The sequence below is a fragment of the Psychromonas arctica genome, assembly GCF_038155225.1.
Classification (GTDB): domain Bacteria; phylum Pseudomonadota; class Gammaproteobacteria; order Enterobacterales; family Psychromonadaceae; genus Psychromonas; species Psychromonas arctica_B.
Genome location: NZ_JBAKBA010000033.1, coordinates 1 through 45002 on the forward strand (window position 1 = coordinate 1; position 45002 = coordinate 45002).

Below are 45002 nucleotides of genomic sequence, written 5' to 3' on the forward strand. Positions count from 1 at the left end.
CTAAATAAGTTTAATTAAATAGAATATTTGAAGCCTGCTATACGCAGGCTTTTTTATGCCTGTAATAAAATACATTAAATTAAATGTATGAAATGGCATGGCAGATAGAACAACGAAATCGAACCAAGTTAACACCCAAAATAAAGTGCTAGTCCTACTAGTTCTTATTTCTAAATAAGTTTAATTAAATAGAATATTTGAAGCCTGCTATACGTAGGCTTTTTTGTGCCTGTAACAAAATAAATCGCATACGAAATCTAAACAAACATAAAGTTGTGATTGTCTATTCAAAAAATGAATTAATATTTTCCAATAAAACAAAAAAAAGATAATTTCACTATTGTTTATAGAAAAACATTTAAAATAAGCGGTTTAATTTAACAGTCTTTTATGACTTAAAAGCCTTAAAACCTACTGAAAGGTAAACTATTTAAATTTAAAGTCCCAACATTGCCCTTCCCTTTTTTAAGTTAAAAAATGAAACAATAGTTGTTACACTCCATCAAAAATAACAACTTTAATTTCACAATCTTGTAACTACCGCTTCAAATAGCAAATAATCAACGTCAAAAGAAGAGTTAAACAATATTTAAAGATATTAAGAAGCTAACTTGACAGAATCTACTTAATTTCAAAGACATTTATTGCAATTGATTCGCTTTTTATGATCAAATTAGCCACAATATAATGACTCAAGCAATAGGTAAAAGAATATGAATCAAGAATCTCCAAGCCTTCTCTGGCACGATTATGAAACTTTCGGATTAAATCCAGGAACGGACCGCCCCTCTCAATTTGCAGGAATTCGTACCGATCTTGATTTGAATGTCATTTCTGAACCTTATCAATGGTATTGCAGACCACCTAATGATTACTTGCCAGCCCCAGAAGCGTGTTTAGTGACAGGCATAACACCGCAATATGCATTGCAACATGGTGAATTTGAAAACCAATTTATATTTAATATATTGCAACAATTTCAACAAAAAAACACTTGTGTCGTTGGCTATAACAACATTCGATTTGATGATGAAGTTACACGTTTTACTTTGTATCGTAATTTTCACGATCCTTACCAGAGAGAATGGCAAAATGGGTGTTCTCGTTGGGACATTATTGACATGGTTCGTGCTTGCTATGCACTTAGACCTGATGGCATTGAATGGGTATTTGATGAAAACGATGCACCAAGTTTTAAACTGGAATTATTAACAAAAGCCAACAACATTATTCATCAGCAAGCTCATGATGCTATGTCTGATGTTTATGCAACCATTGCGATGGCAAAATTAATCAAAACCACACACCCAAAATTATATGATTATTGCTATAGCTTGAGACAAAAAAATAAAGTACTGAATGAATTGAAATTAGGCACCTTTACTCCTTTGGTTCATATTTCAGGCATGTTTACTGCAATGCAAGGTTGTTGTTCTTATATTTTACCGATAGCACAACATCCAACAAATAATAACGCAGTCATTGTCCTCGATTTAAATAAAGATATTTCACAATTGTTATCGTTAAGTATTGAAGAGATCCAATCATATTTGTACACCGCAACAGATAACTTACCAGAAGGGATCAACAGACCACCGATTAAATTAATCCATATTAATAAATGCCCTATTGTCGCAAGTGCAAAAACATTAAGTGCTGAACGAGCAAAAGAATTAGGTGTGGAAGCAAAACAATGCCGACAATCTATGGATACTTTTTCAGCGAATAAGCACTTAGTTGAAAAATTAATCGCGGTTTTTGATATAGAATCTAAAAGTAATAAAGAGCAGCAGCCAGAGCAAAAATTATATTCTGGAGGTTTTCCGACAGCCAATGACAAAAATCAAGCAAAAGCGATCACAACTTTGTCACCACAACAGATAGCTGATTACCAAGCTACTTTTGATGATCCTAATTTCGATAATTTATGGTGGCGATACAAAGCAAGGAATTATCCACAAATTTTATCACTTGAAGAACAACAAAAATGGGCAAGACACAGGGAGGCTTATCTTATTGAACATGTCGATAATTATGTCGCTCGTTTAGAAATACTAGCAATTGAGCATCAACATAGCCCAGAAAAGATAGAAGTTTTGCAAAAACTGGGACATTACTTAGAATTTTTAACAGGTAATACATAAAAAACACAAAAAATGTTCTATTATAATTTGATTATATTAATCATACTATCAGAACATGGGATATTTAATGAGGGGCTTACCTGTATTACGACTATTTGTTTTTATACTATTAAGCTCTTCTATTGTTTCAAGTTTTGCTAAAGACATACCTAAAAATCAATTGCAAATGGACTACCAAAATAGTTTAAATGGTAACGATTTCTTTGATTATCCTTTTTTGACGGTATACCAAATACCAGACGCAACCTATCAATACCTTAACTCTGCTTTTAGCCGCTTTTATCGAAGCGTTTCATTCAATACTTCAATCAAAGACAGTACCTTTGTAAAAAGTAATCAATATGAAATTATTTCAATCCCTTTCATTGAAGCTAACAGCCATTATTTTCAGTTTGAATTATTCGGTAAACTATCTGACTCTGAATACAACGTTCGAAGTGAAATGACCAAAAATAATGTTCTTTATCAATATAACGAAAATTCTGAGGTGTTAGATATTTATAACAGCACACTTGCTTTAGGTGCAGGAATAAGTTTTCAAACAACCCCATTTAGTAAAGTTAAAGTTTTATTTTCTAATGAAAGTTTACCTGGTTATGGTAATAGCCAAGCATTAATTGGATTTGAATCTCAATTTTAAAGGCTCACTACACTGCAAACTCTACATAGCTCAAAAATCTATATGGTATAACAAAATTTCACTTCCCCATTTGCACACATTGGATATGCTACTATCCATTAATAATTCAAACACCCAACTGATAGGAACAATATTATGAGTAAGATTTTTAGCGATAATTCACAAACCATTGGTTATACGCCATTAGTACGTTTAAATAATGTGACAACTGGTAATGTATTTGTAAAGGTTGAAAGTCGTAATCCAAGTTTCAGTGTTAAAGACCGTATCGGTGCAAACATGATTGATGCAGCTGAGAAAAATGGCACATTAACAAAAGATGTTGAATTAGTTGAAGCAACCAGTGGTAATACTGGTATTGCACTTGCTTTTGTTGCCGCAGCTCGAGGTTATAAAATCACTCTAACAATGCCAAACACAATGAGTGTTGAACGTCGTAAATTATTGAAAGCATTAGGTGCTAACTTAGTACTAACTGATGGTGCATTAGGCATGAAAGGCGCAATCAATAAAGCAGAAGAACTTGGTGCTTCTACAACTGGTAAATACTTAGTATTACGTCAATTCGAAAACCCTGCAAACCCGCAAATCCATGTTGATACAACAGGTCCTGAAATCTGGAATGATACTGACGGTGAAATCGATGTTTTTGTAGCTGGTGTTGGTACTGGTGGTACAATTTCTGGTGTAAGTCGTTACATTAAAGAAATCCAAGGTAAGAAAATCATCAGTGTTGCTGTTGAACCAACAGATTCACCTGTTATTTCACAAACATTAGCAGGCGAAGACATTAAACCTGGTCCACATAAAATCCAAGGTATCGGTGCTGGTTTCATTCCTAAAAACTTAGATATGTCATTAATTGATCGAGCTGAACAAGTTAGCAACGAAGATTCAATTAATATGGCTCGTCGTTTAATGGAAGAAGAAGGTATTTTAGCCGGTATTTCTTCTGGTGCAGCAGTTGTAGCAGCAGCACGTTTAGCAGCAGAACCTGAATTCAAAGATAAAAATATTGTTGTAATCTTGCCAAGTTCTGGTGAGCGTTATTTATCAACCGCGCTTTTTGCTGGTGTTTTTGAAGGTGAAAACTTCGCATAACATCTAAAACATGGATTAAAAAAGGTACTTTTTAGTACCTTTTTTTATATGAAATGAAAGTCGAAATTCAGCTGCGGTCAAAAAACGCACAAAAACAACAATAATACGTAGTTTTAGCCTTCAAAGAGGAGAAAGTCGTTGACCTATCTCTCCTTATTTAGGATCATTAAATATGATTTTGGACTTTTCAAAAAAGGCACGTTAAACACGGATTTACTTGAGTTGAAGCACAATATTCTAGTTAAGAAGTATTATCATTTAGATGTTATTTCTACCTCTCATTTTTAGTGTTTATTATTGTTCATTTTGACAATTCCAATGTCACTCAATAGCAATTTTTATCTATATCAATTAAAATCGCTATCATTAAAAATTCAATTTTATTTAAGGTGTTACCATGTATCAAAAAACAGTAACTATCACAGCTCCAAACGGCCTTCATACTCGTCCTGCTGCTCAATTTGTGAAAGAAGCAAAATCATTTGCATCTGACATCTCAGTTGAAGTTGGAACTAAATCTGCAAGCGCTAAAAGTCTTTTCAAACTACAAACTTTAGGCTTAACTCAAGGCACTTCAGTAAACATCAAAGCCGAAGGCGCTGATGAGCAAAAAGCTGTTGATACGCTAGTTGAGTTAATGGCAACATTAGTTTAATTCAAGTATCTTTTATTAGATTAAATTTAGTAGTTTAAGGATAGGTTATGATATCTGGCATACTGGCATCCCCTGGTATTACGTTTGCAAAAGCGTTGTTATTACAAGAAGACGAAATTTCTCTCAATACTGAGAAAGTAAGCAATATTGAACATGAAATAACTCGATTTGTTGATGGCAGAGCAAAAACTTCAGCTCAACTTGAAATAGTCAAGCAAAAAGCTCTTGAGACATTTGGTGAAGAGAAAGAAGCGATCTTCGAAGGGCATATAATGCTGCTTGAAGATGAAGAGCTTGAAGAAGATATCATCACCTATATGAAAGCCAACAAGTGTACTGCCGACTTCGCTATCAATGCGGTTGTAGAAGAAAATGCACAAATGTTGCAAGAATTAGATGATCCTTATTTACGTGAACGTGCTGCTGATTTCCGCGATATCGGTAACCGTTTATTAAAAAATGTATTGGGCATCGAACTTATTAATTTAAGTGATATATCAGAAGAAGTTATTTTAATTGCAAATGACTTAACACCTTCTGAAACAGCACAAATTAACCTTGATAAAGTACTAGGCTTTATTACCGATATTGGTGGTCGTACTTCTCACACATCAATCATGGCACGTTCATTAGAAATTCCAGCTATCGTTGGTACTAATGATATTACTAAATGTGTTAAAAATGGTGATATGGTTATTCTTGATGCAATGAATAACAAGATCATTATTAACCCAACCAAAATTCAGCTAGCTGAAGCAAAATCAGTTCGTGATGATTTCTTAAATGAAAAAGCTGAACTTGCTAAGTTAAAAGACCTTCCTGCAACAACGCTAGATGGTCATCAAGTAGAAATAGGTTCAAATGTCGGTTCAGTTAAAGATACTGATGGTGCTAAACGTAACGGTGCTGAATGTGTTGGTCTATACCGCACAGAGTTTCTGTTTATGGATAGAGACCAATTACCTACAGAAGATGAGCAATTCCTTGCTTATAAAGATGTAGTTGAAGCGATGGAAGGTAAATCTTGTATTATCCGTACGATGGATATTGGTGGCGATAAAGATCTACCATACTTAAACTTACCAACAGAATTAAATCCATTTTTAGGATGGCGCGCGATCCGTATTTGTTTCGACCGTCCTGAAATAATGAATCCTCAATTGCGAGCACTATTACGCGCTTCTGCATTTGGTAAAATTCGCATTATGTTCCCAATGATCATTTCAGTTGAAGAAATTCGCAAACTGAAAGATATTTTAGAGACATTGAAAGCAGATTTAACTGAAGCAAACGTTGCTTTCGACAAAGAGATTGAAATCGGTGTTATGATTGAAACACCAGCAGCGGCTGCAATTGCACACCACTTAATTAAAGAAGTAGACTTCTTTAGTATTGGTACTAATGATTTAACACAATATACCCTTGCTGTTGACCGTGGTAATGAATTAATTTCAGATCTATACAACCCATTAACACCGTCTGTATTAACGATCATTAAATCTGTCATTGATGCTTCTCATGCAGCAGGCAAATGGACAGGTATGTGTGGCGAATTAGCAGGTGATGAGCATGCTACATTACTATTATTAGGTATGGGATTAGATGAGTTCTCTATGAGTGCAATCTCGATTCCAACTGTTAAGAAAATAATTCGTAGTACCACTTTTGCAGATGCGAAAGAATTAGCAGACAAAGCACTTTCTATGGCAACAGCTGCAGAAATCGAAGCGCTAGTTAACGACTTCAATCATGCTAAAGGTATTAGTTAACTAATTGATAAAAAGGTAATATAACAACCTAATATTACCTTTTTATTTTATTCTATTAAAAACTTGGAGTTTACTAATATGGGTTTTTTTGATTCATTAAAAAAAGCAGTTACAGGCAGTACACCAACAGCAAATACCATTGATATTATTGCACCTATTTCTGGTGAGATTGTTGCAATTGAAGATGTGCCAGATGTAGTTTTTGCAGAAAAAATTGTTGGAGATGGTATTGCCATTCGCCCAACAGGTAACAAAATGGTTGCTCCTTGTGATGGTGAAATTGGCAAAATTTTTGAAACAAACCATGCATTTTCAATAGAATCTGATACTGGCATTGAATTATTTGTACATTTTGGTATTGATACTGTTGAGTTAAAAGGTGAAGGTTTCACTCGTATTGCTCAAGAAGGCCAAAAAGTTAAAGCTGGTGATACCATCATTGAATTTGATCTTGCGTTCTTAACTGAAAAAGCAAAATCGATTTTAACACCTGTTGTTATTTCAAACATGGATGAAATTAAAGAACTACAAAAAATGTCTGGCACTGTTGAAGTTGCTACTGATATTGTTCTTAAAATCGTTAAATAATAATAACCTTGTATTGTTATTGAAGAGTCGCTTATGCGACTCTTTTACTTTATAAAGACCAAGCTTAGAGACCTCGCTTAAATTTTTCTTCTTGTCCCTTTTTTTGCTACAATTAATTATTCTTTCTATTTCAATTTGTAAGCATTTATTATGACAACAATCATGTACGGTATCCCTAATTGCGATACGATAAAAAAAGCCCAAAAATGGCTTAACGATAATAATATTCCATTTACTTTCCATGACTACCGTAAAGATGGTTTAGATAACGAGTTACTAGCACAGTTGTACGTCACATCAAGTTGGGAACAACTGCTCAATAAACGCAGTACAAGCTACCGAGCCCTCACTGAACAACAAAAAGAAACACTTGATGAAACGACTGTTCGTCCGTTATTTATCGAATTCCCTACTTTAATTAAACGCCCTGTTGTTATTCATCAAGGTAATGCTATCGTCGGGTTTAATATTAAAAACTATCAACAATTTTTTGCAGTATAAGGAAGTACAATGACTCACTCGCCTGTTGTAACATTATTAGAAGACTTAATCAGCCGACGTTCGGTAACTCCCGAAGATGCCGGTTGCCAAGACTTGCTTATTGCTCGTTTAGAAAAACTAGGTTTTGTATGTGAAACCATGGAATTTGAAGACACCTTAAATCTATGGGCGAGAAAAGGTACTGAAGCTCCTTTATTCTGTTTTGCAGGGCATACAGATGTTGTGCCAACAGGACCAGAAAGTAAATGGGATACGCCTCCTTTTGAACCGACTATCATTGACGGTATGTTATATGGTCGTGGTGCTGCCGATATGAAAAGTGGTATTGCAGCTTTCATCATTGGTTTGGAAGCCTTTATTGAAGAGCATAAAGATCACAAAGGCTCTATTGCATTATTAATCACAAGTGATGAGGAAGGCCCATTTATTAATGGTACAACACGTGTTATTGATGTTTTAGAAGCTAGAAATGAAAAAATTGACTACTGTATTGTGGGTGAACCATCAAGCACTAGCCATGTTGGTGATATCATTAAAAACGGTCGTCGTGGCTCATTAACTGCTGATATTGTTTTTAAAGGTACACAAGGTCATGTTGCTTACCCTCATCTAGTCAACAACCCTATTCATCTTGCGACACCAGTATTGACCGAACTATTTCAAACTGAATGGGATAAAGGGAATCAATACTTCCCAGCAACGAGCTTTCAAATTACTAATTTTAATTCAGGTACTGGTGCAAGTAACGTTGTTCCTGGTGATGCTATCGTACAATGTAACTTTCGTTACTCTACGGAATTAACGGCTGACATTTTAACTGAAAAAGTTGAACGCATTCTTAATAAAGCAGAATTTGAATACGATATTAAGTGGACTTATAACGGGCAACCTTTTATCACCGAACCAGGTTCGTTAACCGATGCAGTAGCACAAGCGATTTTATCAACTAATGGTATCACAACAGAGCTATCAACAAGTGGTGGGACTTCTGATGCACGCTTTATTGCGCCTACAGGTGCTCAGGTCGTTGAATTAGGCCCAATCAATGCCACGATACATAAAGTGAATGAATCGACTAATATCGCGCAATTAGACGAACTAGTAGATATCTTTAAATTAACCCTTAAGAATCTACTTGCATGACCTCGATTGCCATGACGCCGATGCAATTAACCGGTCAAGTGCAAACTCATCTTGTTGAGTTTGCACCCAACAGACTGCTACATAAACAAGTTATTGCTGACTTCACTGCCCTTCAACGGGCAGCTAAGCAACAAGGCTTTACTTTGCATATTGCAAGTGCATTTCGCAGCTTTGAGCGTCAAATGCACATTTGGAATAATAAATATTCTGGCGTTACGGCTATTTTGGATAAAAATGAGAAACCTGTCGATATTCAAAATATAAGCGAAGTAGAGAAACTTTATAAATTATTGCATTGGTCTGCCCTTCCCTCTGCGAGCCGCCATCATTGGGGAACGGATATTGATGTTTATGATCCGACATTGCTGCCTTCGAATCAATCTTTACAGCTACAAAAAAATGAATACTTAAATGGCGGTTATTTTTCAGAGTTAACAGAATGGTTAGGTAATAATATTCAACAGTTTGGCTTCTATCGTCCTTATCAACACGATCAAGGTGGTGTTGCCCAAGAGCCTTGGCACATCAGTTATTTTCCGTTAGCAGATAAATTTTTATCTCAATTAGATTTAAATCTTATTTCAAGTACGCTAAAGCAACATCCAGTGTTAGGTAATTCGCTAATTCAACAAGAGTTACCTATCATATATAAACAATATATTTGCAACATTAATGCACGCTAAATGTTCACTAAAGGAATAATTATGTCTGAACGTCGTAAGTTTTCACGTATAAAATTTCAATGTCACTGCTCGCTTATTTTTGATGGAAAAATTCCAGCACATGATTTTGATGCATCACTAGTTGATATTTCACTCAATGGCGCATTAATTGCTGTTACAACCCTTTCCCCTAATGTTATTCACGAGCAGGTTCAGATAAATCTAATACTTGAAGGATCTGATGTGCAACTGTTATTAAATGGTATAGTTTGCCATCAACAAGAGCTGTTATTAGGTATTCAATTTACTACTATTGAATTAGAAACAATGACCCATTTAAAACGTATCATTGAGCTTAATTTAGCTGATCATAACGAGATGCACAGAGAGTTTGAACAACTCATAGAAATGTATATCGCAGAGAGCTAACACAGTTCCAAAAGCTTTTATTGAACATTAGACTAATGTAATCATTATAAAATGTGCAGCATAAACTACACATTATAAAAAATGACCAATAATGGAAGTACAATATAGTGAACTAGCTATATTAAAGCCCTAGTTCACTTATCCGTTTGAATATTAGTCTTTAAAGTTATTAAATTGAAAGCCCATTCCAAGATCACATTCTTTAACTAAGCGCATCGCTTGTTGTAAATCGTCACGTTTTTTACCTGTTACACGTAACTGATCACCTTGAATAGAAACTTGAACTTTAATTTTGCTATCTTTGATTTGTTTTACCAATTTTTTAGCTGTCGGCTGATCAACACCTACTTTAAACTTAACATTTTGAGACCAAAACTTACCCGATTGGTCACATTTTTCTGCATCCATAGCGCGCGTATCAACACCACGTTTAGCTAAGTTTGCGCGCAACATGTCACGTAATGCATTGATTTGCATATCCGCTTCTGCTTCTATTTTGACCACTTCTTTGTTAAGTGCGATAGATGCTTTTACACCACGAAAGTCATAACGAGTACCAAGCTCACGGCTAGTGTTATCAACAGCATTTTTTACTTCTATCAAATCAATTTCTGAGACAATATCAAATGAAGGCATTTTTATTCCTTAATAAACAGTTTAAAATAATATCAGATGAATTTACCAGAAAACGACTCAATCATCTATCCATACACTCTACTTTGTTGCTTGTATCTTATAATACAAATTAGCATAATGAAGAGACTAGCTAATCGCGATACATAAACAACCCACTAAATGGTCTAATAATAAGCGAACAAGTGAGTAAATAAGTCAGTTAACAAATATGTAGAGGATTATATGATTCAGATTATTGGTGCAGGTGCGATTGGTTGCTTATGGTTAGCAAAACTACATCAATCTGGATATCCATGTCATCTCGTTTCTCGCCCCAGTGCTAAACCCCCTCAGCAACAATTATATTTTACTGACTTACAGGGGCAACAGCATCAATTTGCTATTTCACATAGTCAGCAATTATTAACATCGAAGGTAGATGTCCAACAAAGCACTATATTAGTTTGTGTTAAAGCACCTCAAGTACTTTCTGCTTTACTCAATCAACAGCAGCATATAAGTCCTCATCAAGTTATTATCTTAATGCATAATGGTTATGGTTGTGCAGAAGAAGTAAAACATCACTTTCCAGAGAACTCTATCATTTGTGCAACAACTGCAAATGCAAGCTTATTAAATAGTCCATTGAATGTCACTCATACTGGCATAGGACCTAGTTATTTTGGTGTTTTTCAATCAACTTATAAACTCACTATTATTGATAATAATTTAAAAAAACACCTTGAGCCTTTGCAAAATGTAATGGCAGATGTATATTGGACCGAGAAAATCCTTGAGAAATGTTGGCTAAAGTTAATCATTAATGCCGCTATTAATCCACTTACGGCGATCCATCAAATTACCAATGGTCAATTACAAGCATCACAATACAAAGCTTTAATTCAACCTTTAGTATTAGAAGTATTTAGTATTGCAGAAGCTGAGCAGATTGATTTTGAATTGACCGAGTTACAACAAACTGTTTCAAATGTTATTAAAGCAACTGCTGGAAATTATTCATCAATGAATAGGGATATTTTTTACGGTAGGGAGACTGAAATTGAATATATCAATGGTTACCTTATAAAAAAAGCGCAACAACATAACATTGCAACGCCTATTTTAAGTGATTTATACCAACAAATTAAAGTGTTGGAGAATCGCTAATTAACTGCTGTAAATATTCATTCATACGGCTATTTAATTTATCTTGTAATCGAGGTGTTAATAATTCTTTTTGTTTAGAAGATACTTTAACTGGCCATCTTTTACGGCTAATCACTTGGTCATTCTCAGTAATGGTTAACACATAACTACCACGTAACCAATGCCAAGCATCAATATAGGCAGGCTTAATCATATCCATCTTTGCTGATATTCGTAATGGCGATGCATCTACTACTGTAACACCTAAGTGAGATAGTCCAGCCTCAAGTGAGGACTGTTGTGACTCAATATCAGCCTCTACACTGACTTTTAATGATGCCAATTGTTGTCTAATTAATTGTTCTACTTTTTGACTTAAAATATCAACAGGAATACCACTACCACTAATATAATTAAGTTGTAAGTCTGCCATTTTACGTGTTATTTGTATATCTCTAGCAGTTCGTAATGCATTAACCGCTACAATCGAGTTAGGTGCAACGTTAATACTATAATCAATTAACTCAGCCGTTTGTTCGTCTAAATCTATAATTGACTCCGTTAAGTTTTGTGCTGCGCTAATGCGATGCAAAACAGCAAGTGCATAATATTCACCAGTAGGACTTAACCAACTTTCTTTTATTTCTACTCCCTGAATTGCCTGCTCACTTTCCGTTTCAATATTTCTATGCAAAGTACTTGAGCTTTCCATTGTCACCCCTAGGACGCTTTCTTCCTTTACTGCTTCTGTTAATGTTTTTGTTTCCGCTTTTACATTAACAGAGAAGATCTCAGCTAAATTTGCGATCGCGTTTTTTGAAGCGCGAGTACGATTTGAAGCATCACCTACTGCAGTTAAATAAACTTGGCCAGAATATTTATTCTGAGCATGATCAATCCAATCTGGTCGCTCTGTTTCAGCCTTTTCTTCATTTGTTGGTGCTGCACACGCACTGAGTAAAAACAACGACAATAAAATAGGTAATGCTAATGTTATTTTTTTCATACTGATTCCTTAGCTTTTTAATTTTTTAGCTTCGTTAATACTTTTGATTTCTTAATGAGCATTAATTAACACGAAATATTATTGTTGGTAATGGAAAATTTTATCAGATAAACCAGTTGCCAAAATAACATGTTGTTTACCTTGGTTTAAATTGACTGGATTCTCACTTTGGTTGTTTGTTGAAATAGCAATATTATCAAAACTTGTTTCTAAATAACCAAACTGTACGGTTGCTGGCAGCATATTCCAACTACGAAGATCGGCTACTTCACTTAAAAGAGTCGCAAGATTTAATAAAGCGCCTAACAATGGATCTTTTTTCTGTGCTTCTTCTACTAATTTGTATTTTGCAACAGCACGAGTAGTAGTGAGTAGTAGAATAGAAGGATATTCTTTATCTAAATCTTCTCTTGCTAAAGTATCAATATTTTCAATTAAGGCGCTATTTACTCTATGTATACCATCACTAATATTTGCTTGTTGCTGCAATATTCTTGTATTTGGATAACCAGGTACAGAGACTCTAATTAACTGTCTACCATTAAAGCTGGGCACGACTATGCTACGTTGTTCTTTATTAGAGACCACACCATTAAAATATAAGATAAAGACTTGTTTATTTAAGTTAGTTTTTTTTGCAAGGCTAGGATATAGTTTACTGTAACGATCGTACTCTTGATCATTTCCCATCTTTTTACTTGCACGAAGCAAGCCTAACTTTAGACCTTCAGGTAATCCTATTTGACGCTTATTAAGTATATTTTCTGTTAATTGATAGCTAATAAATGCGTCTGACCGTTCATCTAATAGCTCATAGATAATAGCGGATAATAAATGTGTACTTGCTAATTGACCGCTCAGGTCTTCACCTTCTGACAACTTTTTCATTTCAACATCTGCTTGCAACATTTCAATGCGTGCACCTTCGATATCCTGGTTAAATAGATAACTTAAAGCCAACATATTATGGACCATGACTCGGTCTAATGGATAACCACTGTAGCGCCTTAAGGTCTCATTGACAGTACCCGCTGCGACATTTTCTGTGATAGAAATAGCAGACAATAATTGCATTTCATTATTCGCGGTAGATAAAGATTCTATGGCAGATGTAAACTCACCAGACAACAATTGTAGATAGCCTAGGTTAAGATAATACTGAGCAATATCACTGGTATCGGGTTTATTCTCTTGTAAGATAGAAAGGATATGTTCAGGACTTGTTTGTCTTAGCTCATTAGCTAGTTTATTGTTATTTTGTTGGGCAACACAGCCCGTTAGCAATAATAAAAGAACAATAAGCAATTTGTGCATAATAATTCCACTTTAAATAAAATAGGCCCGTATTCGAGCCTATTGATAGTGTGCTTAAACACACTACATATCAGTTATATGCTTATAGACGAAGTTTACTGTTTTTAATCAGCTTTTTAATTTTCTTCTCACCAACCCAAACTTTACGATTATCTTTAAGGCTAATTAACTCTAAGTTAACTTGGTAATAACGAACTTGTGTTGTGCCATCAACATCAACAATCGTATTGATTTGACCTTGCATAATATAATCTGCGCCGTATTCTTGCCCTGCTTCTTTGCGCGTTGCTTCTGTTGCATTTAAATCTTGGTCTGCACGTTCATCTCGAATTTCTTGACGGTTAGCAGAACTTGCAACAAATTGAACTTCACCTGAATTTATTAACTCGCGCTCCATATTGGCAACAAACGTATTAGTATTAATATGTTCATGGCTTAAGTTTTTAACGCGTCCCACTATCACAACCGGATCTTTACCTTCACTTTGTACAAACTTTGAGATCCAAGTTCGAGATAAAGAATCTTCAATCATTTCACGAGCCACAAGCTGTGAATCGGTATCGTTCCAAGCTCCACTCAAATCAATTTGCTCTTGCGCATCTAAACGTTCAACTGATGTAGAACAAGCTGACAACATTAAAGTCGCTGCGACTGCAAGCCAAAAACTAGACTGTATTTTCATCGTAAACTCCACTTATAAAAGAAAAATAACAAAAGTAAGGCATTAACCTTACTCTAAAGTTCTGAAATTATTAAACTTAACTCATTAGCTCAGGCAATTAATTTACCTAGGGTTTTTCCACCTAACAAATGCAAGTGGATATGATAGACCTCTTGTCCCCCATCGCTATTACAATTCATAATTAAACGATAACCAGACTCTGCGATGCCTTCTTGCTTAGCCAATTGCTTAGCGACTGTATACATTTTGCCGATTAAAAACTCATCTTCAACTTCAATATCATTCGCGGTTGCAATCAGTTTATTGGGAATAATTAAAATATGCACTGGAGCTTGTGGTGAAATATCACGAAAAGCAGTAACGTATTGATCTTGATAAAGCATATCCGATGGGATCTCTTTATCAATTATTTTTCTAAAAATCGTTTCTTCTGGCATTTTAAAACCTCAGTATTAATTTCAATTTTAGCAAGTAAAGCAATGTCTTATAAAAGCATCATAGCAAATCACTGCAACACAAGCACGATTCCATATTTAAGTGATGAAAACATAAACGATTAAAGTTCTACAATCGCACCTTTACCAATACCTTCGTATGCATACACTGTTACGCTGTTATCACCCTCTTCCTGTTTAATGGTTTCACAGATAAAGCGAGCTAACTCCTCTACTGTTGTATCATTATCAAGTACTTCACAACGACTCGCAGGCATTAATAGTTCAAAGTAACCTTGCGGCGCATGATAAGCAGAACAATGCATTGGTACATTTGATTTAGCAGTAATAAAAGATAGTTCACTACGATCTAGCACATCACTTGTACTTGCTAAATAAATATCTGTCCAACGCTTAGTCCACTTTTCAACCCATAACTCACTATATTCACCGTTTATAAAAATATCAATTTTAGAGCGATGACCATGTGCGATGCGTTGGCAATTTCCATTATGCTTTTTTAGTCCATGCGTATAGTGATAATAAGGCGTTGTAATCTGTTCAGGACGTAATGCAATGCTTAAACCCGTCACATTATCTGGTAGTTTTTTTAATATCACTTTTTCTAGGTAACTGGCTAATAGGCTTGTCGTAATATCTTCACTGTCTAATAAACAATAAGCTTCATGAGGACTTTTTAATTGAATAACACTATTGTCATTCAGTACATAATCCACTTGTGTTCGATCTTCTTCAAATGTCACAGTACAGTTAGGAGCGGCTTGTGGTACCAACAATTTATGATCGACTTCTGAATCTATAATCGCTTTGATTTGTTTTTTAACCAATGCAAAATCTAAAATCATAGATTGCTCATTTAACTGGCCATCTAATACCACATCAACTTGGTAACTATCCCCTACAAAACCACGTTTTGCATCTAAGTAAGTTGAATCAATAACCGTTAAGTCACGTACAAATAATTTCATTTTTAATCTCTTATCTATTGTAATTAAGCTGCTTAACCCTTCTTACTTAACCTTTGTTATTGGGCGAATTAAGTAGCTTAACAACAACAATGAATTAAATCGGTTAATTAAAATGGCGCTTTGCCATCATCCAATATTGTTTCTGTAATAACGAGTTCACCAGAGTCAATTAAGGCATCACGTTTAAGTTGTTCACGTAAATTAGGCGGTATACCTTGAATGGTCAGCGTATCGGATGCTTCATCATATTTAATAGAAGAGCCTAAATGTTTTTGGTCAAAGCTGATATTCATGCCACCCCCTGTGCCAACATATTTAGTTAATTTACGCATGAGTGTTCTATCGGCTGGAAAATTTTCTTCTAGTTGATAATCTTCACTCACAAAATCATAAAAACTACCTTCTAAATCTGAAGTACTTTGAAACTCTTCTGATAGTGCCGACAAATCAATATCTTCACCCTCTTTTAATTGCTCTTTACAGTAATTAGAAGTCACTTCTCGTACTGCTTGTTTTTGCTCTGTTGGCAGCTCTTGTTTTTCACAAAACTCTTCTACGGCTTTTAATAAACCTTCATTTTGTACTTTTGCATCAAAACCTTCCTTAGCGCCCATGAAATCAAGGAAAAAATCTGAAACTTTACGACCTACACGTCCTTTGATAAATGAAATATAACGATTGGCTTCAGGATCACGCTTTAATAACGTTAAATCGATACGTGCCACTAATTGAATCTTACTTGTTTCAATGTGCTGACTGACTTGCAGCTCTAAATTTTCATTCACACTTATCGATTGATTATTTTGTAATAATGCAATTAATAAATAGTCGCTGGTTGTCCAAGTATATTTACTAACTAGTAATACACCTTCTTCTGCAAAATCATGCTCTTTTAATTCATCAACAAAGCGCCCTGCTGCTTGTTGAGAAAAACCAACGAAATCTAACTCACCATTTAATTCTTCGGTTAATGCGCGTTGGAATAGTTGGGATTTTTCGCCTTCATTAGCAAAATAAGCGAATGCTTTATTCGATTTACTTTGATAACTGCGGTGTAAATCCATCACAAGTTGTTCAATAGAAGGTGAAATAGGTAACTCACCTTCGCGCATTTTACATTTTAAGACGCCTTCACTGTTGTAATTCAAAGAGTGTAAAATAATGTTAGTAGCGGAAACGTTCATAGAAAAATGACCTTGTTGGAAGCGAAAGAACTTAATTGATAAATTATACACACAGCAAAGGATCTTGAAACAGGAAATATTAGGTTAATTATCTGATCAACTTTTAAAATTCGCGTTGTTAAGTGATTGGTATAATAATACGAGTGCGGTATCATAACGCAATTATTATTCCTTACATTAGAAGTTTATTATGCCAATTCAATCAAAGTACTCTAGCCAGAAAATAGAATCTATCCTTGACCAAGTAATGGAAGTATTACATGAAAATGATGTGTCAGTAGATTTGAGCTTAATGATACTTGGTAACAGCATTACACATGTTATCAATAGTCAGGTACCAACCTCACAACGTAAAGCCATTAGTGACAAATTTGTAAAAGCATTAAGTGCTTCTATCAATTTAAAAGATAAATAAAGCAGATGGTTGAAACGGGTCATAAATTTCACGATAACGTAGCCAAAAAAGTCGCATGGGCGCATTGGTTTACGTTTTTCAATATCGTTGCTATTTCTTTAATTAGCTTACGGTATATTGCATATTCAGGATTAGCTGACACAGGGTTAGGCATTGTCTATCAATTCGTCAGTTTATTAGGGCATTTTAGTTTTCTTTCCGCCGTTGTATTCGGCATCCTAATATTTCCTTTAGCATTTATTATATCGAATAATTTATTGTATCGGTTAATTTCCATTTTGATCGCCACTACGGCAATCACTTTCTTAATTGTTGACACACAAATATTCCGACTTTATGAGTTTCACCTGAACCCTCTGATCTGGCAATTTTTACAAAAACCAGAACAGGTAGAAGAAATTTATTCAATTAACCTACATTATATTTCGATTCCTATTACCTTCGCGCTAGAAGTTTTTTTCTCATTAATTCTATGGAAAAAAGTTCGCAACATACAAGCAAAGCAGATAGGTAAACCGATTGCTTTATTCTTGTTTGCTAGTTTTGTACTGAGTCACCTTGTGTTTATTTGGGCTGATGCAACTCAATATCGTCCAATTACTCATCAAAAATCCTTATACCCTCTCTCTTATCCTATGACTGCACGTACTTTCCTTAAAAAACAAGGTTGGTTAAATGAGGATATTATACAAAAAAGAGAGCTTGGGGCTGCTGGTACAAACCAACAAGAACTCAACTATCCACTTGAGAAGTTAGTTTACTCAAAGAGTCCAACTGCAAGCGCTGATAAGAATATATTAATTATTAATATCGAGTCTTTAAGAGCGGACATGCTGAACCCTCAAAATATGCCAAACCTCCAAGCACTAGCTGATCAAGGTATTAATTTTAAAAATCATTTCAGTGGTGCAAATAATAACGAACAAGGTGTATTCAGCCTGTTTTATGGCCTGCCTAATAGTTATTGGTACGGGGTCACTGAGAACCATATACCACCTGTTTTCATGACTAAAATTAACGAAGAAAATCGTCCTATTGGTCTTTTTTCAAGCATAGGTTTTGTACATCCTAAATTTTTACAAAGTAGCTTTAGTCACTTAAAAGGCAAAAACAACGTCTATTATTCAAAAGCACAAAACAATAATCAAGTGATTCAACAATGGGGTGAATGGATAACCTCTCAAAGCAAGACCACTCCTTGGTTTGGTTATATATATTTGGAACAACAAAACGAGCACTTATTTAACCAACCAAGTAAAAAATCGATCCCACAACAAACAGAGCGCTTAGCGTTGTACCAATCACAAGTGAGTACTATTGATAACCAAGTAGCCCGTTTAATTGATAAATTAAAGCAACAAAAACAATATGAAAATACAGTTATTGTCATTACTGGAACACATGGTCAATCGTTTAAAGAGCAGAATACAAATGATGCTTTAATCAGCGGTGCGAATGTACCTATGGTGCTAATTTGGCCTAATAAAGCGCCTCGAACTATCTATAGAATGACCAGCCATGTAGATATTATCCCAACACTTATGCAGGATATATTTGGTATTGAAAATCAAAGTAATCAATACAGTAGTGGTCATTATTTATTAAAAGACAATGATAGAGAATATGTTTTATCAGGTGACATTAATAATTATATTATCTACGAAGACCGTAAAATCACACAGTTTTCAGGTAATGGAGATATTAATAGTATTGACTGGCAAGGTGAACATATTGAAGCAAATGAACACAATGATAAATTTAATATCACTTTATTAATCGATGTGTTATCTACTTTACGCCGCTTTAATCAAAACTAATTTAGTTAAAAATAAGCAGTAAAAAGGCCGATAAAAATAATAGCTTTTATCGGCCTTTTGTATTTAAACTAATATAACTTACGTCTAAATTACTAGTACATTTTACTATTATTCTGATGACAATATCACCAACAAGTGAGCGTCACTTATTTACGAACACTTTCATTCGTTGATTCAAATAACGGCGTTAATTGATTATTACCAATCCATTTATGACAGTGTGGAGCAACATCTGAACGTTTTTTAATACGATGCTCTTTCTTAGTCCCTAGCATAATAAAAGCAACAGGTTCTTGCTGTTTAGTCAGGCCAAATAACTCATGAACTTGCGTTAGTTCCGCAGCATCGGTGCTATACCAAATAGCTGCGATATCTTCTTGTTCTGCTGCTAGCAAGATATTTTGACATCCTGCTGCCGCAGCTAACACTTGATCTCTTCTAGACACTGCATGAGGTTCGACGATATCAGCTGAAACCAGTACCACCATTGGTGCATCTTTTAAGTAGTTGGTTAACCGACGAATGCGCGCAGGTTCAATATGACCAGCATTATCCAGCCAAGCATGACACATTGACTCGCACATGCTTGGAACATACTCTGTATCAACAACCACTAAATGCCATGGTTTGATATTGCCATGATCAGGCGCGCTCATTACCGCTTGAAAGATACGTTTTAGTTTTTCACTATCGGGTGCAGGATGCTGCATCTCATGTACATGACATGAACTACGTTGATAAATAAGATCTAATGCTGACACTCTTAATTCCTTTTATAACCTAACAAAATTAAACAAATAAAGTACAAACCACCAATAATCGACACCAAAATACCACTAGCAATCTCAAAAGGTGCAATTAAGGTTCTACCCAGTCCATCAGCCAGTAATAATAACCAAGCGCCGACTAAACCACTGCCAAGCAATAATACCCAATGACGAGTTTGCCCCATCAAGCGTAAAATATGTGGAGAAAGTAATCCAACAAACGCAATCGCACCTACTGCAGCGACTGCTGCTGCAGTTAACAAGACCACTAATAAAATGATTAATAAACGCAGTTTCATTAACGGTTGACCAAGGTGTAACCCCCAATTTTCACCTAAAGTGAACAAATCTAATTGGCGAGCCAACGCTAATAACGCTAAACAACAAGGTAATGTCACCGCCAAGAGTAACCAACCTATCTGTGCATCGGCGCCGTAAGTTGTCCCGGTTAGCCAAAGCACTGTCACTGAAGCAGCGCCAGAACCAAACGTGAGTACCATTGATGCAATGGTTCCGCACCAAGCAGAGATAGCAATCCCTAATAGCGCGAGTTGAGAAACACGTAATTGATAACGCATTGCGATAAATAAAATACACACTACAATAGCGGCGCCAACTAACGCCCACAGAAAGAGATCAACACGAGAAGCGTCAGGCCAAACCTGTAAAGCTAATATAATACATAACACTGATGCCGACGTTGCTCCGGAGATATCTGGACTTGCCATTGGGTTTCTAAACAGCGCTTGTAAAGTACAACCCGCCATTCCTAAACCAATACCCGCCATCACAGCAACGCCCATACGCCATGCTGTAAATTCAAAACCAATATCACTAGGCCAAAAATACATCGCTGTTAGTACCAACAAAAAAGTAGGAATCGCAATGGCAAAGAATTTAGGTAACTTAATTAATGCCGCTAATCCAAACCCACTTTCTTGCATCGCCATGCCCATCGCACCTTTTTTGCGCGTCAGCAGGTACAAAAAAAATGGCATTCCGATTAATACAGTTAATACCCCCGTCGGTAAGCGGAAACCTGAAACAGGTAATGAACGTGAAAAGAGCTCAGCAACAATCACTAATAAAGCACCAAAGACACTGGCACAGATAACCTGCTGACGTGATTTATTAAACCCTAGCATACGAGCAATATGAGGCGCCATTAAGCCAACAAAGCCCAATACACCCACCATCGCTGTCACTAATGATGCTTGTAATACCGCAATCAATAACAACACGGCACGCCAACGTCTAACAGATAAGCCAACAACATTGGCTGTATCATCACCTAAACTCAACATATCTAATTGGCGGTGGCATAACAAAGGTAATGCCAATAGCAATAAAGAAGGGATAAAAATTAGGCTGACTAATTGACCATCGCTTTGACCAATATTGCCACTGCCCCACAGAAATAAACCATCCATACGTTGTTCTGCATAAATCATAATCGCAGATGACAAAGCGCCCACGGCAAGACTCATCGCCATGCCGATTAAGATAAGCTGTAATTTACCGCCACCGATAACCTGCGAAAGTAACAAAATCAACATTGAAATAACTAAAGCAAAAGAAAAAGCGGCGATCCACACTTCCCAAATACTCGGATCATCAATAAAAAGATTAATAACCATCGCACCTAATAACGCACCAGCACTAATACCAATGGTTGAAGGTGAAGCAAATGAATTACCTAAAGCGGTTTGGACCACTGCCCCTGATTGAGCAAGCAAAGCACCGCATAATAGTGCCATTAATAAAGTAGGTAGTAACAATTGATAAAAGTAAGTTATTTCATAATCGTTAATCAATACTGTTTGCTGATAATGTTGCCAGCTAAATATAGCAACAACGATAATAAATAATGAGATAAGTGGCCAAGCAGCACTTCGTCCTTTCATTAATTCAGCGTATTTAGCGAGCATGACTTTTCTCCAACAAGGTGTGAGTAAATGCTCGCGCCATTCTTACAACAGAAACAGGGCCACCAAAACTCCACAGTGGAGACACCGTATAAATATCATCATTTTTAACGAACTGATGTTGTGCCCATAATGGTGATGTCATCATTCTTTCACCTTTACCCGCTGTTTCTTGCACCAGAATAAGTGCCGTATCTTGTAACATTTTAATTTGCTCTAGTTGTAAATGCGTAAAATCCTTACCTGGCAACGTAATATCCCATTGATAATCAAGCCCTAGTTGTGTTGCAATAGATGCCGCTAAACTTTGTTTAGAAAAAACACGTAAGCCATAACCCATTCCCACAAATTTTCCATAAGCTATTTTCTTACCTTGCAAACCTTCACGGCCTAATATCAAACGTAAACGAGCTAACTCTGCATCCATTTCCAACAACTGTTGTTTCGCTAATGCCGTTTTGCCAACATACTCTGCAAGCTGTAAATAGTTGATTCGCATTTGATCCATATAGCGATAATCAGTTTGTTCAAAACGTGAAAATTGTTGAAGTAATAACGTCGGAGCGATAGCATTTAACTCATCTAATAAACGGGCATGGCGGAATGGATAACCAATAATAAGATCGGACTTTTGTTCTATAACGGCAGGTAGACTAGGAAAAGCACGATTACCGACTTCAGCAACACCTTCAGGTAGAGCAGGATGATTAGATTGCCATTTTCGATAACCATTAATTGACGTCAGTGCAACGGGTTTAATACCTAAAGACAATAACATTTCAGCAGCAGACCAATTTAAGGCCACCGTTCGAGGCGTATTAATCAGTGTAGTGGGCAGTGATAAAGGTAAAACAGCATCATCTGAAACGTCAATGGTTTCAAAATTTTTAACTTTAGTTGTCGTTTTAATGTTTGTTATTTGATCTGATTGTTCATTAACTGATTGATCAAATGTCTGCTTCACTTCTTCACTAAAAGCGCTATGAGGTAGTACAAAAACACCGGCCATTGCAATAGGTATAAACCAACGTAGCATTAGTCCTTCCTCTTTGCATTTGATTCAGTCTTTGCATTTGACTCAGTTTTTGCATTTAATTTGGTATTAGTAGTGGAATCGATATTGGTAGAAGACTCAGTATTAGCAATGAACTTAGCAGCATTCAATTTAACCGCATTAGTTCTTGGCCACAATAAAGTTTGCCCTTCCACTTCAACACGCGTGACAGACGTATTATAAACTTGAGAGACACGCTCTGCCGTTAATACTAAATCGATATCTCCTGATGCAACTACTTTACCTTTCTCTAACATAATCGCATGGTGGCTAAACTCTTGTGCATGGTTAAGGTCATGTAACACCCAAATGATCGTTTTACCATATTGTTCATTAAGACGTTTAACGATATGCAACAATTCAACTTGATGACCAATGTCTAACCATGAAGTCGGTTCATCTAGCAAAACGATATCGGTATCTTGTGCTAATACCATTGCTAACCAACAGCGTTGAGCTTCACCACCAGAAAGTGTTTCAATGGCCAAATCTGCAAATTCAAGCACACCTGCTTCTTGCATTGCCCAATGCATTTTTTCTTTATCTTTTTTAGTTAATGGAGCAAACCAACGTCGATGTGGATGACGACCAAACTCAACCAAATCAGCAACAGTTAAACCAACTGGCGTGCTATGTCGTTGTGGTAACATAGCAAGTTTAAGTGCTAGGTCAGCACGGGAATACTGCGTTATTCCTTTTCCAGATAATTGAATCTCCCCAGTGTTAATTTTTTCCAAGCCAGCAATAAGTTTTAGTAACGTACTTTTGCCAGAGCCGTTCGGGCCGATTAACGCCGTCACTTTTCCTTCTTGGAATTCACAGGAGATATTATCTAGAATTAACTTGCCGCCTAAGCGACAAGTTAATTTATTCACAGTGAGTAATTCAGTCAACGTTAGAATTTCACATTATAGTTAACTGAGTAAGTACGGCCTTGACCTTTAAAGTCAGTTAAATTTGTTAAGCCATAAAATACATCTGCACGTTGTGACCAAAGTGTTTCATAATCTTCATTAAACAAGTTTGTTACACCTAATTGCATACTACCTACTGGTAAACGTACGCTAGTTAATAAATCAACAGTATTATAACCATCAATTTCTTCGTCATTTGCGTCTTCATAATCAAACAGTTGAGTTGTTTGTAGTCGAGTATTGGTTATATTTGTAGCCCAATTTATATAAGCAGTCGCCTTTGATGGACTGGCAGTTGTAACAGATAAGTCTTGCCATTTACCATCGGTCTTACTTTCACTTACTATGTACTGAAAGTTACCACCAACACTTAATGCATTTGTTAAGGCATAATCAAGCTGCCCTTCTAAACCATAAATACGTACATCATTATCAATAACGTCAATTGAAAAGTCATCTTGAAGCTCAATTTCTTTATCTGAAATTGAATAATACGCTGCTAACTGTGTAGAAAGCGATTCTTGATTTAAGCGCCAACCTAATTCAACAGCATTAGTTTTAACTCCTTCCAATGGGCTATCAGAAACATTTACACTGTTTGCAACACTACCATCTGCATTATAAGTACCTTGGCCATAATACTTAGCACTATCAGGAATTTCGAAACCTTGAGATAGGTTTAACCAAACTTGCTGTTCTTCGTTTATTTTATACAAAATACCGGCATTAAGTAGTGTATTACTATAATCATTACTACCACCTTCGATGGCATCGTAATTAGTTGTATCACCTATTAGTCCAGCATACTGCTGCTCTGAATCAACAAAATCAGATACTTTAATATTCGTGTATTGATAACGAATACCTCCATGTAAGTTCCATGAATCATTAAGTTCATATTCAGCTTGTAAAAATGCAGCAATAGATGTGGTATCGATATCAGGGTAGCGACCAGCATCGCCGATTGGATCGTAAACTAATCCATTAGAAGCAGCGGCAGTACCAATATTATAATAACTTTGTGTTGCCTCAAATTGCTCAAACTCTAAATCTGCGCCATACACTAATTTAAGTTGATCTATTGGTTGAGCAGTCAATACGACTTTAGTACCAATCACCGAAGTTTCTTGTTCCGACGCACTTACATTTGTAAAAGCACCGTTAGGAGCAGGGTTAAAACGCAAAGATTCTTCACGGTAATATAGTTGTACATTTAACGTCTGGTTAAAGAAATGACTGTCACTATAATTTGCTGCTAGCATTATTCTTTTAGTTCGAGCTTGATCATCCAAGTCGTAACCTTCAACCATTTCTAATTCTCTGCTTGGGTCGAATAAATAGCTATAACTTGGGCCATAATCAATACCATAATCACTATCTTGTCCACTATCGTAAAACTGCGCCATTAGCTCAAGGCGTTTAGTATCTGAAATGTCAAAACCAACATTACCTAAAATATCTAATTGAGAAACAAATTGGGAAGGAGTTTGAGCGAAATCATGTAAGATCATGTCGCCATCAGCATCATACCTACCTTCAGCTTGATCATAAGAAATAGCTAAACGTGCATCCATCTTCTCTGTTGTTTTAGAAATCGATTGTGCAACTTGGTACTGTATATCTTCTCTTTTGTTAAAACCAGATTTAGCTCCTATCCAAGTTTCGCCATGGATACCGAGTTCCTCACTGCTGCCTTTTTTGGTAATGATATTGATAATACCACCGGTACTACCACCACCATACATTGCTGAAGCGCCTGATATAACTTCAATACGCTCTATATTGAATGGGTTAATAGCATCAAATTGACGGCTGATACTACGTGAAGAATTTAATGAAATACCATCAATCATCACTAATGCTGTTCTACCACGCATATTTTGTCCTGCATTAGAACGAGATTGACTACCCACATCTAAACTGGGGATCAGGTTCGCTAACGCAGCCTTAAAATCCACACCGGATTTTACTTGTTCAGCTATTTGCTCACCTTCGACGACTAATACCGTTGCAGCAATATCACTAATACTTTGTGCACTTCGATTAGCAGTAACTACCATCGCATACCCATTATCATCTACGTCTGTTTTAGCTTGTGCTTGCACAGACATTCCCAGCATACCTATGAGGATAGGGTTTAATATAAATTTAATTTGATTTGATTTAGTAAGTTTCATGAAAAATTCCGTTTAATTAAAAATAAAAGTTTGTTTATATTTATTATCAAAGTTGAGTTTATTGCCATTAAATTTGATACCACTCAATCAGATACCAACAAATGAAGCCTTACTCTTAATCTACGTTAAGATTTTGCAATGCTTACTTTATTAGTCGTATTTACCCTATGACCTCGGTGATAAACCATTCCACCAGCACACAAGATCAATACCATTAATAAGATAAAACTCAGTAATAACGCTTGTTGGCCTAGTATTAAAAGTAATCCGCCAGCTAGACCTCCAAATGCATTTCCCAAAGTATGACCTTGAGATACCGCAGCAGATGTGCGGGCTTTATTATATTTGCTAGCGTGTATTGCTAATGCTGTATACCAAGCAGGTGCCATTGATAACGCAGCACTAATCAACACAACAGCAACAATCAATTGCTTCTGCATCACAAATAAAAGACTCCCAGCAATAAAGCTGGCAGAAATGACGAATATGAACAAAATCGGCGAACGACTAAGAGGACGATATAAAATAAATAATGACACCAGTGCGCTAGCACTGGCTGCAAATAAAAGGCTGGCGGTCATATTACTGGCTAACTCAGCACTGCCAAATTGCGCCAATAACAAAGGACCTAAACTAAATTGTAGTTGTGATGAAAACAACGTAATTAACACCGCTGCAATACAAACGGAGATAAGTAACGGATTAGCAAACAAAGAAAACACTTCTGTTTTTACAGATCCTATAGATGTAGGTGAAGTATGTTGAGTTAGTGCATCTAAGCTTACTTCTTGTGTTGTTAATGGATAAGAGGGAACCTGCTCATCTTTAGCGTCAGTGCTAACATCAGTATTCGCATTATGACTAAACCAAGCAATCACAGCAGCAACCAAAGTGACTGAAGCAATAAACCATAAACTAAAATAATTAATATCAATAGGAACAAAGGTTAATAAAGGAGCAGTTAAACGACCTATATTGGTCGCAATACTTGACCACACTAACTTCTCACCTTTTTTATCCTTATGAGATAAAGTTAATTGCGCACTTGGAATAATGGCACTACAAAATAGACCATGCAGCACTCGCGATAAACATAAAGCGATGACTAAGCTTATCCCTTGGAACTCAGAAAATTGTAGGAACACAATAAAGCTTAATTGTGATGCTAAGAAACCTAATAATACCCAACGAACAATAACCAAAATTGATTGATTAGCTGACGTACGCTTATCTAATAAATGTCCCCACCAGCCAGAACAACACATAAAAACAAACGTCCCTAAAGACAGAGGTAAAGCTAACGAAAATGCCGAGATTTCACCTTGTAGCATCATTGTGGGTACGAGTATGAGAATTGCTCCTTGCAATGCTCCAAGTACCCAACAAGATAAAACGGCCATCCCCTGCATTTTATTCCCTAAATTATTATTAAATATCACGAATGGTAACTAGTATCATTTGCGAGGATGATATTCCAAATGAAAACAATTGTCATTAAGATTTATTAAATTTTATTGAACTTTTTCTAATTGAGTTCTTATTGATAAACAACAAGATATTTTTAAGATAAAAATATGACATTTAAAATAAAATTAAATAAAGTATTTTATAGGGGAATTAACTATTGTTAATGAACTACGATATAAACAACACACGTTGCGGTCAGCCTTAAAAAGACAGGCCTAAGCATCAACATAGAGGAGAGTTTCTAATAAATATAGAGGTAAGCCTAAGCAAAATTTTAACATTAGATATAGAGGAGGTTATAAATAGAAGTTACATATAGAAATTATATATAAAAGTTATGAATAAAAATGGCAAACAGAAGCCATGCATTTAAGTTTATATTTTTGTCGGAGGATATTAATCGAATTAAAAGCAATAGAAATAGAATAAGCAGTAATAAATAAATGAGATATCATGGATATATAAAAATGAAAAGAAGAAGAAAAATAAGTATTAACACTAATATTTAACGATAAGAAATTAAACGCTAAATATTAGTATATATTGAACGGCGTAAGTTAAGTTATTCATGACCGCCTTTTACTATTTAGCCACTTTAACCGTCGTCGGGTCAATCCCATATTGGCTTGCTAAATATTGTAGATACCCAAGATCTTCACACATACTTTTCCCTGGTTCATCAGATATTTTGGCAACAGGTTTGCCATTAACAGACACCATTTTAATAACGATACTCAATGGCACATTACCAACATCGTTCATTAAATTAGTACCAATACCAAACGACACTTTAATACGCCCTTTAAAGCGTTTCCATATTTCGATCATGCGGGGGAAGTCTAATGAATCACTGAATACCAGCGTTTTTTCAAGTGGGTCAATATCCATACGATGGTATAAATTAATCGCTTTCTCGCCCCAAACGAACGGACAACCGCTATCATGACGTAAACCATCGTAAAGCTTGCCAAAATAAGGGTCATCAAAATCACGAATAAATGAATCCATCGAATAACAATCAGTTAATGCAATCCCTAAGCGACCTCTATATTCTCTTACCCAGCCTTCTAACGCGGCTTTTTGTGCTTCAGCTAATCGAGTAACAGCTTGCCAACTCTGGAACCATTCGTGAGCCATTGTACCCATTGCAGGTAAATCCAGCGTTCTTGCAAAGTGGACACAACTTGTTCCTAAAAAGGCCCCTGGTAATTCTGTTTTAAGGGTTTTTAAGACTTCCTCTTGCCATTGTTTACTCGCGCGGCGTCGCGTACCAAAATCAATAAAATTGAGCCCTGTTAAATCTTCTCCTGTTTTGAACAACGCTATTTTTGCGGCTAATTTTTCACGTGCAACAAATAAATCGAACCCACCACAGTTAATATAAGTATGTAATTCACTAATAATAGAAAGCGCATAAATTTCAAATAAACTGACATGTAACAAAGGCCCATCAAAGCGTAAGTTAATGTTTTCTCCATCTGAATGTATATGGATAAATTTCATATTCAGCTTAAATATGCGTAAAAACTCAATGAAGTCAGGCTTAATGAAAGACATTTTAGCGAGATAATCTAATTCTTCATCGGTAAAAGAAAGCGTACAAAGGTGCTCAAGTTGATGTTCAATATCCGGGATTAATGTTGTTAAATCTAAACCTTCTTTATTACGACAAGCGAATTTCCATTGCACATTCACTAATCTAAATTCAGCGGCATGGTAAAAAGCTTGAAGCATGCTTATTTTATAAAAATCTATATCCATCAGGCTATCAATTAACCAACGATCCACTTTTGTATTACTCATTTATACTCCAATTCCTGACTGTTGGTGATCAATACCACACCAGCGTCCCGCATCTCTTTGCATGCGAGTTTAATTGTTTCGTTATCAACACCTCTGCAAGCAGCGAGATTAACAATGACTTGAAAACCAGCTTTACACAATTGTAATACCGTGGTTTTAACACAATAGTCAGTAGCCAACCCACCCACTATTACGGTTATTATATTTTTACTCAAAAGCCATTCAATAACCCCCGTCCCTTCCCGTTCACCCAAATCATGATAACAAGCACCGTATGGATGCATTAAAGGATCAATGCCTTTTTCTACTACATAGTCATAACTGCTTTCTTGAGGTAAACCGGGAATTAACGCATTGCCTTTCGTACCAACAACGCAATGTGCAGGCCACTTTATGTCTAAATTAGGGTAATCACCTTCAACGGGTGACATTATTTCATCGGGAGAATTTGCAATCCAAGGCGCTTCAGCTGGATGGCAATCTTTACTCACCACTCGACATTGAGCAAACTCTGCTTGAGCATTTAGCTCATCGGCGATCAAATCTCCTTCAGCGATAGGCAATTCATTAGGACACAATGGTGTAAAACCACATTGAGGATCAACATCAAAACTGGCCGTTAAAGATTTATCAAGTTTGATCATATTTTTCTCCTGCTTTTGTTCAATATTACAATCAAGTTACATCAATTTATTCATTATTCCGCTAATAATATGAGTGACTCTTTTTGATAAAGTGCCTATAGCTTTCTGATCATTAACGTTAATAGATGAAAGATACACTAGAATATCGTCCCTGTTTGCTTAATTACTAATAAACTTTATTTATATGTTGTGATTAATACAGATAATCATACTTATAATAGTTCTGATGATGGTTGATAAAACAAACCTAGTCGTTAGGTAATGTACATTACCAACATGACATTTTTCTAAAAAAATGCCATTAAATACACTGAAATAATCAACTTCAAGGTTATTTAGTGACTTTTCAGGGTATAAACTCATTTTTATGATGGTTTATGTAGCCTCTTTGGCTAACTTTTATTATTCTTAAACAATTATTTACAAAACTTATATTTTCATGCGTTTTTGCTTTCACTATATGGGTTTAATTACATTCAAGGATTTAAATGAATACTGATACACATGTGTCTAATCGATGGTCAAGTCGATACGCGTACGTTTTAGCTGCAACTGGTGCCGCTGTTGGTCTTGGTAATATATGGAAGTTTCCATACATCATGGGTGAAAATGGAGGCGGTGCATTCGTATTTGTTTATCTTTTATGTATCTTCCTGATCGGTATACCTGTGATGATGGCTGAAGTCGTTATCGGTAAACGCGGACGTTCAACTCCTGCGAATGCCATTGCACATGTTGCAACTGAATCTGGCCATTCTTCTCATTGGTCAATCATCGGTACTATTGGTGTATTAGCAGGTTTCTTAATATTAAGTTTTTATACCGTTATCGCAGGATGGGCTGTCGCTTATGTTTTCTTTGCAGGCTATGGTGAATTCAGCGCAGCAGCTGCAGACCCAGCAACGAATGCGGATATGATTGGTGCTCTGTTTACTGACTTAATCACTAGTGTTCCACAACTACTTATTTGGTCTTCATTAACGCTTATTGCTGCTGTTTATGTGATTTCAAAAGGGGTTAAAAACGGATTAGAAACAGCGATTACTTACCTAATGCCGTCTCTATTAATCCTACTGGTAGGCATTATGCTTTATTCAGCAGTGGTTGGTGATTTCGCATCTGCATTTGCATTTATGTTCCATGTTGATTTTTCTCAACTAACGATCGAAGGTGCTTTAGTGGCATTAGGCCATGCCTTTTTCACACTGAGTTTAGCAATGGGTATTATGATGATTTACGGTGCATACTTACCGAAAGGTGTGTCGATCGTTAAAACGTCTATTACTATCGCAGTTGCAGATACGATTGTTGCATTAATTGCTGGTTTAGCAATTTACCCAATCGTATTTGCTAACGGTTTAGAGCCAAGTGCTGGACCTGGTTTATTGTTTCAATCACTTCCTCTTGCATTCGGTTCAATGCCATTTGGTGATTTAGTCGGCACATTATTCTTTATCATGATTGTGTTTGCAGCCTTTACCTCTGTTATTGCATTACTTGAATCTCCAACTGCCTACTTAGCTGAACGTCAAAAAATGAGCCGTACTAAAGCAGCAATCATTGCGGGTGTGACGGTTTGGGCTTTAAGCCTATTAACCATTTTTTCATTCGCGGGTGCTGAATGGACTAAGCTTTCATTTGGTATGGGTGGAGATATCTTTGAGTTCTTAGATTACATCACGGCTAATATTCTTTTACCGCTTGGTGGTATCTTTATCTCAATCTTCGCTGGTTGGGTAATTAAACCAGAGATTTTAAAAGAAGAGTTCCAAATGTCAGATCTTTCTTTTTCTATCGTAATAATGTTGTTACGGTTTGTAGCACCAATAGGTATTTTACTTGTCTTTGCAAACGCAATTGGTTTGTTCTAATCATCAAGTAAGCGATTAGTTTCGTCATAAAAATACTGACAAAAAAGCAACTCATTGAGTTGCTTTTTTATTAGCTTTACATTGTGATTCGTCTCTACTCAGCCATATTAGCCAGGGCTTTATTCAGTTATGTATTGAGCCAATTAGCCACTCACTATACAGAATGACGCACTGTGTAAATAGACCATTTATTCTCATTAATGTTACGCAACGGATACAAAATCGGCAACTGAAAAAGGAGTAGTAGAACCCTCATTCCCCCATTCCATCACATTGCTACTTTCACTAATATCGAAACAGCATTCTCCTGCTAAATCGTTAATTATTTTAGCTGAACGCCATGCAGCTAAACTCAATTGTGGGTCTGCAATACCGTGGCTCCCTAGCCCCGCATTAACCGCATAAATACTATTTTTAGGGTTACCTTGCCATTGTACTTTAAAGTTTTCATCTAACTGTAATAACCCATCTTCACATAAATTTAGTTGGTCCATTATCGGCGCTAAACAACGTGGTAACTTAGTCTCAAAACCAGTGGCTAATATCACGACGGTTCCACTATGGCTTTCTTCTAAACCATTTAAGCTATTCTTAACATCCATGTTAAAACCATCGAATCGTTGAGTCATTGATGTCACGGTTCGGTGTGGTAATAAACGTACCCATTTGCGTTGTTTTTGCACTTCAAACTTATCGTATAACTCTTGGTAAATAGCGCGTAACGCTTCAGTCGTAATACCATCACTAGTGAGCTTTTGTGCATCGATCTCGCGCTTTTTAACCACTTGATCAAGATGATAAAACTGCTCTACGTATTGCGGTACAAAGAATTCATTAGCAAACGCGGCTTCATCTAACGCTTGGAAATTAGCACGACGAGATAACCAATCTAACTGTGCAGGTTGCCCCCAGTGACCACGTAAAGCATTTAAAAATATATCTGCTCCCGTTTGACCACCGCCGACTAAGACTACTTTTTTTCCTGTTAAGTCTATATTACGTAAACCCATTTCACTTGCATGGAAGCAATGATCACCTAAGCTCGTTTTTAGATATTCAGGAACATAAGCAGACTTACCTGTGCCTAAACATAAATGCTTAGATTCGAAATCACCTTGGCTTGTAGTCACTACAAAGCGATCTTTAACGTGTTTAATCTCTTCAACTGCATGGGAAAACTTAACTTGTTCAATCTGCTTTGCTGTCCATGACAAATAGTCAGAGAATTCAGCACGCGTGATAGTTTGCATTTCTGTATTTAAGAAACGATAAAACTTTTTATTTTTCACTAAGTAAGACATAAAACTATAAGGGCTTGCAGGCTCAACCGCAGTGACTAAGTCTTTTAAATAGGATGTTTGCATGTAAGTATTAGGTAACATCAAGCCTTCATGCCAAATAAACTCCTTTTTATTATCGAAGAACTGACTCGATAAATGAGGTACCCGCTCAAGAAGAGCAGCGACACTAAGGTTAAAAGGACCAACACCAACACCTATCAAATCAGTTAGCTTTTTCATTATATTTTCCTTATTAAATGAATGAATTAAAGAAACGATTACGCTCACAACACATCAAAGCAGATCGTTTATGTGGAAAATCAAACTCTTTGAGCTTAACCATGCCGATATTTTTAGTAATACGAACAACATGATGATTATCGGCCCTAGGCTCTCCCATTATATGCAGCGTTTTATCCTCATCGACAAAACAAGCATGTAATATTGCAGCGGCCCAATTAACGAAGTTTTTATGCCCTAGGAAGAGTTTATTACCCACCAACATGTGAACACCACGGTCATAAGGTTGACAATCATAATAAGGTCCCAGGCGATCTTCTGCTGCCCAATACACTTCAAAATAACCAAATGGCACACCATCAAAATAGCCAACAACCGCCATCGTATGTTCGTCATGAGTTTGCTTATTGATATAATTGCGATGCGTTTCTAGATCGCCTGCTAATTCCCACATACGTGATATATTCGGTGTGTTATGCCAATCATTAAAAATCGTTAAATCTCGGTCAGCATCAATACACTTAAAACTAATGACACGCTGTAATGGGTAGATGTAACGTTGGTACCAAGCACCCTCAGGTTGCGCTGGTCGTATTGGATGATAACTTCCATTATCAGCTTCAATAAACTGTTCATCTGTTATTTCAGAGAGTGATGAAGGCTGGCTCTTCGTCCAAACACCTGCAAATTGGAAAAAATGATTGCGTTTTAGAATAACTTGACCAGATAATATGTTAGCCCAATTTGGCACCTCGACATCTGTCAAATCCTCCCAGACTTGTTGATCAATAAAGAGACATTGATTAAGACTTTGCTTCTCTTCAATCGTTGGTGAAATTAAACCTGAAAAATAATATTCAAGTACATTAAACCATTGTTTTGGTGACATTTTAGAGTTTGTTACTAACCCCGCTGAAACGGTTTCTGAATAAGGTGACATTTGAGATTGTGTTTGATTCGGCTTGCATAACTGATGGCAACCTTCTCCGCTGACATGCCACTCTAATCGCCATTGTTGCCAATTAGATTCAATGGTTAAGTGTTTGCCTGATTGCTTAAATATTAAATTTAACCCCGTTTTTTGCTCTGCAGGATCTGCTACATTAAACAAAATAGGTTTGTAAGTTAATCGCGTTTTTTCATCTTTTAGTAAACGATAAGGATTAATTATCCCCTGATAAATTTTACTAGGATCTTTCAACTCAGTTTCATTATCGATGCCTAAGAAACAAAAAAAGTTACCTTTAATTTTCAACTGTTCTGAGGTTAATAAATAGGAATAAAATGATCGATCACAAAAACTATGTTGCGAAAGTTGATTAAAAAATTGCTGGCTAATACGCAATAATCCTTGGCTGTCATTATCGGATAATTGTATGGATAATGCGGCCACCACACTGTTTAATGAATTAAGAATTAAGTAATAACTGAAATATTCATTAACCGCCTCACTTTCAACAAAATAAGCAGGCGGATTAGCAGCGAGTAGTGGAAAACGTTTTAATGCGGTATCGGTATAACCCGTTCCTTGGCAATCCCTAAAAGCCCCACCGACAGGTAAATGACCAGCTAATGTCACTAATAAATTTTGTTGGTGTGCTAACAACACTAAACCATAATCACTTCGTGCAACAGCAACGGGTTTAATGACATTTTCTAAAAAGTGTTCAAACCATATTTTACTGGCTATTGATGTCGATATATTACGATCTTGAGCTAGCTCAGACACTAAGTTAACAATAGGATTTTTACCGTCCTGGCTTTCTTGGGTCATTGTTGCCAATGTGACAGTGGTTTCTTTGCCAGTTAAATAAAGGTTTTCACGCCAACAAAATAAACTGTCTAATAACAATTCACCACTAACATCTTTTAACCCACACCATGCAGGTTCTTGTAAAACATTAAATTGGGGGAAACGTTGTTTAAACTCAGCCCCTGCTAATTCATTACTGACTTGTTGAAAGAGCACACCACGAGACAGTTCAATAGGAGATAAGTGGCGAATAGAGTTAGTTAATTTCACTGCTAAAGAAAACTTTAACATCCAACGACTTTCTGATTGCCATAATGCTCGCGTTGAAGAAGTCGCTCGCCAAGCTCTACCCTGCGACTTCAAATCAATAATCGAACCTTGATCAAAATATTGTTGAATAGCGTCATTGTTAGCCAGTACCTCTGCTTGATGAGGGTGAACAGGGTAAGGAACAAAACCAATTGGAACAGATTGTTCAATACCAGCATCTTGATAACTTTGCAGTAATAATTCACAGAGGGAGTCTTCAGGGTTTATATCTTGTGTATAAGCACTTTCCCCTGCAATGAGTTCTTTTTTTACAAAATACCAATGTAAAGCAAACTCATCTGCATAATCTGGGCTAAATTGTTGAGCTTGTTGTTGAGACCAACCTTGATGTGCTTTACTCGCTGGGTGTAAATTATGCCCGCCAATTAAGCTCTGTTCTGCTGCAATAAAGCCGTCGATACTTGTCTCGCTTTTACGATGAAACATAACATCTGCCATGTGTTGCTCACTAGCAAATACTTGTTCTTTAAATGCATTAATTTGATGTTGGCTATAACTATTCTGAATACTTGGGTGGTTACAAATAAACGCAACAACTTGCTGAAAGCCAATGTTTTTCTCTGTGCTTTTATCGCGAATTCTAGCTGGCCACTTAAAGCTAAATCGTTGTACTAAAGAGTCATGTAATAAAGATAAAACTAACGTACCTTCTGAGCTGGTGATAGTAATTTCTTGTTTGTTTTTTTCATACTCCTTCCACTCATTTAATAATGCATTGAGAAAACCAGTCAATGCTAATCGTTCTGTATAGCTATACAGCATCATTAAGATCCTTTTCCGTTATATCTAAAATATTACTAATACTTAATCGCTTAAATCCTCTTATTTACAAAACGTCCATACATTTATAATGCACATTTATTTAATAAATCATTGAAATAAAAAACAATTTAAATAATAATAATTATCATTAAGGTTAGATGGTATTGTAAACGATAATGATTGTCATTAACTTTAATGTAAATTATTTATTAATTAAATATTAACTCTGTAACACTTTAACCGTTTAAAGCCCGTATGTTATTTATCAAAAAAGGTGTCGAATGATAGAAATTAACCAACAACAATGGCAGGAAGTTAATAACCAACTAAATGCTAAAATCATCAGTGAATTACATTATGAAGAATTACTTGAACTGAATGTAAAAGACACGATTAGCAATACACATGAAAGTAAAATCCAGGAGGGAATGGCGCAAAAAAAGACGGTTTGTTATCAATGGAACACAGATAAAATCACATGGGAATTTCAGGCTAAAAAACATATTTGGGGCAATATCATTATCGATGATAATTCGCTATCTCGTAATGGTGAAAAAAACATCAATACCGCTGAGCTGCTTAAAGATATTGCCAATGACATTAAATTAGACAATATAATTTTAGGTAATTTAATCGAAGAAATTCAGCAAACGTTATATGCCGATTTACAATCAATGAAGTCTCTTAAAAAATATACAGGCTCTGCACTGCTCAATTTGTCTGGTGTTGCATTACAAGCTGTTTTAAAAGGTCACCCGAAAGCACTCGCCAACAAAGGACGTTTAGGCTGGGGAACATCTGAACTAGCACAATATGCACCAGAGTATGGGCAACATTTTCAATTGCATTTTGTTGCCATTAAAAAAACATTAACCACCATTGGTATTGAAAGAAACCTAAAAGAAACGCACTATCAAACACTAGATCGTATGTTGACAGAGCTAATGTCACCACAGCAGATGGTGAACATATTTAAAATACTAGAAGGACAGCATCTTTCACTAGAAAAATATTGGATAATTCCAACTCACCCTTGGCAATTTCAGCATTATATTACCTCTCAATTTACAGCTTTATTGGCTGATAAAAGTATCATTGATTTAGGGATCACTGGTGATTACTACCAAGCGCAACAGTCAATCCGCACACTATCTAATATAACGCGACCTAAAAGAAATGATGTAAAACTGCCTATCACTATTTTAAACACTTCTTGCTACCGAGGCATACCAGGTAAATATATTACCTCTGGTGCAGAATTATCTGAATTTATTCAACAGCGTTGTGATCAAGATAGTTTTCTTAGAAAATCAAACTTTAAAGTGCTAAAAGAATGGGCGGGTATCCATGTCACGAACCCGAATCAAGTCGATATTAACCAAACACCTTATCGTTACAATGAAATGTTAGGCGTTATTTTAAGACAAAGTCCTGCGGCGATTTTAGCAGAAAATCAACAGGACAAATTAGCAGCCGCTTTAATGCAGAATGATGCAAATGGCCATAGTTTAATAGCGCAATATATTGAAGCAAGCGGTCTCGATATAAACGCTTGGTTAACTAAACTTTTTGATAGTACTGTCATCCCACTTTATCACCTAATGTGTCAATATGGGATTGCGTTAGTATCTCATGGGCAAAACCTAACGTTATTAATGGAAAACCATGTTCCTGTTGGTTTAGCGATAAAAGATTTCCATGGAGATTTGCGCATTGTAGATGAGGACTTTCCAGAACATGCTGAGTTACCATCACATATCGCGCAGCAACTGACTAAACTGCCCGCTCAATATTTATTACACGACTTATATACCGGCCATTTTGTCACTGTATTACGCTTTGTGTCACCTTTGCTTGAAGATCAACTCGATTACAGTGAGCATGATTTCTATCAATTACTTTCACAAAGAATAGTAAAGTACCAAGCGCAGTTTCCAGCATTAGCAATACGCTTTAAACAGTTTGATTTATTAGCTGAAAAAGTTGAAAAAATTTGCATAAATCGAGTCCGTTTTAATATTGGTTACCAAGATACTAGCGAACGTTTATTGCCAGTGTTAGGAGAACCTCTAAATAATCCTCTATTCCCTAATACCGCATTGACACCTTAACAAATGAAATACTTCACTAGGGTTGATTAAGGCTTATAAACAGAGAACTATTTACTCATGAGCCTTGGTAAACTCTATTGAGATATTTCAACACCTCTTAAAATATTTTCTGACTTTACAGGCACTGATAAAGTACAAGACTGATTTTGACCTAAATCTAAATAAAATACACACCGCCCTCTCATTTACCCATCACGCCAATTAAATAATTAAGCAAAAATACAAATATAAAAACCAGTTTGATTTACAATACTTTATACAATGTCTTATAAAATTAATTATTTACCATAAAAATACATAAGGAATAAATGTAATGGGTTTTTTATCTGGTTTAACCTCTCTCTTTTCAAGCAATACAAGTCATTCAACAGAGCAAGCGTCGGTAGAAGAAAGTATTGAATATAAAGGATTTACTATTACGCCTAATCCAATGAATGAGGGAGGCCAATACCGACTCTCTGCCATTATTGAAAAGGAAGTAAACGAGGTTGTTTTATCACACTCTTTTATCCGTTCAGATGTGATTGCAAGCCGAGATGATTGTATCGATATGACTATCAGAAAAGCTAAAATAGCGATCGATCAGATGGGGGAATCTATTTTTAATTAATAGCTTTTTTAATTAATGTTTTTTTAATTAAAAATAGATTACAAATACCGTAATCGAATCGATAGCTAGCAAACAACATAGCTATCGATAGTTTAAGTATTGAAAGCTTAGTTGCTGAAAATTCAAGCATTAATAACTGAAATACTATGTCGTCGAGCACATTCTTTTAACTTATTAACTATTTTTCTCTTTTCTCTTTTCTCTTTTCTCTTTTCTCTTTATTAGATTATCTATTCAGTAACTTATTAAGCCACTTATTAAGTTATACCAATGGAATTAAATAAGTGATCAGAAATTGCGCAGGAAAAATTAATACTAATAAGGCGTGAGTTGTAGAAGATAGTTGTTCTCACTTCAAAACTCAGAACGCAGTTAGGGGGGATTTTAGCCAGCAAGAATGATCTCCTTATTAATTCTTTTGGTATTATTAGAAATGGAGAAATAAAAATGCTTTAAGACCCCTTTGATAACTGATGAGTTTGCCGATAGGTTTCTTGTATTACCCAAGCATCATTGCTCGCGCGATGACGTTGTATGTTTGACTGAATAATTATTTTATCTTTGGTTTTATGCCAAATTTTCATTTGCTCGTCGGAGAGAATCATTTCTAAAGAGCTAACAGTAAATTGCATCTCAACGCCAGAAGCATAAAACAACCTTGTCAGCCAGGGTTTATCGACCACCCAACCATCGGAATACAGAGTCATACCCGCGAGCTTTTCATTCAACAAACAAGCCACTTCTGAAACAGGTTTTCCATGATTTTCCAGCATTTTTCGTGAAATATGATGTACTTTTTCAGCCTCCTCATTCCAATACTGCCAATCATCTGCCGGAAAAATTAAACTACAAAATTTTTCCCCAGTCCCTAGTATTAAGCCCACTTCAATAGGGTAGCTCTCTCCACCAAAACCAGACGCTTCTATATCGATGATGTTGGGGTTATTCACATAATGCATAAAGTCGCCTATTTAGTTTAGTTTTATAACACCTAATGGGAGAGTTAAAAATTCAAGTTTATTGCTAGCGAAAAATGACGAAAAATTATTATTCACCATTTTATTTATAATGGTTACTTATAGTGATTAATACAATAAAACTGATGAGTAAACGTTTAATACTTGTTCAACTAACCATAACAAAATAAATGACTTAATGAAAAAGTTAAAAAGCACAGCGACTTTCAAAGTAAATTAAATTAAATTAATAACGTAGATGAATAGACTAAGTAATAATTCATCAGTCATAATAAAGCAAATATTTATCAAAAAACAAGCACTTAAAAAAGTTGAAAATAAATAAATTAAAATACAACCACATAAACACCAATATAAAAAATAAAAGACAATTTAATGTGTTTTTTGAAATTATCCTATAGGGTATTTGTCTTTAAAAAATAAAATAATAGCAAAAATAAGGTTAAGGCATTCGTAATAACAGCCTACTCTTCTTTATTATATTAATTTTGATAGATTCTAATTAAAAAGGACTTTTTATGTCTAACCCTAAGGTAGTTGCATTAATTTCATGACAAAATCGTTAACTAACCCTGTTTTTAAAGAAAAATTAGGTCTATTAAAAGAGATGATTAACAACAAGTATTACGTAAAATAAGTGCTGTCATCAATAGAGTACTGTGGGCCGTAGCGCGTTTTTCGTTCTTCTAAATAATGATATATAACCCCTACCTATCAAAAGGCCAAGCATTAGATGTTTGGCCTTTTTTGTTGTCTATCCTAGACTGGCAACGTTGGTTAGCCATTAACTGTATTATTGCAACTCAATTTAACACTCGAAGCTTAATCCTTCTTGAGCCAGCATGTTTTGAATAGCATCTAATTTAAGCATTGCTTGAATATGTGACCGTAGATTTGGCCAATCTTCAGCTCGACTATCGTACCCGTGACTCCAATAGGTGATCATAAACAAGTGGAAATCAGCACCACTTAACTCATCACCTAAAAGCCATGGGCCTTTTTGACCAAGATCTGTATTGAGAATATCCCAACAACGCGCTAATGCTTGATTACCTTTATCTTTAATTTGTTTCAAGTCTGCATCGCCACTAATATAATTTTCAGGATGAGCCCAACGATCAACCGCTTCCTGTAACGTATTAGACATCCAAATTAAGTATTGGTAATAGTAACCTCGTTTAGGAGAATTGAGTGAAGGGGCTAAACCAGACTCTGGATGTTGATCCAATATATACATCAAGATTGCAGAAGATTCATAAATCACTTGTTCATTATGCTTTAAAGTCGGCACCTTACCATTTGGGTTAATGGCTAAATACTCAGGCGTTTTTTGCATTTGTTTCGTTAAGTCAATTTCAATCAACTTATAAGGTACACCTAACGCTTCTAATACCGCGTGAGTAGCCATATTCGCACCACCCCGATCCCAATATAATGTATAAATAATGTTTATCCTTTTTTACAAAAAGTGCCATTAACCATCAATCAATGACATCACAATTACAGACAACTTACAGGCCAATTACAAATCAATGACAGACTAAGTATTACTAATGTTTTACTTACTTTCCCAGACTTTAGCTTGCTTGATAGCCTCTTGCAAAAGGTTCCAATCAAGTAAGCTTTGTTGGTAATCACCTGCTTTACCATTCAGCATGATACCGTATGCTTTTAATCTATAAGCTAAAATTGAATAGAACGCATCAACTACACCGACTTTTTCAAACATATATGGTAATTGAGCTTGTTCAAAGATAGTTTCTATTCTTGAGACTTCGTTTTTAATGCCATCGTTCAAGGTTGATAATGGGTTTACTTTTTCTAAAGTAAAAGAACACTGTCCTCTTAAATTCATAAATCCTGAATGCAACTCACTGCACAAACTTCTGGCAATCGCCCTTTCATTCACAGTGTTAGGAAAAAGCTCGCCGTTTGACTGTTCATTCAAATATTCAACAATGGCTAAAGAGTCATGAACAACTAATGAATCATCAAGAAGTGCAGGTACTAAACCTGATGGTGAAAAGGTCAATACTTGTGCTTTATAGTCAGCGTCCGTTAAATCAATGACCTTAATATTAAAATCTATATTCGTTAATTGACCACATATCCAAACTCTAAGTGACCATGTTGAATCTTTACCGACGATTAATTCCATTTAAACCTCATTAAGTTAATAACCTTTGTATAAAAAATAGACATAGCTATCTATTGATTTTTATCATTCACTGAAAAGACGTTAAATGCAAACAATGAGACATAAATTTTAACGGGATACTAAAAGTATTATATAATAATGATGACGACTATTTTTTTGTATTGATTTACAGTTCAACAACATAGCCAACCCAATGACGACTTCTCTTTTCAGCAACGACTAACGCATCCTCAGTTTCATTTGCACAAGCAAGTAACTTACCTGCAAACCAAATAGCACTTTTCCCGATGGGTAACCATGCTCCTGTAGGTTGATTGTGATTTGCCATTGTAATTAACATATTAAAATCACGTGAGTAGCCTTCTAAAAAACGAACGTCAGCTGCATAACCACGTTGACCAATTAACACACCTGCCATATATATATTTGCACCAAGTTCATAGCATGTTTGGGCGTGAATCGGATGAATGATATCGGCACAAATAGCATTAGCAATATTCAGTTCACCATGTGAAGATTGAACCTTAGTAAGATAATGACTAGTTCCTTCAACAATAAATGTCTCCTCACCTGCATGTAAATGCATTTTGCTATAGCTGTTCACATCGCCTAAATCAGAAATAATAATAACAGCAATATGAATCGCATTATTGACGAATAAAGGAACCCCAACAGCAATACAAATAGCGTATTTAATAGCAGATTCAATCAACGGTAATAGTCTTTTATCATCAATAGTGAAAGCGAGCTCAGAGGCGAGTTCTAATTCATAACCGGTAAGGGATAGTTCAGGGAATACAAGATAGGATACACCAGCCTTAGCCGCTTTTTCTATTGCGAGTAAATGACTTTTAATATTGGCAGAGACATCACCTTTCAATGATGGTATTTGAGCAACTGCAATCTTTAAATTCTGCACACCAATTCCCTTTGTAGTTGATAAAAATGGCATCTCTATTTAATTGTTCGTTATGCCGTCACAATCACCTATAAAAACGATCTTTAGAAAGTACCTACAGAAACAACATATCCATACAACATAATTAACGAACAATTAAATTAAACAGTTAAAAACTAGCGGATGTCTTCACTATAGATAATGACTTTATTAGCCGTTACTTTACCGCTTCGTATTTTTCTTTCTACAATTATTTTAATCTCTTCTTCGTGATTTAAATATTGTTGCATTGCTTCATCGGACTCTGCCTCTGCGCTTAAACCTTCAGGGTCTAGTACTTCAAGCACTTCAAAACTAACAACACAGGTAAGGTGTTTAACATCAGCCATAATAGGGAAGTTAATTTCAGTGATATCACCAAAAAAAGCAAAGCCTTTAAATTCGATATTCATATTATTTTTCATATATTGTAATGTTTGGAGTACATAAAGAGGCGCTAGGATAACCTCAACACATTTATTTAATAAAAATAATTTTTATTCAGCGAATTTCTGATGGTTTTAAAATGAAAGGTAATGGAAGTTAATAATGTATTCAGTGAATAAGTTTTACTAAGTGACTTTAGTTATTTTAAGTTTTGATAGGATAATTATTTACAGGGTCGTATTTTCATCCATTATATTTAAATAATTCGATTATCTTTAACTAAAGCGCGTCGTATATTTTTACACAGTTTGCCAAAACGATTAAGTTCATCAAAAGTTGGACTATTACCCCTGTTAATTTCATGCTCCCAATAAACTATCTCTGTATCAACTAATTCCATTAATTTCTTGGTACAAGTTGTACAGCTGTTATTGGGACTACATTTAAACGTATCTTCTTGATATAGAGGAAAATCAGCTTTTACAGCATCAATAATATTTTGCATGACAGTCATTCTATCGGGCTTTTTATTCATCAGCTTAAATCCAATGGTATTGTATTAATGATTAATAACAATATTACTCTCAAAGAATAGGAATTTATGAAGATAGATCAATAGAATATAAGTTTTAGATTGGTATCGCTTGAGTTTAATAATTAAACATCTAGGTATGTAATAAAACTGCAGAGTTGTTTCTGCAGCTTAAAATAATTTAAAACAGTTAATGAGTTTTTACTTCATTTAAGTCGTATTAGCGAGAAAACTCACCTAGTGCTTCAATTGCTAATGCAGCCTTCTCGGTTTGAACGAATATATGATCATGATAATAAGCAGCAATCACATTCGCACTAATATCTTTATCAGCCAATTTAGCTGAAACAGCCGCAGTTAAACCAACGGCATCAAGGCTTGAATGAATAGTTAATGTTATCCCTTTGAATACCGATTCGAAAGAGAGATTTCTGGCTATTGCTGCTTCTTTAGTAACCACTAATGTCAACCCTTCCTGTTCTTTAAAAGATGCTAACGGTGACAGATCGTAGAAATCACGGTATTCACCTTGTACGGTACAAAATACATATTCATCCGGCATCAATGCTGGTGACATAGACTCTAGTAACTTATTTAAATTAGTTTCTCCAACCATTAGATTTTCCTTTGTTATTGGTGATGAGTTAAAAGTCAGAATAAGCTTTATTAATAATAATGTCTCGTCCTAAAATAAGTAAACGCGTTTAGAGCGAGGTGCTTTAAATAATAAGTGTTTCGCATGTGGCAAAGAAAAAGGACTGGTTAAATATTTAATAAAATCTAGACAAAAAAATTAATACTTTTCAATAACTAGCCTTTCTAATGTGGTGGTAGATGTTGGAAAGATTGAATTTTTAATGCTTAAGATAGCGAAAAGGCACTGACAGTAAACTAATCAGTATCTTTTTTTAATGTGGAAGATAACGCAGGAGAGGTTTGAAATTTGTAATGCTTAAGATAGCGAAAAGGCACTGATAGTAATCCAATCAGTATCTTCTTTTAATGTGGAAGATAATGCAGGAGAGATTTGAAATTTGTAATGCTTAAGATAGCGAAAAGGCACTGACAG

The 45002-nt window shown here is 35.6% G+C and carries 40 protein-coding genes; 16 read left to right on the plus strand and 24 right to left on the minus strand.

The window, feature by feature from the left end; all coding sequences use genetic code 11:
- The first annotated feature begins 713 nt into the window (after positions 1-713).
- From sbcB to V6255_RS13215, 10 genes are all read left to right on the plus strand, one after another.
- Complete coding sequence (gene sbcB / locus V6255_RS13170) at positions 714-2144, plus strand: exodeoxyribonuclease I (protein ID WP_341628576.1); 1431 nt, start codon at positions 714-716, stop codon at positions 2142-2144.
- A 67-nt stretch (positions 2145-2211) separates the two neighbouring features.
- Positions 2212-2784 carry a hypothetical protein gene (locus V6255_RS13175; protein ID WP_341628577.1) on the plus strand — a complete coding sequence of 191 codons (573 nt, stop codon included), beginning with the start codon at positions 2212-2214 and terminating at the stop codon, positions 2782-2784.
- 135 nt (positions 2785-2919) lie between these two features.
- Entirely contained in the window at positions 2920-3885 is a 966-nt protein-coding gene (gene cysK, locus V6255_RS13180) for a cysteine synthase A (RefSeq protein ID WP_341628578.1), read from the plus strand.
- Positions 3886-4282: 397 nt separating this feature from the next.
- Entirely contained in the window at positions 4283-4540 is a 258-nt protein-coding gene (locus V6255_RS13185; protein ID WP_025564234.1) for an HPr family phosphocarrier protein, read from the plus strand.
- Between the two features lie 47 nt (positions 4541-4587).
- On the plus strand, positions 4588-6309 hold the full coding sequence (gene ptsI / locus V6255_RS13190) for a phosphoenolpyruvate-protein phosphotransferase PtsI (protein WP_341628579.1): 1722 nt from the start codon (positions 4588-4590) through the stop codon (positions 6307-6309).
- A 78-nt stretch (positions 6310-6387) separates the two neighbouring features.
- Positions 6388-6897: a PTS glucose transporter subunit IIA gene (crr, locus tag V6255_RS13195; protein WP_341628580.1), complete on the plus strand. Its 510-nt coding sequence runs from the start codon at positions 6388-6390 to the stop codon at positions 6895-6897.
- 150 nt (positions 6898-7047) lie between these two features.
- Complete coding sequence (locus tag V6255_RS13200; protein WP_341628581.1) at positions 7048-7398, plus strand: ArsC family reductase; 351 nt, start codon at positions 7048-7050, stop codon at positions 7396-7398.
- A 9-nt stretch (positions 7399-7407) separates the two neighbouring features.
- The gene (gene dapE, locus V6255_RS13205; protein ID WP_341628582.1) at positions 7408-8541 is read left to right on the plus strand and encodes a succinyl-diaminopimelate desuccinylase; all 1134 of its coding nucleotides are present in this window, start codon (positions 7408-7410) and stop codon (positions 8539-8541) included.
- Positions 8538-9224 carry a M15 family metallopeptidase gene (locus V6255_RS13210; protein WP_341628583.1) on the plus strand — a complete coding sequence of 229 codons (687 nt, stop codon included), beginning with the start codon at positions 8538-8540 and terminating at the stop codon, positions 9222-9224. Before dapE ends, V6255_RS13210 begins: the two co-directional genes overlap by 4 nt.
- A gap of 21 nt (positions 9225-9245) precedes the next feature.
- Positions 9246-9632, plus strand: a complete 387-nt coding sequence (locus V6255_RS13215) for a PilZ domain-containing protein (RefSeq protein ID WP_341628584.1) — start codon at positions 9246-9248, stop codon at positions 9630-9632.
- 153 nt (positions 9633-9785) lie between these two features.
- Here V6255_RS13215 and V6255_RS13220 read toward each other — a convergent pair whose 3' ends face one another.
- Positions 9786-10268, minus strand: coding sequence for a YajQ family cyclic di-GMP-binding protein (locus V6255_RS13220; protein WP_160062185.1), 483 nt, complete (start codon positions 10266-10268; stop codon positions 9786-9788).
- A gap of 222 nt (positions 10269-10490) precedes the next feature.
- Here V6255_RS13220 and V6255_RS13225 point away from each other — a divergent pair, with 222 nt between their 5' ends.
- Complete coding sequence (locus V6255_RS13225; RefSeq protein WP_341628585.1) at positions 10491-11414, plus strand: 2-dehydropantoate 2-reductase; 924 nt, start codon at positions 10491-10493, stop codon at positions 11412-11414.
- Here the strand turns inward: V6255_RS13225 and V6255_RS13230 are convergent.
- From V6255_RS13230 to yejK, 6 genes are all read right to left on the minus strand, one after another.
- Positions 11392-12399: an LPP20 family lipoprotein gene (locus V6255_RS13230; RefSeq protein WP_341628586.1), complete on the minus strand. Its 1008-nt coding sequence runs from the start codon at positions 12397-12399 to the stop codon at positions 11392-11394. The genes V6255_RS13225 and V6255_RS13230 overlap by 23 nt on opposite strands.
- A 78-nt stretch (positions 12400-12477) precedes the next feature.
- Complete coding sequence (locus V6255_RS13235) at positions 12478-13713, minus strand: hypothetical protein (RefSeq protein ID WP_341628587.1); 1236 nt, start codon at positions 13711-13713, stop codon at positions 12478-12480.
- An 82-nt stretch (positions 13714-13795) separates the two neighbouring features.
- Positions 13796-14395: a penicillin-binding protein activator LpoB gene (locus V6255_RS13240; RefSeq protein ID WP_160062193.1), complete on the minus strand. Its 600-nt coding sequence runs from the start codon at positions 14393-14395 to the stop codon at positions 13796-13798.
- Positions 14396-14484: 89 nt separating this feature from the next.
- On the minus strand, positions 14485-14832 hold the full coding sequence (locus V6255_RS13245) for an HIT domain-containing protein (RefSeq protein WP_341628588.1): 348 nt from the start codon (positions 14830-14832) through the stop codon (positions 14485-14487).
- 119 nt (positions 14833-14951) lie between these two features.
- On the minus strand, positions 14952-15818 hold the full coding sequence (locus V6255_RS13250; protein WP_341628589.1) for a 6-carboxytetrahydropterin synthase: 867 nt from the start codon (positions 15816-15818) through the stop codon (positions 14952-14954).
- Between the two features lie 107 nt (positions 15819-15925).
- A complete protein-coding gene (yejK, locus tag V6255_RS13255) occupies positions 15926-17002 on the minus strand; it encodes a nucleoid-associated protein YejK (protein WP_341628590.1) in 1077 nt (358 codons plus the stop codon).
- A 190-nt stretch (positions 17003-17192) separates the two neighbouring features.
- Between yejK and V6255_RS13260 the strand changes: the two genes are divergently transcribed.
- The gene (locus V6255_RS13260) at positions 17193-17417 is read left to right on the plus strand and encodes a DUF1414 domain-containing protein (RefSeq protein ID WP_160062201.1); all 225 of its coding nucleotides are present in this window, start codon (positions 17193-17195) and stop codon (positions 17415-17417) included.
- Positions 17418-17422: 5 nt separating this feature from the next.
- Positions 17423-19234, plus strand: a complete 1812-nt coding sequence (locus V6255_RS13265; protein ID WP_341628591.1) for a DUF3413 domain-containing protein — start codon at positions 17423-17425, stop codon at positions 19232-19234.
- A 146-nt stretch (positions 19235-19380) separates the two neighbouring features.
- On the opposite strand, the gene V6255_RS13270 is transcribed toward V6255_RS13265, so the two are convergent.
- From V6255_RS13270 to V6255_RS13305, 8 genes are all read right to left on the minus strand, one after another.
- Positions 19381-19995, minus strand: a complete 615-nt coding sequence (locus tag V6255_RS13270; protein WP_341628592.1) for a nitroreductase — start codon at positions 19993-19995, stop codon at positions 19381-19383.
- 2 nt (positions 19996-19997) lie between these two features.
- On the minus strand, positions 19998-21929 hold the full coding sequence (locus V6255_RS13275) for an iron ABC transporter permease (RefSeq protein WP_341628593.1): 1932 nt from the start codon (positions 21927-21929) through the stop codon (positions 19998-20000).
- Positions 21919-22962 carry an ABC transporter substrate-binding protein gene (locus V6255_RS13280; protein WP_341628594.1) on the minus strand — a complete coding sequence of 348 codons (1044 nt, stop codon included), beginning with the start codon at positions 22960-22962 and terminating at the stop codon, positions 21919-21921. Before V6255_RS13280 ends, V6255_RS13275 begins: the two co-directional genes overlap by 11 nt.
- Positions 22962-23855 (minus strand): ABC transporter ATP-binding protein, encoded by an 894-nt coding sequence (locus V6255_RS13285; RefSeq protein ID WP_341628595.1) that lies wholly within the window; start codon positions 23853-23855, stop codon positions 22962-22964. Before V6255_RS13285 ends, V6255_RS13280 begins: the two co-directional genes overlap by 1 nt.
- A gap of 20 nt (positions 23856-23875) precedes the next feature.
- Complete coding sequence (locus tag V6255_RS13290; protein WP_341628596.1) at positions 23876-26071, minus strand: TonB-dependent receptor; 2196 nt, start codon at positions 26069-26071, stop codon at positions 23876-23878.
- A gap of 125 nt (positions 26072-26196) precedes the next feature.
- Positions 26197-27471 carry an MFS transporter gene (locus V6255_RS13295; RefSeq protein ID WP_341628597.1) on the minus strand — a complete coding sequence of 425 codons (1275 nt, stop codon included), beginning with the start codon at positions 27469-27471 and terminating at the stop codon, positions 26197-26199.
- 649 nt (positions 27472-28120) lie between these two features.
- A complete protein-coding gene (gene pncB / locus V6255_RS13300; protein ID WP_341628598.1) occupies positions 28121-29341 on the minus strand; it encodes a nicotinate phosphoribosyltransferase in 1221 nt (406 codons plus the stop codon).
- The gene (locus tag V6255_RS13305; protein WP_341628599.1) at positions 29338-29985 is read right to left on the minus strand and encodes an isochorismatase family protein; all 648 of its coding nucleotides are present in this window, start codon (positions 29983-29985) and stop codon (positions 29338-29340) included. The genes pncB and V6255_RS13305 overlap by 4 nt, the downstream gene beginning before the upstream one ends.
- Before the next feature lie 488 nt (positions 29986-30473).
- On the opposite strand from V6255_RS13305, the gene V6255_RS13310 reads away from it, so the two are divergent.
- Positions 30474-31856 (plus strand): sodium-dependent transporter, encoded by a 1383-nt coding sequence (locus V6255_RS13310; RefSeq protein WP_341628600.1) that lies wholly within the window; start codon positions 30474-30476, stop codon positions 31854-31856.
- Between the two features lie 203 nt (positions 31857-32059).
- On the opposite strand, the gene V6255_RS13315 is transcribed toward V6255_RS13310, so the two are convergent.
- The gene (locus V6255_RS13315) at positions 32060-33376 is read right to left on the minus strand and encodes a lysine N(6)-hydroxylase/L-ornithine N(5)-oxygenase family protein (protein ID WP_341628601.1); all 1317 of its coding nucleotides are present in this window, start codon (positions 33374-33376) and stop codon (positions 32060-32062) included.
- 13 nt (positions 33377-33389) lie between these two features.
- Positions 33390-36224: a GNAT family N-acetyltransferase gene (locus V6255_RS13320; protein ID WP_341628602.1), complete on the minus strand. Its 2835-nt coding sequence runs from the start codon at positions 36222-36224 to the stop codon at positions 33390-33392.
- A 278-nt stretch (positions 36225-36502) separates the two neighbouring features.
- Between V6255_RS13320 and V6255_RS13325 the strand changes: the two genes are divergently transcribed.
- Both V6255_RS13325 and V6255_RS13330 read left to right on the plus strand, forming a co-directional pair.
- On the plus strand, positions 36503-38332 hold the full coding sequence (locus V6255_RS13325; RefSeq protein WP_341628603.1) for an IucA/IucC family protein: 1830 nt from the start codon (positions 36503-36505) through the stop codon (positions 38330-38332).
- A 313-nt stretch (positions 38333-38645) separates the two neighbouring features.
- A complete protein-coding gene (locus V6255_RS13330) occupies positions 38646-38942 on the plus strand; it encodes an HlyU family transcriptional regulator (RefSeq protein ID WP_341628604.1) in 297 nt (98 codons plus the stop codon).
- Between the two features lie 452 nt (positions 38943-39394).
- Here V6255_RS13330 and V6255_RS13335 read toward each other — a convergent pair whose 3' ends face one another.
- The 7 genes from V6255_RS13335 to V6255_RS13365 form a co-directional block, all read right to left on the minus strand.
- The gene (locus tag V6255_RS13335) at positions 39395-39892 is read right to left on the minus strand and encodes a hypothetical protein (RefSeq protein WP_341628605.1); all 498 of its coding nucleotides are present in this window, start codon (positions 39890-39892) and stop codon (positions 39395-39397) included.
- Positions 39893-40727: 835 nt separating this feature from the next.
- Complete coding sequence (locus V6255_RS13340; protein ID WP_341628611.1) at positions 40728-41372, minus strand: glutathione S-transferase family protein; 645 nt, start codon at positions 41370-41372, stop codon at positions 40728-40730.
- A gap of 105 nt (positions 41373-41477) precedes the next feature.
- Positions 41478-42077 (minus strand): glutathione S-transferase, encoded by a 600-nt coding sequence (locus V6255_RS13345; protein ID WP_341628606.1) that lies wholly within the window; start codon positions 42075-42077, stop codon positions 41478-41480.
- A 166-nt stretch (positions 42078-42243) separates the two neighbouring features.
- Positions 42244-42996 carry a carbon-nitrogen hydrolase family protein gene (locus V6255_RS13350; protein WP_341628607.1) on the minus strand — a complete coding sequence of 251 codons (753 nt, stop codon included), beginning with the start codon at positions 42994-42996 and terminating at the stop codon, positions 42244-42246.
- Positions 42997-43151: 155 nt separating this feature from the next.
- On the minus strand, positions 43152-43427 hold the full coding sequence (locus V6255_RS13355; protein WP_341628608.1) for a DUF1488 family protein: 276 nt from the start codon (positions 43425-43427) through the stop codon (positions 43152-43154).
- Between the two features lie 230 nt (positions 43428-43657).
- Complete coding sequence (locus V6255_RS13360; protein ID WP_341628609.1) at positions 43658-43936, minus strand: hypothetical protein; 279 nt, start codon at positions 43934-43936, stop codon at positions 43658-43660.
- 217 nt (positions 43937-44153) lie between these two features.
- Positions 44154-44549, minus strand: coding sequence for an ACT domain-containing protein (locus V6255_RS13365; RefSeq protein WP_341628610.1), 396 nt, complete (start codon positions 44547-44549; stop codon positions 44154-44156).
- Positions 44550-45002: the final 453 nt, after the last annotated feature.

Bases quoted from the DNA above. Each gene is read 5' to 3' on its own strand.
- sbcB (WP_341628576.1), top strand. From the start codon at position 714: ATGAATCAAGAATCTCCAAGCCTTCTCTGGCACGATTATGAAACTTTC.
- V6255_RS13175 (WP_341628577.1), top strand. From the start codon at position 2,212: ATGAGGGGCTTACCTGTATTACGACTATTTGTTTTTATACTATTAAGC.
- cysK (WP_341628578.1), top strand. From the start codon at position 2,920: ATGAGTAAGATTTTTAGCGATAATTCACAAACCATTGGTTATACGCCA.
- V6255_RS13185 (WP_025564234.1), top strand. From the start codon at position 4,283: ATGTATCAAAAAACAGTAACTATCACAGCTCCAAACGGCCTTCATACT.
- ptsI (WP_341628579.1), top strand. From the start codon at position 4,588: ATGATATCTGGCATACTGGCATCCCCTGGTATTACGTTTGCAAAAGCG.
- crr (WP_341628580.1), top strand. From the start codon at position 6,388: ATGGGTTTTTTTGATTCATTAAAAAAAGCAGTTACAGGCAGTACACCA.
- V6255_RS13200 (WP_341628581.1), top strand. From the start codon at position 7,048: ATGACAACAATCATGTACGGTATCCCTAATTGCGATACGATAAAAAAA.
- dapE (WP_341628582.1), top strand. From the start codon at position 7,408: ATGACTCACTCGCCTGTTGTAACATTATTAGAAGACTTAATCAGCCGA.
- V6255_RS13210 (WP_341628583.1), top strand. From the start codon at position 8,538: ATGACCTCGATTGCCATGACGCCGATGCAATTAACCGGTCAAGTGCAA.
- V6255_RS13215 (WP_341628584.1), top strand. From the start codon at position 9,246: ATGTCTGAACGTCGTAAGTTTTCACGTATAAAATTTCAATGTCACTGC.
- V6255_RS13220 (WP_160062185.1), bottom strand. From the start codon at position 10,268: ATGCCTTCATTTGATATTGTCTCAGAAATTGATTTGATAGAAGTAAAA.
- V6255_RS13225 (WP_341628585.1), top strand. From the start codon at position 10,491: ATGATTCAGATTATTGGTGCAGGTGCGATTGGTTGCTTATGGTTAGCA.
- V6255_RS13230 (WP_341628586.1), bottom strand. From the start codon at position 12,399: ATGAAAAAAATAACATTAGCATTACCTATTTTATTGTCGTTGTTTTTA.
- V6255_RS13235 (WP_341628587.1), bottom strand. From the start codon at position 13,713: ATGCACAAATTGCTTATTGTTCTTTTATTATTGCTAACGGGCTGTGTT.
- V6255_RS13240 (WP_160062193.1), bottom strand. From the start codon at position 14,395: ATGAAAATACAGTCTAGTTTTTGGCTTGCAGTCGCAGCGACTTTAATG.
- V6255_RS13245 (WP_341628588.1), bottom strand. From the start codon at position 14,832: ATGCCAGAAGAAACGATTTTTAGAAAAATAATTGATAAAGAGATCCCA.
- V6255_RS13250 (WP_341628589.1), bottom strand. From the start codon at position 15,818: ATGAAATTATTTGTACGTGACTTAACGGTTATTGATTCAACTTACTTA.
- yejK (WP_341628590.1), bottom strand. From the start codon at position 17,002: ATGAACGTTTCCGCTACTAACATTATTTTACACTCTTTGAATTACAAC.
- V6255_RS13260 (WP_160062201.1), top strand. From the start codon at position 17,193: ATGCCAATTCAATCAAAGTACTCTAGCCAGAAAATAGAATCTATCCTT.
- V6255_RS13265 (WP_341628591.1), top strand. From the start codon at position 17,423: ATGGTTGAAACGGGTCATAAATTTCACGATAACGTAGCCAAAAAAGTC.
- V6255_RS13275 (WP_341628593.1), bottom strand. From the start codon at position 21,929: ATGCTCGCTAAATACGCTGAATTAATGAAAGGACGAAGTGCTGCTTGG.
- V6255_RS13280 (WP_341628594.1), bottom strand. From the start codon at position 22,962: ATGCTACGTTGGTTTATACCTATTGCAATGGCCGGTGTTTTTGTACTA.
- V6255_RS13290 (WP_341628596.1), bottom strand. From the start codon at position 26,071: ATGAAACTTACTAAATCAAATCAAATTAAATTTATATTAAACCCTATC.
- V6255_RS13295 (WP_341628597.1), bottom strand. From the start codon at position 27,471: ATGGCCGTTTTATCTTGTTGGGTACTTGGAGCATTGCAAGGAGCAATT.
- pncB (WP_341628598.1), bottom strand. From the start codon at position 29,341: ATGAGTAATACAAAAGTGGATCGTTGGTTAATTGATAGCCTGATGGAT.
- V6255_RS13305 (WP_341628599.1), bottom strand. From the start codon at position 29,985: ATGATCAAACTTGATAAATCTTTAACGGCCAGTTTTGATGTTGATCCT.
- V6255_RS13310 (WP_341628600.1), top strand. From the start codon at position 30,474: ATGAATACTGATACACATGTGTCTAATCGATGGTCAAGTCGATACGCG.
- V6255_RS13315 (WP_341628601.1), bottom strand. From the start codon at position 33,376: ATGAAAAAGCTAACTGATTTGATAGGTGTTGGTGTTGGTCCTTTTAAC.
- V6255_RS13320 (WP_341628602.1), bottom strand. From the start codon at position 36,224: ATGATGCTGTATAGCTATACAGAACGATTAGCATTGACTGGTTTTCTC.
- V6255_RS13325 (WP_341628603.1), top strand. From the start codon at position 36,503: ATGATAGAAATTAACCAACAACAATGGCAGGAAGTTAATAACCAACTA.
- V6255_RS13330 (WP_341628604.1), top strand. From the start codon at position 38,646: ATGGGTTTTTTATCTGGTTTAACCTCTCTCTTTTCAAGCAATACAAGT.
- V6255_RS13345 (WP_341628606.1), bottom strand. From the start codon at position 42,077: ATGGAATTAATCGTCGGTAAAGATTCAACATGGTCACTTAGAGTTTGG.
- V6255_RS13355 (WP_341628608.1), bottom strand. From the start codon at position 43,427: ATGAATATCGAATTTAAAGGCTTTGCTTTTTTTGGTGATATCACTGAA.
- V6255_RS13360 (WP_341628609.1), bottom strand. From the start codon at position 43,936: ATGAATAAAAAGCCCGATAGAATGACTGTCATGCAAAATATTATTGAT.
- V6255_RS13365 (WP_341628610.1), bottom strand. From the start codon at position 44,549: ATGGTTGGAGAAACTAATTTAAATAAGTTACTAGAGTCTATGTCACCA.